This window comes from Curtobacterium sp. PhB170, assembly GCF_003752345.1.
Classification (GTDB): Bacteria; Actinomycetota; Actinomycetes; order Actinomycetales; family Microbacteriaceae; genus Curtobacterium.
Genome location: NZ_RJUM01000011.1, coordinates 517,524 through 568,398, shown reverse-complemented (window position 1 = coordinate 568,398; position 50,875 = coordinate 517,524). Strand labels below are relative to the sequence as shown.

The 50,875-nt window shown below is 71.9% G+C and carries 42 protein-coding genes, 3 tRNA genes and 1 rRNA gene (1 of these 46 running past the window's edge); 37 read left to right on the top strand and 9 right to left on the bottom strand.

The window, feature by feature from the left end:
• Window positions 1-162 precede the first annotated feature (162 nt).
• From rrf to EDF40_RS13355, 10 genes are all read left to right on the top strand, one after another.
• Window positions 163-279 (top strand): 5S ribosomal RNA (gene rrf, locus EDF40_RS13400).
• Between the two features lie 100 nt (window positions 280-379).
• Window positions 380-1,867 (top strand): glutamate--tRNA ligase, encoded by a 1,488-nt coding sequence (gene gltX, locus EDF40_RS13395; RefSeq protein WP_123339870.1) that lies wholly within the window; start codon window positions 380-382, stop codon window positions 1,865-1,867.
• A gap of 10 nt (window positions 1,868-1,877) precedes the next feature.
• Window positions 1,878-2,876: an NAD(P)/FAD-dependent oxidoreductase gene (locus EDF40_RS13390; RefSeq protein ID WP_123339869.1), complete on the top strand. Its 999-nt coding sequence runs from the start codon at window positions 1,878-1,880 to the stop codon at window positions 2,874-2,876.
• Window positions 2,877-2,921: 45 nt separating this feature from the next.
• Window positions 2,922-2,993: transfer RNA gene (locus tag EDF40_RS13385), tRNA-Gln, on the top strand.
• Between the two features lie 338 nt (window positions 2,994-3,331).
• Window positions 3,332-6,127 (top strand): alpha/beta fold hydrolase, encoded by a 2,796-nt coding sequence (locus EDF40_RS19260; RefSeq protein WP_148062186.1) that lies wholly within the window; start codon window positions 3,332-3,334, stop codon window positions 6,125-6,127.
• A gap of 424 nt (window positions 6,128-6,551) precedes the next feature.
• Entirely contained in the window at window positions 6,552-7,445 is an 894-nt protein-coding gene (locus EDF40_RS13375) for a glycosyltransferase family 2 protein (protein ID WP_123339867.1), read from the top strand.
• Window positions 7,442-8,404: a glycosyltransferase family 2 protein gene (locus EDF40_RS13370; protein WP_123339866.1), complete on the top strand. Its 963-nt coding sequence runs from the start codon at window positions 7,442-7,444 to the stop codon at window positions 8,402-8,404. Before EDF40_RS13375 ends, EDF40_RS13370 begins: the two co-directional genes overlap by 4 nt.
• Window positions 8,401-11,952: a glycosyltransferase gene (locus tag EDF40_RS13365; RefSeq protein WP_123339865.1), complete on the top strand. Its 3,552-nt coding sequence runs from the start codon at window positions 8,401-8,403 to the stop codon at window positions 11,950-11,952. The genes EDF40_RS13370 and EDF40_RS13365 overlap by 4 nt, the downstream gene beginning before the upstream one ends.
• Window positions 11,939-13,924 (top strand): PIG-L family deacetylase, encoded by a 1,986-nt coding sequence (locus EDF40_RS13360; RefSeq protein WP_123339864.1) that lies wholly within the window; start codon window positions 11,939-11,941, stop codon window positions 13,922-13,924. Before EDF40_RS13365 ends, EDF40_RS13360 begins: the two co-directional genes overlap by 14 nt.
• Window positions 13,921-14,928, top strand: coding sequence for a glycoside hydrolase family 16 protein (locus EDF40_RS13355; protein ID WP_185003044.1), 1,008 nt, complete (start codon window positions 13,921-13,923; stop codon window positions 14,926-14,928). Before EDF40_RS13360 ends, EDF40_RS13355 begins: the two co-directional genes overlap by 4 nt.
• Window positions 14,929-14,987: 59 nt before the next feature.
• Here EDF40_RS13355 and EDF40_RS13350 read toward each other — a convergent pair whose 3' ends face one another.
• From EDF40_RS13350 to EDF40_RS19255, 4 genes are all read right to left on the bottom strand, one after another.
• Window positions 14,988-16,169, bottom strand: a complete 1,182-nt coding sequence (locus EDF40_RS13350) for a glycosyltransferase family 4 protein (protein WP_123339862.1) — start codon at window positions 16,167-16,169, stop codon at window positions 14,988-14,990.
• The gene (locus EDF40_RS13345) at window positions 16,166-17,710 is read right to left on the bottom strand and encodes a lipopolysaccharide biosynthesis protein (RefSeq protein ID WP_123339861.1); all 1,545 of its coding nucleotides are present in this window, start codon (window positions 17,708-17,710) and stop codon (window positions 16,166-16,168) included. Before EDF40_RS13345 ends, EDF40_RS13350 begins: the two co-directional genes overlap by 4 nt.
• Window positions 17,707-18,621, bottom strand: coding sequence for a beta-1,6-N-acetylglucosaminyltransferase (locus tag EDF40_RS13340; protein WP_185003042.1), 915 nt, complete (start codon window positions 18,619-18,621; stop codon window positions 17,707-17,709). Before EDF40_RS13340 ends, EDF40_RS13345 begins: the two co-directional genes overlap by 4 nt.
• 130 nt (window positions 18,622-18,751) lie before the next feature.
• Window positions 18,752-18,976: a hypothetical protein gene (locus EDF40_RS19255; protein ID WP_146249787.1), complete on the bottom strand. Its 225-nt coding sequence runs from the start codon at window positions 18,974-18,976 to the stop codon at window positions 18,752-18,754.
• A gap of 182 nt (window positions 18,977-19,158) precedes the next feature.
• Here EDF40_RS19255 and EDF40_RS13335 point away from each other — a divergent pair, with 182 nt between their 5' ends.
• Entirely contained in the window at window positions 19,159-20,451 is a 1,293-nt protein-coding gene (locus tag EDF40_RS13335) for a glycosyltransferase family 2 protein (RefSeq protein ID WP_123339859.1), read from the top strand.
• A gap of 262 nt (window positions 20,452-20,713) precedes the next feature.
• On the opposite strand, the gene EDF40_RS13330 is transcribed toward EDF40_RS13335, so the two are convergent.
• Window positions 20,714-22,033, bottom strand: a complete 1,320-nt coding sequence (locus EDF40_RS13330) for a glycosyltransferase family 2 protein (protein WP_123339858.1) — start codon at window positions 22,031-22,033, stop codon at window positions 20,714-20,716.
• Window positions 22,034-22,328: 295 nt separating this feature from the next.
• On the opposite strand from EDF40_RS13330, the gene EDF40_RS13325 reads away from it, so the two are divergent.
• From EDF40_RS13325 to EDF40_RS13270, 12 genes are all read left to right on the top strand, one after another.
• Window positions 22,329-23,612, top strand: a complete 1,284-nt coding sequence (locus tag EDF40_RS13325; RefSeq protein ID WP_123339857.1) for an ABC transporter substrate-binding protein — start codon at window positions 22,329-22,331, stop codon at window positions 23,610-23,612.
• Window positions 23,613-23,768: 156 nt separating this feature from the next.
• Window positions 23,769-24,746 carry a carbohydrate ABC transporter permease gene (locus EDF40_RS13320; RefSeq protein ID WP_123339856.1) on the top strand — a complete coding sequence of 326 codons (978 nt, stop codon included), beginning with the start codon at window positions 23,769-23,771 and terminating at the stop codon, window positions 24,744-24,746.
• Window positions 24,743-25,654 carry a carbohydrate ABC transporter permease gene (locus tag EDF40_RS13315; RefSeq protein ID WP_123339855.1) on the top strand — a complete coding sequence of 304 codons (912 nt, stop codon included), beginning with the start codon at window positions 24,743-24,745 and terminating at the stop codon, window positions 25,652-25,654. Before EDF40_RS13320 ends, EDF40_RS13315 begins: the two co-directional genes overlap by 4 nt.
• 5 nt (window positions 25,655-25,659) lie before the next feature.
• Entirely contained in the window at window positions 25,660-26,130 is a 471-nt protein-coding gene (locus tag EDF40_RS13310) for a hypothetical protein (protein ID WP_123339854.1), read from the top strand.
• A gap of 21 nt (window positions 26,131-26,151) precedes the next feature.
• Window positions 26,152-27,192, top strand: a complete 1,041-nt coding sequence (locus tag EDF40_RS13305; RefSeq protein WP_123339853.1) for a LacI family DNA-binding transcriptional regulator — start codon at window positions 26,152-26,154, stop codon at window positions 27,190-27,192.
• Window positions 27,193-27,324: 132 nt separating this feature from the next.
• Window positions 27,325-27,960, top strand: a complete 636-nt coding sequence (locus EDF40_RS13300) for an MBL fold metallo-hydrolase (RefSeq protein WP_123339927.1) — start codon at window positions 27,325-27,327, stop codon at window positions 27,958-27,960.
• Between the two features lie 351 nt (window positions 27,961-28,311).
• A tRNA-Glu gene (locus EDF40_RS13295) sits at window positions 28,312-28,387 on the top strand.
• A gap of 33 nt (window positions 28,388-28,420) precedes the next feature.
• Window positions 28,421-28,496, top strand: a tRNA-Glu gene (locus EDF40_RS13290).
• 67 nt (window positions 28,497-28,563) lie between these two features.
• The gene (locus EDF40_RS13285; RefSeq protein ID WP_123339926.1) at window positions 28,564-28,971 is read left to right on the top strand and encodes a RidA family protein; all 408 of its coding nucleotides are present in this window, start codon (window positions 28,564-28,566) and stop codon (window positions 28,969-28,971) included.
• Between the two features lie 136 nt (window positions 28,972-29,107).
• Complete coding sequence (locus EDF40_RS13280; RefSeq protein ID WP_123339852.1) at window positions 29,108-29,551, top strand: CrcB family protein; 444 nt, start codon at window positions 29,108-29,110, stop codon at window positions 29,549-29,551.
• Window positions 29,548-29,937 (top strand): fluoride efflux transporter CrcB, encoded by a 390-nt coding sequence (gene crcB, locus EDF40_RS13275; RefSeq protein WP_123339851.1) that lies wholly within the window; start codon window positions 29,548-29,550, stop codon window positions 29,935-29,937. Before EDF40_RS13280 ends, crcB begins: the two co-directional genes overlap by 4 nt.
• A complete protein-coding gene (locus EDF40_RS13270; protein WP_123339850.1) occupies window positions 29,934-30,539 on the top strand; it encodes a histidine phosphatase family protein in 606 nt (201 codons plus the stop codon). Before crcB ends, EDF40_RS13270 begins: the two co-directional genes overlap by 4 nt.
• Before the next feature lie 96 nt (window positions 30,540-30,635).
• Here the strand turns inward: EDF40_RS13270 and EDF40_RS13265 are convergent, their stop codons facing one another.
• Complete coding sequence (locus EDF40_RS13265; RefSeq protein WP_123339849.1) at window positions 30,636-31,703, bottom strand: FUSC family protein; 1,068 nt, start codon at window positions 31,701-31,703, stop codon at window positions 30,636-30,638.
• Window positions 31,704-31,870: 167 nt separating this feature from the next.
• Between EDF40_RS13265 and leuC the strand changes: the two genes are divergently transcribed.
• The 6 genes from leuC (at window position 31,871) to EDF40_RS13235 (ending at window position 38,401) form a co-directional block, all read left to right on the top strand.
• Window positions 31,871-33,310 (top strand): 3-isopropylmalate dehydratase large subunit, encoded by a 1,440-nt coding sequence (leuC, locus tag EDF40_RS13260; protein ID WP_123339925.1) that lies wholly within the window; start codon window positions 31,871-31,873, stop codon window positions 33,308-33,310.
• Window positions 33,310-33,906: a 3-isopropylmalate dehydratase small subunit gene (gene leuD, locus EDF40_RS13255; RefSeq protein WP_123339848.1), complete on the top strand. Its 597-nt coding sequence runs from the start codon at window positions 33,310-33,312 to the stop codon at window positions 33,904-33,906. Before leuC ends, leuD begins: the two co-directional genes overlap by 1 nt.
• Complete coding sequence (gene murA, locus EDF40_RS13250; RefSeq protein WP_123294811.1) at window positions 33,906-35,273, top strand: UDP-N-acetylglucosamine 1-carboxyvinyltransferase; 1,368 nt, start codon at window positions 33,906-33,908, stop codon at window positions 35,271-35,273. Before leuD ends, murA begins: the two co-directional genes overlap by 1 nt.
• A 5-nt stretch (window positions 35,274-35,278) precedes the next feature.
• A complete protein-coding gene (locus EDF40_RS13245) occupies window positions 35,279-36,166 on the top strand; it encodes a 1-acyl-sn-glycerol-3-phosphate acyltransferase (protein WP_260236197.1) in 888 nt (295 codons plus the stop codon).
• Between the two features lie 79 nt (window positions 36,167-36,245).
• Window positions 36,246-37,259, top strand: coding sequence for an NAD(P)H-dependent glycerol-3-phosphate dehydrogenase (locus EDF40_RS13240; protein WP_123339924.1), 1,014 nt, complete (start codon window positions 36,246-36,248; stop codon window positions 37,257-37,259).
• A gap of 32 nt (window positions 37,260-37,291) precedes the next feature.
• Window positions 37,292-38,401, top strand: a complete 1,110-nt coding sequence (locus tag EDF40_RS13235; protein ID WP_311316758.1) for a D-alanine--D-alanine ligase family protein — start codon at window positions 37,292-37,294, stop codon at window positions 38,399-38,401.
• Window positions 38,402-38,485: 84 nt separating this feature from the next.
• On the opposite strand, the gene EDF40_RS13230 is transcribed toward EDF40_RS13235, so the two are convergent.
• Window positions 38,486-38,971, bottom strand: coding sequence for a DUF3515 family protein (locus EDF40_RS13230; protein WP_123339847.1), 486 nt, complete (start codon window positions 38,969-38,971; stop codon window positions 38,486-38,488).
• 24 nt (window positions 38,972-38,995) lie between these two features.
• Here EDF40_RS13230 and thiL point away from each other — a divergent pair, with 24 nt between their 5' ends.
• Window positions 38,996-39,991 carry a thiamine-phosphate kinase gene (gene thiL, locus EDF40_RS13225; RefSeq protein ID WP_123339846.1) on the top strand — a complete coding sequence of 332 codons (996 nt, stop codon included), beginning with the start codon at window positions 38,996-38,998 and terminating at the stop codon, window positions 39,989-39,991.
• 84 nt (window positions 39,992-40,075) lie between these two features.
• On the opposite strand, the gene EDF40_RS13220 is transcribed toward thiL, so the two are convergent.
• A complete protein-coding gene (locus EDF40_RS13220) occupies window positions 40,076-40,639 on the bottom strand; it encodes an RsmD family RNA methyltransferase (protein WP_123294845.1) in 564 nt (187 codons plus the stop codon).
• 86 nt (window positions 40,640-40,725) lie between these two features.
• Between EDF40_RS13220 and EDF40_RS13215 the strand changes: the two genes are divergently transcribed.
• The 7 genes from EDF40_RS13215 (at window position 40,726) to EDF40_RS13185 (ending at window position 50,065) form a co-directional block, all read left to right on the top strand.
• Window positions 40,726-42,954, top strand: a complete 2,229-nt coding sequence (locus tag EDF40_RS13215) for an ATP-dependent DNA helicase RecG (RefSeq protein ID WP_123339922.1) — start codon at window positions 40,726-40,728, stop codon at window positions 42,952-42,954.
• Between the two features lie 43 nt (window positions 42,955-42,997).
• Window positions 42,998-43,483 (top strand): pantetheine-phosphate adenylyltransferase, encoded by a 486-nt coding sequence (gene coaD / locus EDF40_RS13210; protein WP_111086053.1) that lies wholly within the window; start codon window positions 42,998-43,000, stop codon window positions 43,481-43,483.
• A gap of 118 nt (window positions 43,484-43,601) precedes the next feature.
• Window positions 43,602-44,183 carry a DUF177 domain-containing protein gene (locus EDF40_RS13205; protein WP_111086054.1) on the top strand — a complete coding sequence of 194 codons (582 nt, stop codon included), beginning with the start codon at window positions 43,602-43,604 and terminating at the stop codon, window positions 44,181-44,183.
• A 55-nt stretch (window positions 44,184-44,238) separates the two neighbouring features.
• Complete coding sequence (rpmF, locus tag EDF40_RS13200) at window positions 44,239-44,442, top strand: 50S ribosomal protein L32 (protein WP_017888273.1); 204 nt, start codon at window positions 44,239-44,241, stop codon at window positions 44,440-44,442.
• A 13-nt stretch (window positions 44,443-44,455) separates the two neighbouring features.
• On the top strand, window positions 44,456-45,181 hold the full coding sequence (rnc, locus tag EDF40_RS13195) for a ribonuclease III (protein WP_228506018.1): 726 nt from the start codon (window positions 44,456-44,458) through the stop codon (window positions 45,179-45,181).
• 4 nt (window positions 45,182-45,185) lie between these two features.
• Window positions 45,186-46,157, top strand: a complete 972-nt coding sequence (gene mutM, locus EDF40_RS13190) for a bifunctional DNA-formamidopyrimidine glycosylase/DNA-(apurinic or apyrimidinic site) lyase (protein WP_123339845.1) — start codon at window positions 45,186-45,188, stop codon at window positions 46,155-46,157.
• A gap of 68 nt (window positions 46,158-46,225) precedes the next feature.
• Window positions 46,226-50,065: an AAA family ATPase gene (locus EDF40_RS13185; RefSeq protein ID WP_123339844.1), complete on the top strand. Its 3,840-nt coding sequence runs from the start codon at window positions 46,226-46,228 to the stop codon at window positions 50,063-50,065.
• Window positions 50,066-50,273: 208 nt separating this feature from the next.
• On the opposite strand, the gene EDF40_RS13180 is transcribed toward EDF40_RS13185, so the two are convergent.
• Window positions 50,274-50,875: the 3' portion of a TerC family protein gene (locus tag EDF40_RS13180; RefSeq protein WP_111086101.1), read on the bottom strand. Its footprint extends 427 nt past the window's final position; 602 of the gene's 1,029 nt are visible here — the last part of the coding sequence; its start codon lies beyond the right edge, outside the window — the gene reads right to left on this strand; it ends in the stop codon at window positions 50,274-50,276.

Here is a 50,875-nt window from a genome sequence, read left to right as displayed (position 1 = left end):
CGAAGACTTGATAACACACTGATTTCCGTGCACTTGTTGCACGGGCTCGCGTCCACTTTGTGGTTCCCGACAGACGATCGGGAATCAAACTGAATGCACCGCTCTGCCCATTCGTGGGTAGCAGCCGGAACATGTTTGAGACCAGATCATGGTCGATAGTGTTCCGGTGGTCATAGCGAGAGGGAAACGCCCGGTCACATTCCGAACCCGGAAGCTAAGCCTCTCAGCGCCGATGGTACTGCAAGGGGGACCTTGTGGGAGAGTAGGACGCCGCCGGACTTAACGTTGTAACACCAGGGAACCCCTGACCAGCACTGGTCAGGGGTTTTCTGCGTTCACGGGTCTGCCGAGCAGGGCGTGACGGTAGCATTGGCGGGTCATGACTGCGCCATTCACCACTGCTTCCGGATCCGAGATCCGCGTCCGTTTCTGCCCGAGCCCGACGGGGACCCCGCACGTGGGGCTCATCCGCACGGCGCTCTTCAACTGGGCGTACGCACGCCACACCGGCGGCAAGCTCGTGTTCCGCATCGAGGACACCGACGCCGCGCGGGACAGCGAAGAGTCCTACGCGCAGATCCTCGACGGGCTGCGCTGGCTCCGGCTGGACTGGGACGAGGGCGTCGACGCTGGGGGCGAGCACGGACCGTACCGGCAGTCGGAGCGCACCGCGATCTACGACGACGTCATCGCGAAGCTCAAGGCGTCCGGGCACATCTACGAGTCCTTCGTCACCCCCGAGGAGATGGAGGCGCGCAACAAGGCCGCCGGGCGCGATCCGAAGCAGGGCTACGACAACCACGAGCGGGACCTGTCCGACGACGAGCGCCAGGCGTTCCGCGACCAGGGCCGCGAGCCGGCGCTGCGACTCCGGGTCCCGGACCGTGACCTGAGCTTCGACGACCTCGTCCGTGGCGAGATCACCTTCAAGCAGGGGACGTTCCCGGACTTCGTGGTCGTCCGGCCGAACGGCAAGCCGCTGTACACGTTCACGAACCCGGTGGACGACGCCCTGATGGGCATCACGCACGTCCTCCGTGGCGAGGACCTGCTGTCGTCGACCCCGCGGCAGATCGCCCTGTACGAGGCGCTGTACGAGATCAGGCTGGCTCCGGCGATCCCGGTGTTCGGCCACCTGCCGTACGTCATGGGCGAGGGCAACAAGAAGCTCTCGAAGCGCGACCCCGAGGCGAACCTGTTCCACCACCGCGACGCCGGCATGATCCCCGAGGGGCTCGTCAACTACCTGGCCCTGCTGGGGTGGTCGATCGGTGCCGACCGCGACGTCTTCTCGATCGACGAGATGGTGGCGGCGTTCGACGTCACCGACGTCAACCCGAACCCGGCGCGGTTCGACCACAAGAAGGCCGAGGCGATCAACGGCGACCACATCCGGTTGCTCGAGCCGTCGGACTTCCGCTCCCGGCTCCTGCCGTACCTGACCGACCTCGTGGCCGACCCGCCGACCGCGGAGCAGACCGAAGTCCTGACGAAGGCGGCGCCGCTCGTCCAGGAGCGCATGCAGCTGCTCGGTGAGGCCCCGGCGATGCTCGGGTTCCTGTTCACCGCCGACGCCGACCTGGTGGTCGAGGACGACGCACTGGCATCGCTCAAGGGCGACACCGGCGCCGTGCTCACGGCCGGCATCGCGGCGCTCGAGCAGCTCGACGACTGGCGCACCGAGGCGATCGAGGGTGCCCTCCGCACGGCGCTCATCGACGACCTCGGGCTGAAGCCCCGGGTCGCCTTCGGTCCGCTGCGCGTGGGGGTGTCCGGACGCCGGATCAGCCCGCCGCTCTTCGAGTCGATCGAGATCCTCGGCAAGGAGTCCACCCTGACGCGGCTCCGCGCCCTCGCGGCCCGCTGAACGGCGAACGATGAGCACCGCGGGAAGCGCTGCAGGACCCACGGACGCGCCGAGTACCCCGGTCGTCCACGACGTCGCGGTCATCGGCGCCGGGCCGGCCGGCCTGAGCGCTGCGCTCAACCTGGTGCGGGCGAAGCGCACGGTGCTCCTCGTCGACGCGAACCGGCCACGCAACGCCGCGACCCTGCGGTCGCACGGCTTCCTGACGCGTGACGGGATCTCCCCGCTCGAGCTCCGGAAGCTCGGTCGCGCTGAGGTCGAGAGGTACCCCGAGGCGACGATCGTGCAGGCCGTGGTCGACCTGGTGGCCCCCGACGCCGACGGCTGGCGGCTGCACGGGACCTGGCGCGGTGCCGAGGTGGACGCGCGGGCGCGGACCGTCGTCGTCGCCACGGGACTGCGCGAGGAGTTCCCGGCACTGCCGATGCTCCGTGCGTTCTACGGCACCGCGGTGCACAGCTGCGTCGAGTGCGATGCGTACGAGAAGGCGGGGGAGCCCCTCGCCTTCATCTGCGAGACCGACGACGTCGTGGACCGGGCACTGCTCATCGCGGCGTGGGCCGACGACCTCATCGTGTACACGAACGGTGTCGCCCCGCTCGACGACGCGGGGAGAGCCCGGCTGGCACGTGCCGGTGTCGTGGTCGACGAACGAGTGATCGAGGACCTCGAGGGCGACCGGACCGGCATGACCGGGGTCCGGTTGGTCGACGGCCACGTGGAGCCGCGGACCGGCGGGTTCGTCCGGCCGACGTGGCACGCCGACCTCGACTGGCTGCGCACCGACACGCCCGGTGCGCCGACGGCCCCGGAGCGCGATGCCCACGGACTCCTCGTCGTCGACCGGGTCGGTCGGACCACCGTTCCCGGGCTGTACGCCGTGGGGGACGTGACCCCTCCCGGGCCGGAGCAGCTCATCGTCGCCGCCGGGCACGGTGCCACGACGGCCGCGGCAGTGCACCGAGACCTCGTGGGTGGTCTCGTGGACCTCCGGGATGCTGTACAGTAGTTGATCGTGCCCCGGACAACGGGGACAGAAGGCCAGCAGGCCTTTTGGGGTATGGTGTAATTGGCAACACAGCGGTTTCTGGTACCGTCGTTCTTGGTTCGAGTCCAGGTACCCCAGCACTCGAAGAACAGCCCCCGGATCCCCGGGGGCTGTTCTCGTCTCCGGACTCGTGCGCCTCCATCGCCTCCATCGGCGATCCACAGGCTCCAGACTGCGCATCCCGAGGTTGCGCGGAACCGCACGATGCTCCGCGCCCACCCGGGCCGCCCCTGGCCCTGGACCGTCCCCGTACGGGGGCCGGGCGCGCTGGCGGAGGTGCGCCGGGCCTCCCGGTCGGGTTGCGTGACCCCGCACCCCGCGTGACACGGCTCGTGGGCCGTACCGCGTCGGACGTACCGTCGCAGGACCGGCGCGGGACCCGCGGCGGCCCGCCGACGAGCATCCGAGGTGTCATCGTGACCTCCGCCGACCCGCTGACGACGACCGAGCGCTGGACCCACCGCGCCGCGATCCCGCTGGCCGACGACCACTCCGTGCTGGACCGCTGGGACCGTGTGGTCGCGCTCCACGGCGACGCCGCTGCTCTTGCCGGGGACGGCCGTCCCTACACGTTCAGTGAGGCGGACCGGGCGGCGCGCGACCTCGCGTCGGTGCTCGGGGCCGAGCTCCGACCCGACGACCACAGTGGTGCCGGCGTCGGCGCCGTGGCCGGTGGGGCATCGAAGCCGGTCGGCGTCATGGCCGGCCAGACCACCGAGGCCGTCGTCGCGATCCTGGCGCTCGTCCGCGCGGGGCGCACCGTGGTGGTGCTCGACGAGCACCTGCCAGCCGTGCGACTCGGGCACGTCGCGCAGCTCGCGGGGGTCGACGAGATCGTGGCGGACGCCGCGCGCGCCGACCTGGCGGCGACCGTCGTCGCCGACCGGGACGGCCGGGTGCACGCACTCGACGAGCTGATCGAACGACGCGGCGAGACCGCGGGCAACGAGACCGCGGGCAGCGAGACAGCCGGCGGCGAGACCGAGCGCAGCGAAACGCAGACGGACACAGCGGCCGACGCGCCCGGCACCCGCCCGGGCGGCCACGACGCGTTCGCGATCGTGTTCACCTCCGGCTCGACGGGCATGCCGAAGGGTGTCGTCCTGACGCACCGGCAGCAGCTCGCGAACGCCGAGCAGGACGCCGTCGCCCTCGGCACCGGACCCGGTGACCGCCTCGGCGTGGTCCTGCCGCTGTCGTTCGCCGCCGGTCTGCTGTTCTCGTTCGACACCCTGCTGAACGGCGGCAGCGTCGTGCTCCTCGAACCCCGCGAGCTCGGGGTCGAACGCCTGCTCGCACGGTTCGCCGACGGGGGCGTGAACGTCCTCGTCTGCACCCCGCACCTGCTGCGCTCGATCGTCGGCTCGCAGACGGCACCCGGGGCGCAGGCGTCCGGGGCGGGCCCCGCGCTCGGCGGCCTCCGCTTCCTGATGACCACCGGCGAGGCGGTGACCGGTGCCGACATCGCCGCCGCCCGACCGCACCTCGACCCGACGACCCTGCTGCTGAACGCCTTCGGGTCGAGCGAGACTGGCTGCGTGGCCTACTGCCCCGTGGAGCCCGGTGCCCCGGTGCCCGAGGGCGTCGTGCCCGCTGGGTGGCCGCTGCCCGGCAAGCAGGTGCTCGTGCTGCGCGAGGACGGCAGCCCCGCCGACCCGGGGGAGACCGGCGAACTCGTCATCGTCTCCCAGGGCCTGACCGCCGGGTACTGGGGTGCCCCGGAGAAGACCGCCGAGCGCGCCGGACGCACCGACGACGGCACGCCGACGTGGCGGCAGGGCGACCTGGCCCGGATCGAGCCGGACGGCCGGCTCGTGCTGCTCGGACGCTCCGACGACGCCGTCAAGGTCCGCGGGTACCTCGTGGAACCGAGCGAGGTCGAGGCGGCGCTCCGCGCGATCCCCGAGGTGCACGACGCCGTCGTCACCGCGCAGGTCGACCCGCCCGCCGTCACCCGCCTCGTCGCGTACGTCGTCGGCCGTCCGGGCCAGCGCACACCGGCGCCCGCGGCCCTGCGCCTGGCCCTGCGGGACCGCCTGCCGGAGTACATGGTGCCGGCGTCGATCGTGCCGATGACCGAGCTGCCGCGGAACGAGCGCGGCAAGGTCGACCGGGCCGAGCTCCCGGGTGCGCCGAGCATCGAGACCGAGATGGTCGAGGGCGAGTACGACCAGTGGGAGCTCGTGGTCGGGCAGATCTGGGCCGAGGTGCTGGGCCTGCGCGGCGTCCACCTCGACGAGGACTTCTCGGCCCTCGGCGGCGACTCGTTGTCGGCGGAGGAGATGCTCGCGCTCGTGCAGAGCCGTCTCGGCATCGACCTGCGCTCGTCGGACGTCCTGCAGCACCCCACGCTCCGGGCGTTCGCCCGACGGGTGCGGAGCGGCACGACGGCGCTGCCGAGCCACCCCGACGTCGTCAAGGTGTCCGGCGCGCGCGAGTCCGGCCGTCCGCCGGTGTTCTGCTTCGCCGGCGGTGGTGCGCTCGCCCTGACGTTCCTGCCGTTGTCCCGCTACCTGCCCGAGCACGACGTGTACGCCTTCCAGCAGCACGGCCTCGAGCGTCGGGGCATGCCGGACTGGAGCATCCAGGCCAGCGCCCGCCGGTACGTCGCCCTGATGCGCATCGTGCAGCCGCGCGGACCGTACCTGCTGGTCGGCCACTCGCTCGGCGGACTGATCGCGCTCGAGATCGCCCGGCTGCTCACCGAGAGCGGCGAGCAGGTCGAGCACGTCGCGCTGCTGGACACCTACCTGCCGCGGACCGGGGCCGAGGGGGTCCGGAAGCACTTCGGACGGCTCGAGCCCCGCGAACACCGCAACCCCGCCGTCCGTGTCGTCGGCCAGCGCCTCGCCGGGGCCGTCCGGCGGGTCATGCCGTCCGGCATGTCGTGGGGCGAGCACGTCGCGAAGCGCGCGCGGGCCTATAGCGCTGGTGTGCTGCGGCACGGCGGGCAGAAGGACTTCGACGCCTTCTTCGACCAGGCCGAGCTCGTCACCCGGCGGCACCACCCGACGCCGTTCCACGGACGGGCGACGTACGTGCTCGCCGATGCGAACCCGGACGCGACCGGCTGGTCCGCGCTGCTGCGCGGGCGGACCGAGACCGTGCGGATCGCGGCCGAGCACAGCTCGCTGCTGCGGGAACCGCACGTGGCCGACCTCGCGACGGCGCTGCGTGCGGCGTTCGCGACGGAGGGCGCGGCCCGGAACTGAGCCGGGTGCGCATCGAGTGAGCAGAAGACGTCGCCTCCGCGGTCCGGAGGCGACGTCTTCTGCTCACCGGGTGCGGTGGTCGCGACCAGGACGCGGACGGGAGGCGTGGGGCGGGCTGGCACCGCGCCTCCAGTCCGCCTGTCGGTGCGTCCACGGCACGCGGCCGGCGCGGTGTTGCGGGTTTCCGTATCCGCGGCCGAGTGTCCGCAATGGACCGCACCGCGCATTGACCGCCTGCCAGCCCGCGACGATGGTTGGACACGCGGGGGAGAGTACCCACTCACCTGCGAAGCCGGCGGCGTCGTACCCGCGTCCCGCTGCTCGACCGACGACGGTCACCGTCGTCGATGCGTCATCCGAGGACGCGCCGCTCGTCACACGAGCCACAACCCGACAGCAACCCTGACCCGACAGGACCGCGCCCATGCCCGCACGTACCGTTCGCCCTGCAGACCCGAGGGTCTCCGTCGTCATCCCGGCGCGGAACGAGGCCCGAAACCTCGAGATCATCCTGCCGAAGCTCCCGCCGGTGTACGAGGTGATCCTGGTCGACGGCAACTCCGTCGACGACACCATCGCCACCGCGCAGCGCGTGATGCCCGACATCCGCGTCGTGCACCAGACCCGCAAGGGCAAGGGCAACGCCCTCGCCTGCGGGTTCGAGGCCGTCACCGGCGACGTCGTCGTCATGTTCGACGCCGACTGCTCCGCCGACCCGGACGAGATCCCGCGCTTCGTGCAGGCGCTCGTCGAGGGCGCCGACGTCGCGAAGGGCACCCGCTACTCGCTCGGCGGCGGCAGCGACGACATCACGATCGTCCGCAACCTGGGCAACCGTGGCCTGAACATGCTCTGCAACATCATCCTCGGCACCCGCTACAGCGACCTCTGCTACGGCTACAACGCCTTCTGGGCCGACGTCCTGCCGGAGATCGGCCTGCTGTCCTCCGAGCTGCCGAAGCCGTCCGACGGCTCGATGCTCTGGGGCGACGGGTTCGAGATCGAGACCGTGCTCACCTGCCGCTGGTCGGCCGCCGAGCTCGCGATCACCGAGGTCCCCAGCCACGAGAAGCTCCGCGTGCACGGCTCGAGCAACCTGAACGCCGTGACCGACGGCATCCGGGTGCTGAAGTCGATCATGCACGAGCGTCGTCGCGCAGCGATCGGCCGCTCCGAGGTCCGTCGCGCCGCGATGAGCGTCGTGCCGCCGGCCGAGCAGCTGGCCGCCGTACCGCACGCTCCGGTCCACGCGGCCGGGCACGCCCCGCACGGCGCCCCCGTCGCCGCCGTGGCCAGCCTCGAGGAGGAAGTCGCGTGACGACCGTCGCGGTCGTCATCTGCGCCTACACCCAGCAGCGCTGGGGCGACCTGCAGGACAGCGTCGAGTCCGCCAAGCGCCAGCCCGAGGCCCCCGAGGTCGTCGTCGTGATCGACCACGAACCCGAGCTCCTCGCCCGCGCCGCGGCGCGCTGGCCCGAGCTCCGCGTCGTCCCGAACACCGAGGACCGCGGCCTGTCCGGCGCCCGCAACACGGGCGTCGCCCTCACCGACGCCGACGTCGTCGCGTTCCTGGACGACGACGCGACCGCCGACCCGGACTGGCTCCGCCACATGCTCACCGCCCTCGAGGACCCGGACGTCGTCGGCGTCGGCGGCCGGGCCACACCGTCCTGGCCCACCGCCACCGGTGCCGGCCCGTACGCCGACGAACTCCTCTGGATCGTCGGCTGCTCCTACCGCGGTCTGCCCGAGACCCCCGGCGACGTGCGCAACGTCATCGGCTCGAGCATGGCGTTCCGCCGTGACGCGATCATGCTCGCCGGCGGCTTCCGCTCCGGCATCGGCCGCGTCGGCAACCAGCCGCTCGGCTGCGAGGAGACCGAACTCTGCATCCGCATCGCCCAGGCCCGTCCGGGTGCACGCATCCGCCACGAACCGCGCTCGAACGTCTCGCACCGGGTCTCCCCGGACCGCGTGACGATGCGCTACCTGCGCCGTCGCAGCTACTACGAGGGCATCTCGAAGGCCGTCCTGAGCCGTCGCGTCGGCACGGGTGACTCGCTCGCCAGCGAGTCGACGTACCTGACGAAGGTCATCCCCGGAGCGGTGCTGCGCGAACTGCGCCACATCGGTCGCGGCGGTGCCCTGCGTGCCTTCGCGATCGTGCTCTCCGTCGCGTCGACCGTCACGGGCTACGCCGTCGGTCGTGTCCTCGGCGGCGTCGTCGTCCGCACCCCGGCGGCCGCCCCCGTCCCCCAGCCGGTGGGGACGCGGTGACCCGCGCGACCCTGGCGATGGTCATCTCGCCGATCGTGACCGGGCCGCTGTCCCCGACGTGGGACGGCGCCCTGTGGGTCGGCGAGGTCGACCGCGCCGACGTGCACGCGTCCAGCCACCGTGACGTGGTCGCACTCGAGGGCGCCGCGGGCTACCGGCGCGCCCGACTGCTCGTCCGCGACCACGGCGAGCCGCTCGGCTTCGTCGAGGCGGACATCACCGAGCGTCGCCGCATCGGCGGGACCATCGACGTCCGCACCCTCCAGCGCGCGATCCGGCCGATGCCGGTGCCCGAGCGTCGGCCGGCAGCAGGTCTGGTGCTGCCGTCCGTCACCGTGGTGCTCTGCACGGACGGGGCCGCTGGCACCACCATGCGGTCGGTGCTCGCCAACGAGTACCCCGAGTTCGACGTCGTCGTCGTCTCGCACGGCGCCGACGACAGCGGCACCGCGACGGTCGAGATCGGCGGTCGGCGCGTCACCACGATCGCCGCGCCGACCGGTGGCCTCGCCGCCGCCCGCAACGCCGGACTCCTCGCCGCGAGCGGCGAGGTCGTCGCGTTCGTCGCGGAGGGCGCCGTCGTCGACGGCGACTGGGTCGCCGCGTTGGCCACCGCCTTCGCCGCGGACCCCGACGTCGCCTGCGTCACCGGGCTCGTCCCCAGCGCCGAACTGCGCACCCCCGCGCAGCGCTGGCACGACGACCGCACCGCGGCCGGCCGCACCGTCCGCCGTCGGGTGTTCCGCCTCGACGACACCGACGACGCGCCCCCGCACCACCCCTTCGCCGCCGCTGCCTACGGCACCGGTGACAACCTCGCCGTGCACCGCGCGACCGCGCTCCGGATCGGCGGCTTCGACACCGCCTTCGGACCGGGCACCCGCGTCGGTGCCGGCGACGACCTCGACCTCTTCACACGACTGCTGTTCGCCGGATCCGCGATCGCCGTCGAACCGGCCGCCATCGCGTGGCAGCGATCGGCGGACGACGTCGCGTCGCTCCGCGCCGCTGCAGCCGCGCACGGCCACGGACTCGGAGCCTGGATGACCAAGAACGCCATCGACCGCGAGTCGCTCACCGCATCGGTGGACGCAGCGCCCGAGGCGCTCAGCGCCTTCGCACGACTCGGCCTCGAGCAGGGCGACCGTGCGACGGACATCGCCGGCGACCAGCCCGGTGACGCGGACCGCGTGCCCGACGCGGTCGACGCCGAGTTCGCCGCCACCCAGCGGCGGCTGCGCGGGGTCGAGCAGCGCTCGGTCCTGACGGCGCCGTTCCTGGCGCTCGTCGAACGCCTGCGTGGTGGCGGCACGATCGACCGGAACGCCCGTGGTCGCCACGAGCTCCGGCACGGCCTGGCCTCGGCCGGTCCCGCCCGCCCGCTCGCGGTGGACGCGATGAGCCCGATCGCACGACTCACCGCAGCGGCGATCGTCGTCCTGACGCTCCTCGTCGCCGGGGTCGCCGCGATCGCCGGACTCCCGGTACTGCGGGGGAGCGCGATCGGCGTGTACCTGTTCGCGCTGCTCGGCGTCGCACCCCTCCTGCTCGTCCGCCCGATGCCGCTGGCACGCTTCAGCGTCTTCGCGGTCACGGCGTCGCTCGTCGGCACGATCGGCATCGGCTACACGATGGCGACGTTCCAGCTCTGGAACCCGACGGCACCGTTCGTCGGGGTCGTCGTCCTCACCGCCGTCGCCCTCGCGATCGCCGTGCCGCGTGACGTCGCCGAACTGCAGCGCGCCCGCCTCGAGCCGGCCGCCGAGGGCGCCACGGCCCGTCGCTGGACCACCACCAACACCGTCACCGCCGGCTCGGTCCTCGGGCTGCTCGTCATCGTCGTCGCCGCGCTCACGCACATCGGCGACCCGGTGCCGGACGGGCTGTTCGGGTCGCTCGGTCCGGGCCTGGTCATCGGACTGGCGCTCGTCGTCGCCGCTGCCGTCGTCGCCCTGGTGCGCGGTCGGGGACTCGCGATCCCGGTCGTCGTGCTCGGCGGCTCGATCCAGCTCGCCCAGGCCATCACCTACGGCATGCCCACCGTGATGGCGGCCGCCCGCCACATCGGCGTGCTCGAGTACATCCGCCGCTGGGGCTCGACGAACCCGACCGCCGACATCTTCCAGACGTGGTCCGGCCTGTTCGCCGGCGGCGCCTGGGTCGCGGACGTCGGCGGGATCGACAACGCGATGACCATCGCCGCGTGGGTCCCCGTCCTGCTGGCCTTCAGCACGACGATCGCCGTCGGGGTCCTGGCCGCCAACTGGCTGCCGGGCAACCGTCGCCCCTGGATCGCCGCGTTCCTGACCGCGATGACCGGCTCGCTCAACACGACGTACTTCTCGCCGCAGTCGGTGGGCATCCTGATGTCCCTGGTGATCCTCGTGCTGGCCGTCGGCCCGCTGCGACGCACCGCGGCGACCGCCACCGACGGCGTCCGCTCGACGATCCTGCGGGCCCGCCGCGTCGGCCTGTCGCGGATCATCGCGATCACCCTGATCGGCATCGTGCTGGTCGTCACCCACCAGATCTCGCCGTACCTGACGGTCGCCGCACTCGTGACGCTCATCGTGTTCCGACTGCTCCGCCCCTGGTGGCTTCCCGTCGTGGTGCTCGTCCCCGCTGTCGGCTTCGCCCTGCTGAACGACGACATCCTCGGCAAGTTCCTGTCCCTGGGGGCCGTCGGCAAGGTGCTCGACAACGTGCAGCCGCCGTCGCACGACATGACGGTCCTGCCGAAGCCGCTCGTCACACGGCTCGCGTTCGACATCCCCGCGGCGGCCCTCGTGGTCCTCGGCCTCGTCGCCGTGATCACCGTGCTGATGCGCCGCGACCGCGTGCACTGGGGACTGCTGGCCACGGCGGCGAGCCCGATCTCGCTGCTCGTCGCGACGAACTACGGCCAGGAGGGCATCTTCCGCGTCGTGCTGTTCGCGACACCGTGGATCGCGATCCTGGCGGCGGGGCTCCCGATGCCCAGCGGCCGGCTGGCTCCCGTCGGTCGACTCGTCACCCGTATGGTGCGACCCACGGCGGTCAAGGTCGTCATCGCTGCGGCCGCGGTCGCCGCGATGGTCGGGATCGGCGCGTTCGGCCAGACCGCCCTCGACTGGAACCGCGTCCCGACGCGCAGCCAGTCGGCGGCGACGCAGTTCTACGACGCGAACGCGCCGAAGGGCTCGATGATGCTGCTGACCGGTTCGGCGAACGCCGTCCCGAGCAACACCGGTGCACGCTACTTCGACGTCGGGGCGCTGTCCCGCGAGGTCCTCGGGGCGTACCCGGAGCCGGAGGGCTACGACGCCGACGCCGACGTGTCCACGATGACCCGCCAGCTCGTCCTGGACTGGCCGGCGACGAAGTACTACGCACTGGTCGCCGAGCCCTTCGGCGCCTACGACGAGCGGTACGGGTACCAGACCGACGCCGACTACCAGGAGCTCGCGGCCGCCATGGCCGACTCGCCCTACTGGAAGCGCGTCTTCGGCTCCGGCACCACCGCCGTCTACGAACTGACCCCGGCAGGACTCGCACATGCCACGAACTGAACACCGCACGACCCGGGCACCCCGGCGGACGTGGCGCACGCGCGCCGCGTCCGCCGCGGCGGTCCTGGGGGTCCTGGCGGTCGTCGCCGTCATCGCCGGACCCGGCGGCGCGATGTCGGCCGACGCACGAGGCCGGAGGACACCGCCGCCGAGCACACCGACCAGCACGCCGACGCCGACGCCCACGCCGAGCAGCACACCGACGGGTGGCACGGCCGCCGCGAACGCCGACTGCAGCGCCGGCCGGGTCCTCACGATGGTGGCGCACGCCGACGACGACCTGCTGTTCTCCGGCACCGAGCTCCGCGCCGACATCGACGCCGGCAAGTGCGTCCGCTCGGTCATCGTGACCGCCGGTGACGCCGGCAAGCCCGCCTGGTACTGGCAGGCCCGCGAGAACGGGTTGATGGCGTCGTACGCGTCGATCGCCGGCGTCTCGTCGAACTGGACCGCCGGCCAGCTCCCGGTCGCCGGCCACACGCTCCGCACGGCGACCCTGGCGACGGCCCCGCGGCTCAGCCTGGTGTTCCTCGAGCTGCCGGACGGCAACATCGACGGCTCCGGCTTCGCGGCCACGGGCGGCGAGAGCCTGGAGAAGCTCTACGAGGGCCAGATCTCCACGATCCACACCGTCACCGGGGCAGCCCAACCGACCTCCTTCTCGCTGACCGACCTGCGCGCGACGTTCTCCGGCCTCGTCACCGGGTACGCGCCGACCGAGATCCACACGCTCGACCACGGCGGCACGTACGGCGACGGCGACCACAGCGACCACCACACCGTCGCGTACCTCGCCGACCAGGCGCAGTCCGCGTACACGGCGACACACACGTTCACGGGCTACCTCGGGTACCCGATCGCGGACCGCCCGTCGAACCTGAGCTCCGCGCAGACGGCCGCGAAGGCGGCAGCCTTCTTCGCGTACGCCGCGTACGACGGTGAGACCTGTGGGTCCACCTCCGCCTGCGCGTCGCGCCCGGAGGGCTCCTGGCTGAGCCGGCAGTACGCCGTCGGCTCGTCGGCCCAGCCCCCGACGGACCCGCCGACCTCGCAGGGCACCGACGTCACCGCCGGCGCGACCGTCACCGCGAGCGCCGAGAACCCGGCCGACGGCCAGACCGCCGTGAAGGCCGTCGACGGCGTCGTGAGCGGCTACCCGGACGCCCCGACGGCCGAGTGGGCGGCGCCCGGTGGCCGCGCGGGCACGTGGATCCAGCTGAACTGGTCCGCCGGCACGACCCTGCACGAGATCGACCTCGCGGACCGGCCGAACAGCGACGACCAGGTGACCGGCGGCACGCTGACGTTCTCCGACGGCACCAGCGTCGCCGTCTCGTCGCTCGACAACGGCGGAGCCGTGCAGCGCGTCGCGTTCAGCGCCCGCCAGGTCACCTGGGTGCGGTTCACGGTCGGTTCCGTGAGCAGCACGACGCGGAACGTCGGCCTCGCCGAGATCCGGGCGTTCCGGCCGGCGGACACCACGCCGACCCCCACGCCGACCCCGACGCCCACGCCGACCCCGACGCCGACCCCGACGCCGACGCCGACACTGGCGGACGTCACCGGGTCGGCCACCCCGACCGCCGCGTGGGACGACCAGTCCACCGGGCAGACCGTCGCGAAGGCCGTCGACGGCGTCGTGTCGGGCTACCCCGACAACCCGACGGCCGAGTGGGTCGCCCCGTGGGGCCGGACCGGGGTGTGGATCCAGCTGGACTGGTCCGCCTCGCAGCACCTCGGTCGGATCGTCCTGCACGACCGCCCGAACAGCTCGGACCAGGTCACCAGCGGCACCCTGACGTTCTCGGACGGCAGCCAGGTCGCGGTGGGCACCCTGCCGAACGGCGGCGACGCGCTGACGGTCGACTTCACCCCGCGTGACGTCACCTGGGTGCGGTTCACGGTGACGGGCGTCTCGAACAGCACAGGCAACGTGGGACTCTCCGAGATCCGCGCGTGGACGACCGGGTGACCGACGAGCAGGGTGACGGCCAGGAGGCCCGCCCCACCTGGTCGGAACACGTCGCCGACGACGCGGCGTCGGCCCACGGCGCCCCACCGGCACACGGTCGCGGCCTGCCCCGGCACCGACCGCCACGGCGCCCCGGCACCCGCCGGACCGCGTTCGCGGCCGGCGCCCTGCTCGTGGCTGCCGGCATCGTCGCCGGCACCACGACCGCGACCACGACGGCGAACGGTGACGACGTGACCCTCGACGACCCGAGCGGCGTCTCGATGCCGAGCTCCGAGCCCGAGGGGTGGACCCGGGTGTTCGGCGAGGACTTCGCCGACGCCGCCACGAACCGGACCTTCGAGTCCCGGTACTCGGACCGGTTCGTCGCGTACCACGGGTTCGCCGACACCGCGGGGACGGGGCGCTACCAGGCGTCCACCCTGTCGGCGCACGACGGCGTGCTCGACGTGCGCCTGCGCACCACGCGCGCCGGGGTGCCGCTGGCGGGCGGTGTCGTGCCGCTCGTCGACGGCGAGTGGGGTGGGCAGACCGCCGGCCGCTACAGCATCCGGATGCGCAGCGACGAGGTCGACGGCTACGGCGTCGCCGTGCTGCTGTGGAGCGACGAGAACCTGTGGTCGGACGGTGAGATCGACTTCCCCGAGGGAGCGCTCGGCGCGCCCGCCTGGCTGAACGTGCACTGCTTGGCGGACCCCGCCGAGAAGTGCATCCACCAGCAGACCGAGGCGTCGCTGCAGGACTGGCACACGTACACGATCGAGTGGACCGCCGACCGGATGTCGTTCCTGGTCGACGACGAGGTCGTCGGCACCACGACGGAGAACATCCCGACCGCCCGGATGCACCTGGTGGTGCAGGCCGGGTCGAACGACGGGAACCCACCGGCGGACGCCGCCGGGTCGCTCCTCATCGACTGGATGACGATCGACGTGCCGGCGGACGGTGCCGAGCCGAGCGCGTCGCTGCCGGACGACACCGCGACGACGGTCCCGAACGACTGAGCGGTGCCGACGTCGTCGTCGGCACCGCTCAGGTCGTCGTCGTTCGACGGTGTTCGTCTTCAGTGCTTCGCGTGCGCCTCGAGCGCCCGGAGCAGCGCCGCGACGTGGCGCTCCCGGCCGTACCGGTCCCGCACCCAGGCGCGGCACCGGTCCGCCAGACCGGGTTCCGTCCCGGCCGCGTGCAGCGCCTCGAGGACCTTGTCGGCCAGCGCGGCGGTCTCGGTGGGGTCGACGGTGAACCGCGCCCACTCGCCGCTGAGGATCTCGGCGGTGCCGCCCGACGCCGCCGCGACGACGGGGCGTCCGGTGGACATCGCCTCGACGACCACGCGGCCGAACCCCTCGGGCTCGATGGAGGGAGCCACCACGACGTCGGCGGCGTGCAGCAGGGGGACGACGTCGTCGCGCTCGGGCACCACGACCACGGACCCCTCGGGCAACGCGGCGATCGCGCGGTGCACGGCGGGCGCGTCCTGCGGGTACAGCGCACCCGCCAGGACGAGCACCGGAGCCGGGGCGGGCGGTGTGCCGGGCCCGACGAGGACGCGGGCCGACGCGTGGACGCGACCCCACGCCTCCAGGAGGGCCAGGACGCCCTTCGACCGCGTGAGCCGTCCGTAGTAGAGCACCACGGGGCGGTCCTGGTCGAGGCCGAGCACAGCACGTGCTCGGCGCGTGCTCGCCGGCGTGGCAGCGGGGAACGCCGCGGTGTCGACGCCGTTCGGGACCACGTCGACGCGGTCCGGCGGCGCACCGACGGCGGTCCAGGCACGGGCCATCGCCGCCGAGACTGCGAGGTACCGGGTCCGGCCGCCGGCGAACGGGCCGAGCCGACGGTAGTTCGGGGCGTGGTGCAGGTGCACGGCCAGGGGGACGCCGGACACGAAGGACACGACGCGGCCCCACGGCAGGAACTCCGGACGGTTCAGCCACAGGACGTCCGGGCGCGAGCGGCGGAGGCGCAGGCCCTCACGGACGAAGCGGAACACGTCCGTCGGGGCGGTCCGGATGCCGAAGCGGTAGTCGCGGGCGTGGCGCAGTCGGACACCGAGCCGATCGAACATCGCGCGGCCCTCGTCCGGGTCGCCGTCCGGACCGGCGCGGTGCCACACCTCGACGTCGTGGCCGGCCGCGACGAGCTCGCCGACGTCCTCGACGACGCAGCGTTCGACACCGCCGGTGATGGCGAGTCCGTTGGTGGCGACGACGACACGCAGCGGACGGGGGGTGGGGCGGGTCATGCGGATCCTCCGCGAGCGAGTTTCAGGCGACGGAAGAACCAGGGCAGGCACGCGGCGACGCCGACGATGCGCACGATGTTCCACGCCAGGTCCTGCGGCGGGAGGAGCGAGGCCGCAGCGACGACGATCGCGATCGCGATGGCGAGCAGCACTCGGCGTCGGGGGCCGCGCCACTCACGGCGGTCCGGCAGGGAGGCCTGCTGCAGTGCGGCGAGGATGGCGTAGGCGATGACCGTGGCGATGCCCGCGCCGACGATGCCGGTCAGGGGTACCAGCACCAGGTTCGCGGCGATGTTCACGACACCGGCGACGGCGCCGATGACGCCGACCGTCACGCCGCGGCGCTCGACCAGCAGGAGCCGGCCGGTCGCACCGCTCGCGACCACCGGGAACGCGGTCAGGGCGACCACGAAGACGACGACGGTGAGGGACTCGACCCGGTACGACGCCGGCGCCAGGATCGGCAGCGCCACGGGCGACACGAGGGTGACGGCGACGAGCACGGGGGCGAGCAGCATGTAGAGCTCGTCCCGGGCGTGCATGGCGAGCCGGCGGCGGGCCACGGCGTCGCGGAGGGCGGCGAAGTGCGGCGCCCAGGCCTGGTTCGTGAAGGTCAGCAGCAGGATGACCGCGGAGCCGACGACGTAGGCGATCTGGTAGCGGGCCACCTCGTCGGCACCGAGCAGGCGCTGCACGACGAGCCGGTCACCGGCGTTCAGGACGAAGTACGACAGGCTGCCGAGCGCGATCGGGACACCGAGCTTGAACGCCCGGATCGTGGTGCGGTGGTCGAAGAGCCCGCGGAACCGCGGCTTCGTGGCGATGATGCCGATGACCATCGCGGCACCCTGCGCCACGACCCCGCCCCACGCGTACGTGGTCGCGTCGGCGTGCACGGCGGCGAGGAGCCCGAGACCGATGATCGACCCGCCGACGGACGACAGCAGGCTCGTCACGGCGAACACGCGGATGCGGTCCTGGGCGACGAGCAGTGCGAGGGACAGCTGCACGATCGCGGCGGGCCCGGTCCAGAGCACCGCGACCAGCAGCAGGGGGTGCTGGTCGACGAAGCCCGCGGCGTCGCCCCAGAGCGGGATCGACACCAGGGCGAACACGGTGACGGTGGCCGCGGTGACCATGCCGACGAACATCAGGCCGCGGGCACGCCGGTCGTCGCCGTCCTCGGCGCGCTGCAGCACCGACGCCTGGTCGATGCCGCAGACGGCCACGACCACCAGGGCCTGGTACAGCGCGATCGCCGAGGCCAGCACGCCGAACTCGGCCGGTGGCATCAGGTGCGCGAGCACGGGGGAGATCAGCGAGCTCACGACGAGCTGCATCGACCAGACGACCACGTACAGCAGGCCCCGGCCGAACAGGACGGACGAGCCGCGTGCGACGGCGATCGAGTCCGTGTCGGTGGACAGCGCGCCGGGGGCCGCCTGCTGCACGGACGCCTCGAGCTCGTCGTCGTCGGGCTGTGCCGCCAGCGCAGCCGCCTCGGCCGCACGCGCCTCGCGTCGGGTCTGGGGGACGGTCACTGTGCCACCACCACCGGCTGGTCGTCGGCGGACGTGCGGAGCCCGAAGGTCGCGTCGACCACGTCGAGCAGGTCAGTGCTCCGGGACGTCGAGAACTTCCGGGCGAACACGTACGGGGTCGACTGGTCAGCCGCGGTACGACGCTCCAGCACCCGGCCGGCGTCCTCGATCCCGAGCCACGGCGGGCTCTTCTGCTTCGTGCCGTCCCACCCGATCCACCAGAGCGGCTGCACCGCGTGGGCGTCCGCGAAGTCCGGGGTGAACGCCGGGGTCAGCAGGACCGACGGCACGAAGGTCTCGTCGCCGATCCACACCCGCTCCCAGAACGCCACCAGGTCGGGGCGCCCGTCGAACACGTCGACGACCCCCTGCGCGTGGTGGCGGGCAAGGACCTTGAGCTGCGAGCCGCCGCCGAACACGACGTCCCGCGGGACCCGACGGGGGACCGGCAGGCGCAGCATGTGCTTCCGCCACGCCCAGTGCCGGAACCGCACGCGCGACCGACCGCCGTCGCGACCCCACGCGGGGTGCGGGAGCGGCTTCGCCTCGACGAACGACCGCCCGGGGTTCGCCGTCAGGAGCGTCGAGATCTCGTCGGCGTCGGCCAACGGGTAGTCGCTGCCGGTCAGCAGCGCCACGTGCGTGGCGTCGGTCTGCGCCAGGGCAGCACGGTAGCCGGCGACCTCGGCCGCGACGTTCTCCCACTTCGCCCACCCGGTGCGGATCCGCGGCAGCACGTGCACCCGTTCGGGCAGGCCGGCGGTCATCGCGTCGAAGACCTCGTCGTCGGTGCTCGCGTCGCAGTGCAGGAACACCGGGAACGGGTCGAGCGCCGCCACGAGCCGACGGACGTGCGTCGGGTCCTCGTGGGCGAGGACGATGCACGCGAGTGGCGTGGGAGTGATGGCCATGTCCGCGACGCTAAGCGGGCCCGGCAGCACCGACAAGGGAGGTCGGGACCACCTGCGGGGGAACGGCGGTTTCCCGCAGGCGCCCCCCGATCGAGGGGGGAGCGAGGGGGATCGCGCGAGGGGGATCGCGTCAGTGGGCGCGGCGGAACTTCGGGCAGTCGCAGAGCGCGCAGTCCGTGCCCGGACGGTAGTGCTCGTGCGCCGCCTGGGCGTGCCCGCACGTACCGCACGCGGCGTCGTCGGCATCGAGGTGCACCACGACGAGGTCGGACGCGTCGGGGTCCGGAACCAGGTGCAACGTCGGGCGTGGACGCCTGGTCAGGCCGAGCCGGTCCATCGTTCGGGCCAGCGGCATGCGTCCTCCTCGTGTCCGGCGGGGACCGGCGTCGCACCGGCGGGTCGACCGGCGTCTCCCGCGAGTCTAGTGGCGGCAAACCGCAGCCTCCCCGCATCCTCCGAGCATCGCGGTTGACCCCCTGTCGACGCGCGCGGAGCATTGCCACGTCCACCCGACCAGACCGGCCCGACGGGACGAACATGACCGACCACACCACCACCGCGGAACGAGCCCTCATGCTCGACCCCGCGATGCCCTCGCCCGACGCCCCCACCTGGGTCGGAGCTGCCTGGGTCGGCGCCGTCGACCGGTCCGCGGCGCTCGCCGCCGACACCGTGCACCTCGCCGGCGCCGACGGCTTCCGCCGCGCCCGCCTCATGGTGCGCGACGGCCGCGACGTCGCCGGGTTCGTCGACGTGCGCGTCGACGACCGCGGGGCGGTGGACCCGGCCGAGCTGGGACCGGCCCTGCGTCGGTTGCCGGCCCCGGGCCTCCCGGTCGACGCCCCCGCGGACGGCGCACGCGTCTCCGTCGTCATCGGCACCCGCGAGCGGCCCGTGGCGCTCGCCCGCGCCGTGCGTTCCGTCCTCGACTCCGCGTACGACGACTTCGAGCTGTTCGTCGTCGACAACGCCCCCGTCACCAGCGGCACCCGCGACGTCGTGGCCGCCGTCGACGACCCGCGCGTGCACTACGTCCTCGAGGCACGTGCCGGCGTCTCCCGGGCCCGCAACGCCGGACTCGCACTGGCCACCGGCGGCATCGTCGCGTTCATCGACGACGACGTCGTCGTCGACCGCCACTGGATGGCCGCCATCGCCGCCGCCTACGAGCGCGACGCAGACGTCTGGTGCGTCACCGGACTCGTCCCCAGCGGCGAGCTCCGCACCCCCACGCAGCGCTTCTTCGACGAGCGGGTGACCTGGGCGCGGAACCTCGAGCGCCGGGTGTACCGCACGTCCGCCCCGCCCGTCGACGAGCCCCTGTTCCCCTTCACCGTCGGCGCGTTCGGCACCGGCGCGAACATGTCCGTGCGCCGCGACGCCGTCCGCCAGCTCGGCGGCTTCGACGTCGCCCTCGGCCCCGGCACCCGTGCTCGAGCCGGTGAGGACCCGGACCTGTTCACCCGCGTCCTGCTCGCCGGTGGGGCGCTCGCCGTGGAACCCTCGGCCGTCGTCTGGCACGAGCACCGCAAGGACCGTGCCGCGTTGCGCTCGCAGGCGATCGGCTACGGCACCGGGCTCGGCGCCTGGGTGACGAAGCTCGTGCTGCGGCCTTCGACGGCGTTCGCGGTGCTCCGGCGTGCGGCCGGCGCGCTCCGGCGGCTCGGTGCGCTCGGGCAGGGTGCCGACGAGCGCCCCGTCGACGCGAGCGGCGGCTGGCCCGTCGACGCCGAGTTCACCGAGGCGACGCGCGGGCTCAAGCGCGCCGAGCTGACGGCCGCGCTGGGCGGGCCGTGGCGGTACGTGGCCGGGCGGCTGACCGCGCGCTGACGGGGTGGGGCGGTGGTCCGCCGGCTCTGTCGCTCGTTGCGTGCGCAACGGTTGCGTGCGCGTGGGGGCGACATCCTCGACGTCGTACGACATCGCGGGTGTCGCTCGTTGCATGCGCAACGGTTGCGTGCGCGTGGGGGCGACATCCTCGACGTCGTACGACAACGCGAGTGTCGTACCGCGTCGTGCGGACGCGGCAACAGAACAGACGGGAGGCCCGTGGCGACACTGCCACGGGCCTCCCGTTCGTCGTGCGGCGCGACTACGGCCGGAAGCGGCCGGCCTCGACGTCGCGCCAGCGGCGTCGGCTGCGGAACCAGGCGGCCGGGCCGGCGGGGAACCCGCGCAGCTCGTGGTACGCCAGGGTCTTCGGGATGCGCGTGGTCGAGGCGTCGTTGGTGACCTCGGTCGCGGCGTCCCGGCGTCCGGCCAGGCGGGAGAGCATCTGCTTCGACTTGACCTTCGCGGCGAGCGGCATCAGGCGGGCGAGGACGGCGACGTGCCGCTTGTCCTTCGCGGCGAGCGCGAACATCAGCGCGGTGAAGCCGACGCCGTTGCCGTGCAGCTGCTTGTGCAGGTCCTCGATGGTCTGGCGGTGCCGGTGGTGCACGACCGCGCGGGGCTCGAAGCCGATCTTCCCACCGCGCCACAGCGTCTCGATGAACATCGCCAGGTCCTCGCCGCCACGGGCCGGGGAGCCGGCGCCGAGGGTGTGGTCGAAGCCGCCGACGGCCTCGATCAGGGTGCGACGGTAGGCCATGTTCGCGCCGGCGCCGTACGCGCCGATGCCGTAGACGGCGAAGTGCTTGAGGACCTCGCCGGACGGGGTGACCGCCGAGACGCGGGCGTGCCGCATGGTGCCCTGGACGTCGTCCGGGACGATCGTCACGGGCGAGAACGTGCGCTCGGCGCTGAACCCGCCGTAGTACGCCTCGTACCAGATCTGCGCCGGGGTGGTGAGCTCGCTCGGCAGGATGACGCCGGTGACGGCGTCCAGGCCGGGCTCGCTGACGAACCGGGACCCGATGGCGCGCAGCCACTGCGGGTCGACGCGGACGTCGTCGTCGGTGAAGGCGATGACGTCGCCGGTCGCGGCGGCGACACCGGCGTTCCGTCCGGCGGACAGACCGGGGCGGCGTTCCTCGACCAAGCGGACGTTCCGCCCGGCGAGCATCGCGGGCAGCGCGTCGCCGGCGGGGACGCGGACGCGGTTGTCGACGAGGATGACCTCGTGCCGCGGGTAGTCGAGGTGCTCGAGGACGTCGAGCAGCTTGCCGAGGTCCTCGACGCGGTCGACGACGGTGGACACGACGACCGAGATGGTCGGCAGGTCGTCGTCGGACACGGCGGGGACGTCGGCCAGGACGGTCTCCTGCAGCGCCTCGAGGGCGCGGGCCGCGTCGGCGGGGTCGTCGGTGAGCAGCACGTCGAGGGTGCCGGTGGGGTGGCCGCCGCGGTAGCCGATCACCATGGCGGACTCGCCGGTCTCGTCGGCGACGAGACGGGGGAGCGGGGCGTCGAGGTCGACGCCGATGACACGGCGCGGTGCGGGCACGGTGTCGGCGGTGTGGAGGGTGGCCATGTCGTGGACGCTACGTGGGGCCGTGGGTGCGGACAACGGCGCGGGACCCCAGTGGCGGTGTTCATGCGGAGTTCCGCAGTGGCGCGCAGGGGTCCCTCGAACGAGGGTGAGCGCTCACCCAGGAAGTCTCCGGGACTTCCAAGGTCACGCTCAGGTCACGGAACCGATGCAACCGGTTGCGGAACCCCTGCGGCGGGCGTAGCTTCCTCCACCAGCAGGCAGCGGCGCCTGCTCCAGGGCAGTGTCGTCGAACCCGATCGATGCCCCCTGGTGATCTCAATGAGGAGACAACGCTGTGAAGACAACACGCTCCAGGGTGCGGTTCGCATCCGTTGCCGGGGTCGCCGTCATCGGCCTCGTGCTCACCGGCTGCTCGAGCGGGAGCTCCGGCGCCGGTTCGGACGACGCCAAGAGCGGCCAGGACAGCCGCGGGCCCATCACGTACGTGCAGGGCAAGGACAACTCGAACGTCGTCCGCCCGCTGATCGCGAAGTGGAACAAGGCCCACCCCGACGAGAAGGTCACCTTCAAGGAGCAGTCCGACCAGGCCGACCAGCAGCACGACGACCTCGTGCAGCACTTCCAAGCCAAGGACGCCAACTACGACGTCGTCGACGTCGACGTCGTCTGGACCGCCGAGTTCGCCGCGAAGAGCTGGCTGACGCCGCTGACCGGTGACATGAAGATCGACACCTCGAAGCTGCTGCCGGCCACGGTGAAGACCGCGACCTACAACGACACCCTCTACGCCGCCCCGCAGACCTCGGACGGTGCGCTGCTCTACTACCGCAAGGACCTCGTCAAGACGCCTCCGACCACGTGGAAGGAGATGATGGCCGACTGCCAGATCGCGAAGGACAAGGGCATCGGCTGCTACGCCGGGCAGTTCGCGAAGTACGAGGGCCTGACGGTGAACGCCTCCGAGGCGATCAACGGCTCCGGTGGTTCGGTGCTCAGCAAGAGCGGGGACCCGGACGTCGACACCTCGGACGCCAAGGCCGGCCTGCAGAACCTGGTCGACGCGTTCAAGGACGGGAACATCCCGGCCGAGGCGATCACGTACCAGGAGGAGCAGGGCCGCACGGCGTTCGAAGCCGGCAAGCTGCTGTTCCTGCGCAACTGGCCGTACGTCTACAACCTGGCGAAGACCGACGGTTCGAGCACGGTCAAGGACACGTTCGGCATCGCGCCCATCCCGGGTGCCGACGGCACCGGCGCCTCGACGCTCGGCGGCCACAACGCCGCGATCAGCGTGTACTCGAAGCACAAGGCGACGGCGCACGACTTCCTCGAGTTCCTCATCTCGAACGACACGCAGAAGTTCTTCGCGACGCAGGGTTCGCTCGCCCCGGTCGTCGGTGACCTCTACACCGACTCCGAGCTGACGGCGAAGCTGCCGTACCTGCCGACGCTGCTCAAGTCGATCGAGTCGGCGGAGCCGCGGCCGGTCACGCCGTTCTACCCGGCGGTGACGAAGGCGATCCAGGACAACACCTATGCGGCGCTCAAGGGATCGAAGTCGGTCGACGAAGCCATGAAGGACATGCAGGACGCCCTCAAGTCGGCGACCAGCAGCTAGCGACACGCGGCGCACGCCGCATCGGACTGGAGGCACGGTGCCATCCCGGCACGTGCCTCCAGTCCGCCCCTACTTGCGTTCCGACACCCCCGGCAAGGAGGCCGACACGTGTCAGCAGCAACCGAGATCCCCGCAGCCATCCCCAACCCGACGGGCATGGAACCGAAGCGCCAACGGCGCAAGGGCGGACTCAACGCCGAGCACGGCCGGTGGGCCGTGTACCTCATCGGCCCGACGATCCTGCTCCTCGCGATCGTCATCGGCTACCCGGTCGTCAGCGCGATCATCCAGTCGTTCCAGCTCGACCAGGGCCTCGACAAGGCCACCGGTCTGTTCGTCCAGGGCGGGTTCGCCGGCATCACGAACTACGCGCACTGGCTCGGCCAGCAGTGCGGCAACGTCACCTGCCCGCCCGGCAGCCTCGGCTCCCAGTTCTGGGTGTCGATGGGCAACACGTTCTTCTTCACGGTCGTCACCGTGGCGTTCGAGACGGCCATCGGCGTGTGGATGGCGATCATCATGAACCGCAACTTCAAGGGCCGCGCGCTCGTCCGTGCCGCGATCCTGGTGCCGTGGGCGATCCCGACGGCCGTTACCGCGAAGCTCTGGTACTTCATCTTCGACGCGAACGGCGTCCTGAACCACGTCCTCGGGCAGCAGATCCTCTGGACGAGCGGCGAGTGGGCGTCCCGGTGGGCGGTCATCATCGCCGACACCTGGAAGACCACGCCGTTCATGGCACTGCTCATCCTGGCGGGGCTCCAGCTGATCCCGGAGGAGGTCTACGAGGCCGGCAAGATGGACGGCGCGTCGACGTTCCAGCGCTTCGTGCTCATCACCCTGCCGCTTATCAAGCCCGCGCTGATGGTCGCGATCCTGTTCCGCGTGCTCGACGCGCTGCGCATGTACGACCTGCCCGCGATCCTCACCGGCGGTGGCGGTGGTTCCGGCAACGCCACCACGACCCTGTCGATCCTGGTCGTCGAACAGATCCGGCAGGGCTTCAACTCCGCGTCGGCCCTGTCGACCATCACCTTCCTGGTGATCTTCATCGTGGCGTTCGTCTTCGTCCGGTTCCTCGGCGCCAACGTCGTGCAGACGCAGGCCGCCCAGCAGAAGGGTGAACTCAAGTGACCCTCGCAGCAGACCGCCCCCGGTCCACCGCAGCAGCACGCGACCGCGCCGTCGACCGCGCCGACGTCCGGGTCCGCCGCGACACCGGCCCCCGCATCCGCACGGCCGTGCAGGCGATCGTCATCGCCGTGTGGTGCCTCCTGCCGTTCTACTGGATGGTGGTGACGAGCTTCCGCGACGTCGGGTTCACGTTCGACGCCACACCGTGGCCGACGCACGTCACGCTCGACAACTACGCGACCGCGTTCTCCACGTCGCTCGGCAACCACCTCGGGCGGGCGCTCGCCAACAGCCTGCTCATCGGCGGCGTCGTGACGATCATCGCCCTGCTCGTCGGCACCACGGCGGCGTACGCCCTCGCCCGCCTCGAGTTCGGCGGCAAGTCACTCATCGCCGGCGCGATCCTGGCGGCGTCGATGTTCCCGGGGGTCGCGCTCATCTCCCCGCTGTTCCAGCTCTTCACGGACATCGGGTGGATGGGGACCTACCAGGCGCTCATCCTGCCGAGCATCTCGTTCGTGCTGCCACTGACGGTCTACACGCTCGCGTCGTTCTTCCGCGAGATGCCGTGGGACCTCGAGGAAGCAGCGCGCATCGACGGCTGCACCCGCGTGCAGGCGTTCCGGCGGATCATCCTGCCGCTCGCCGCCCCCGCGGTGTTCACGACGGCGATCCTGGCGTTCATCTCCAGCTGGAACGAGTACCTGATCTCCTCGCAGCTCTCGAGTGACGCGACGCAGCCGGTGACCGTGGCGATCGCCTCGTTCGCCGGGTCGCAGCCGCACCAGGAGCCGTACACGGCGGTCATGGCCGCGGGCACGATCGTCACGATCCCGCTCGTGATCCTGGTCCTCATCTTCCAGCGACGCATCGTGGCCGGCCTCACCGCCGGTGGCGTGAAGGGCTGACGACCATGGCACAGCGCGGACCCACCCGGCCCACGGCCCGGATCGAAGAGGCGATCGGCTTCGTCGGCATGTTCGGCATCCTGTTCCTCGGCGCCACGGTGTTCTGCGAGGTCACCGGTCGACCGGCACTCGGCTGGGCACTCACCCTGCTGGTGTGCGTGCTCGGGGTCGTGGCGCTCGACCGGTGGCGGGTCGCGGTCCTCCGCCGCCACGCGGTCGTCGACCGGGCCACCGACGGCATCGGTGCCGCTCCTGCCGTCGCCCCCGTCCGCACCGCTCGCGGCGACGACACCCGTCGTCAGCCACGGCCCTCGGCGGACGGGCGGGTGCACCAGCACAGCGGGTGGGACGAGCTCGCACCAGCGGGTCGTCGTGCACCGCACCGAGCGCGCCGGACCGCAGCGGCCGTCGCGCAAGCCGCCCCCGGCACTGCAGCCGACCGTCCGGCGGGCGTGACGCACCGTACGGACGGCTGACGGGCCTCCCGGGTCGCATCGATGGGGATCCAGGAGATCGCGACCGTCACGGGACTGTCGAAGTCCACGGTGTCGCGAGCGCTGCGCGGCATGGAGAACGTGGCGGAGACCACGATCGACGAGGTCCGTCGGGTCGCCGACGAGCTCGGGTACGTCCCGAGCTCGGCGGCGGCCGGCCTCGCCACCGGCCGGCAGCGCGCCGTGGGCGTCGTCGTCCCGGTGATCGACCGGTGGTTCTACGTCAAGGCACTCGGCGGCGTCGACGCGGAACTCCGTCGGGCCGGGTACGACCTCGTGCTCTACAACCTGGGCGGGCCGGGCGGCGACCGCGACCGGGCGTTCCGACGCTCGATGCTGCGGCACCGTGTCGACGCTCTGGTCCTGCTGTCCCTGGTGCTCGACGCGACCGAGCGTGCCGAGCTCGAACTCACCCGTCACCCGATGATCGTCATCGGCGGACCCGCACCGGGCCTGCGGAACATCGGGGTCGACGACCGAGCCGTCACCCGGATCGCGGTCGACCACCTGTGCGGACTCGGGCACCGACGGGTTGCCTACGTCGGCGGGCAGGACGAGGCCGGCATGAACGTGGCGGTGCCGCACCTGCGGCGGGACGGGTTCGTCGACGCGATGCGGGCTGCCGGACACGCGGTGCCGGACCGGTGGCTGCTCGACGGACGGTTCTCGTTCGCCGGCGGGCTGGCGGCGGGGAACGCGCTGTTCGGCGGGGGCGCCGGTGCCGGTGCCGGTGCTGATGCCAGCGCCGGGCCCGATCGCCCGACTGCCGTCTTGTGCGCCTCGGACGAGATGGCGCTCGGGGTGCTCCTCGCCGCCGGGCAGGCCGGGCTGTCGGTGCCGGGGGACGTCTCCGTGATCGGGATCGACGGCCACGAGTACGGCGCCACCGTGGGCCTGACGACCGTGGCGCAGGACCCGGAGGCGCAGGGGCGGGCAGCGGCGCGGGCAGTGCTCGCCGAGGTCGACGGCGGCGCTGCCGGAGCGATCGTCGCGGCGCCGGCGCACCTGGTGGTGCGGGGGACGACGGGGCCGCCGCCGGGGTGAAGGTGTGTGGTGGTGCGTGGGCGGGACCGACTCGGAACGACGTTCCCGATGTCGTACGACAACGAGAACGTCGTTCCGAGTCGGCGCAGCCCGAGTCGCCCCATCGCGCCAGCCGCGGGTAGCGTCGCCCGCATGGAGGTCACGAAGCTCGAACACGCCTGCCAGATCCTGTCGGACGGCGACGCCCGCCTGGTGCTCGACCCGGGCAACTTCACCCGCCCCGTCGACGCGACCGGGGTCGTCGCGGTCGTCGTCACCCACGAGCACCCCGACCACGTCACGCCCGAGCAGCTGCACCGGATCCTCGCCGCCAACCCCGACGCCTTCGTGTTCGGCCCCGAGGGCGTCCGTGCGGCGCTCGCCGAATCCGGCATCGCGGTCGAGGTCGTCACCGACGGCGACCACCGCACCGTCGGCCCGTTCGAGCTCGACTTCCACGGCAGGCGGCACCAGCTCATCCACTCTTCGGTGCCTGTCGTCGACAACACCGGCGTGCTCGTGAACCGCAGGCTCTTCCACCCCGGCGACTCGTACACCGACCCGGGCGTCCCCGTCGAGGTCCTCGCCGCACCGGTCGGTGCCCCGTGGCTCAAGGTCGCCGAGATGATGGACTACGTCGCCGCGCTCGCCCCGGCCCGCGCCTACCCGATCCACGAGGCCACGCTCTCCGACATCGGCTACGGCATGCACACCGGTCGGCTCCGCGAGGCGCTCGCGCCGAGCGGCGTGCTCGAGATCCTGCGGCCGGGGGAGTCGCTCACGATCTGACCGCGCGGGACCGCGCCGTGGTCGCTTCGTGAGCAGAAATGGTCGGGCGCCTCCGGGCGACGCGACCATTCCTGCTCACGAAACGCGGCTCCGGACGTGCGCGCGGTCGGACGGGAGGCCCGTGGCGGGCCCGCCACGCGCCTCCCGTCCGATGGGCGGTCGCGTCCACGGCCGCGCGACCGATGCGTGTGCATGTTGCGACAGAGCGCGCGTCGTTCAACCGGTGTTCTGTCGGAATCTGCACGCGCAGCGAGCGCCGTATGCCGGGCGCGGCATGGCGGCACACCCGGGCGACACGCCTCGTTTTGGCGCGATGCGCGGCTTGTGCAATACTTGTCGAGTTGTCGGAACGGCCCCATCGTATAGCGGCCTAGTACGCTGCCCTCTCACGGCGGTAACGCGGGTTCGAATCCCGCTGGGGTCACCACAGGTGACATGCTCCGAGTCCGACAACAGCCGCGGCCCCATCGTATAGCGGCCTAGTACGCTGCCCTCTCACGGCGGTAACGCGGGTTCGAATCCCGCTGGGGTCACCAATACCACGAAACCCCCGACGAGCTCCGGCTCGCCGGGGGTTTCGTCGTCGTGTGCCAGGCTGACTCCGTGTCCAGTGCCGTCCAGCTCATCCGGTCCACAGCGCTCAGCGACGTCGCGGAGTACGCCGACGCGTCCACCGTGGCGGCCGGCACCCGGTTGGTGTTCCTGGCGGGAGCCTGTCCGCTCGACGAGCACGGCGCGACGGTCGCCGTCGGTGACGTGGCCGGGCAGGCCGCGCAGTGCATCGCGAACCTGCGGACGGCGCTCGCAGCCGCCGGCGCGGGTGTCCACGACCTCGTCCAGACGCGGGTGCTCGTCGCGACGACCGAGCAGCAGGACCTCGTCGCCGCCTGGGACGTCGTCCGCGCCGCGATGGGGGACCACGACGTGCCCAGCACACTGCTCGGCGTGACCGTCCTCGGCTACGACGACCAGCTCGTCGAGGTCGAGGCGATCGCCGCCGTCGCCGACTGAGCAGTACGCTGGACGGGTCGTCAGACCCGGCAGTGGGGCCTGCCGGACCCAACCGCGCACGAGGCGCCAACGGTCCCTATCCCGAGAACACCGCACGCGCGGAGACGATCCGGCGTGCTCGGCGATAGGAGTACCGATGACCGAAGCGCGACCGCCGCACCTCCGCTGGCGCTTCCTCGCCCTCGTCGCGCTCGGAGGCGCGATCGGGACCGCGATCCGCGCACTGCTCGCCGAGGCGTTCCCCAGCCACGACGGCATCAGCTGGGTGATCCTCGCGATCAACGTCGTCGGGGCCTTCTGTCTCGGACTCCTGCTCGAGGCGCTCGCGATGCGTGGGCCCGACGTCGGAGGCCGCCGCACGATCCGCTTGCTCGTGGGCACCGGCGTGCTCGGCGGCTTCACGACGTACAGCACGCTCGCCGAGGACACCGCGCAGCTGCTCGACGTCGGCCGGTGGGGTGCGGGCAGCGGGTACGCACTGCTGTCCTCGGCCCTCGGACTCGCCGCTGCCGCCCTCGGGATCTGGCTTGCCGGGCGGCTCCGACCACCGTCGACCGGCCCGGACGGAGGCGCGTCGTGAACCCGCTCGAACTGCTGCTCGTCGCCGTCGGCGGGGGAGTCGGAGCTGCGCTCCGGTTCCTGCTCGACGGACTCGTCAAGACGCGCACGTCCGGCTCGCGGACTGCCGGGGTCCCGCTCGGGACCGTGCTCATCAACGTGTCCGGATCGCTCGTGCTCGGCCTGCTCACCGGCCTCGGGCAGGCCGGCACGATCCCACTCCCGGCGGTCGCGGTGCTCGGGACGGGCATGATGGGTGGGTACACGACGTTCTCGACGGCGAGCGTCGAGACCGTCCAGCTCCTCCGATCCGGCAAGCCCCGGCTCGCCGTCCTGCACGGCCTCGGGATGCTCGTCGTCTCGGTCGGCGCAGCTGCGCTCGGCCTCTGGATCGGAAGGAACTCATGACCTCGGAACGCCCCGGCGAACTCGTCCTCGTCCGTCACGGAGAGACGGAGTGGTCGAAGAGCGGGCAGCACACCGGCCGCACCGACATTCCGCTGACGGACAACGGTGTCGAGCAGGCGAAGCGCGCCGGCCGGTACCTGGCCGACCGCTCGTTCGCGCTGGCCCTGTCGAGTCCGCTGCAGCGTGCCCGCGACACCGCGCACCTGATCGGCGTCGACCCCGAGCTCGACGAGGACCTGTACGAGTGGGACTACGGCGCGTACGAGGGGCTCACCACCCCGCAGATCAAGGTGCTGCGCCACGGGCCGTGGGACCTCTGGACCGACGGAGTACCCGCCGGTGACACCCCCGGTGAGAACGCCGCCGAGGTCCGGGTCCGCGTCGAGCGGATACTGAACCGCGCTCGTCCGGTGCTCGCCGAGGGCCAGGACGCCGTGTTCATCGCGCACGGCCACGTGCTGCGTGCCCTCGGCGCCGCGTGGATCCGGCTCGCGCCGCAGGACGGTGCCGTGCTGAAGCTCGGCACCGCATCGGTCAGCGTCCTCGGGTACGAGCACGGCCGCCCGGTCATCGACGCCTGGAACATCCAGCCCCGCGACTGAGGCGCCCGTTCCTTCCCCGAACGCGCGCGATGGTGGGTGGAATCGGGCACACCTGGTCAGAAGAAACGACCAGGTGTGCCCGGAGCGACCAGGTACTCAAACGGTACGGATCGCGCTCGTGGCGCCGAGGGCACGGCCGCGCCGCCGCTCGATCGCGCGCCCCACGAACAGCAGCCCGACGCTGACGAGCGCACCGAGGGTGGTCTGCGCGACCCGGTCGAGCGCGAGGAGCTCCGGGGCCTCGGGCAGGCTCAGCCACGACACGGCGAGGGCGAGCGGCGTCAGGAACAGCAGGCAGACGGCGTAGTTCCGGGCGACGAAGATCTCCGCGAAGAACTGCCCCACGACGGCGATGACGACGATCCACCACGCCGACGGCTCGAGCAGCAGGATCCCGACGGCGATCACGGTGCCGCCGATCGTGCCGATGAAGCGCTGGAACGCCCGGATCACGGTGTGCCGCTGGCGGAGGGCCGGAAGGGTCGACACCACCGCGATGACGGCCCAGTACGGGTGCCCGAGCCAGGGGATGGTCGACGCCACCGCGCCGGCGACGAGGGACCCCACGACGTTGAGCGCGACGGTCTCCCACAGCGCGGCCGTGCGGAGGATGCCGAAGCCGCGCTCCTTGAGCGGCGCCAGCGGCCGGAACCGGTGCGGGGCGCGCGGGTGCCACACGTGCCGGATGACGAACCCGGACATCGCGACGAGCCACGCCCAGACGACCGAGCAGACGATGATCGTCGCGACGAGCGGGACGTCCGCGGGCCTGAGCGGCACGAGGGCGGAGACCACGAACGCGAACACGGGGAAGATCGGCTGCGCGGGGATCGTCCGCAGGGTCGACAGGGTGCAGACCGCGATGACGAGCACCACGACGAGTCCGGCCGCCTGCAGCCAGAGCGGGGAGCCGAGCAGGGCGACACCGATGCCCGCGAACATGCACAGGGTCTGCAGCCCACCCGCGACGCCGGTGGTGACGGCGCGCTGCCGGTAGGGCTCGGTCGCCCCGAAGATCGCGGTGAAGCCGGCGAACATCGCGAACGCGGCGTAGCCCGGCATCCCGAGGGCGATGAGCAGCGCCAGTGGTGCACCACCCGCGATCGCTGCGCGTGCCGCGCCCTCGAGGTTGATCGTCCGGGTCGAGTGCGCAGGTGTCGTCATGTCCCGACCATCTTCCCACCGCGACGGGTGTCGTCGAGTCGCCACGGGCCTCCCGGTCGACCGCCGCACCACGCGGCGAACGCGACGACGCGTTGGTATACCAATGGTAGAGTCGCCTGATCGTGCCGCGGTCGCGGCGCAACGACGAGAACGAGGGAGTCGAGCTCATGGGTAGGACGCTCGCCGAGAAGGTGTGGGACGACCACGTCGTGGTCAAGGGTGAGGACGGCAACCCGGACCTCCTCTACATCGACCTCCACCTCGTGCACGAGGTCACGAGCCCGCAGGCGTTCGACGGCCTGCGCCAGGCCGGCCGCCCGGTGCGCCGGCTGGACCTGACGATCGCGACCGAGGACCACAACACCCCGACGCTCGCCATCGACCGCCCCATCGCGGACCCGACGAGTCGGATTCAGATCGAGACCCTGCGCCGCAACTGCGAGGAGTTCGGGGTCCGCCTGCACTCCCTCGGCGACAAGGAGCAGGGGATCGTGCACGTCGTCGGCCCGCAGCTCGGCCTGACGATGCCCGGCATCACCGTCGTCTGCGGCGACTCGCACACCAGCACCCACGGGGCGTTCGGCGCGATGGCGTTCGGCATCGGCACCTCCGAGGTCGAGCACGTGCTGGCGACGCAGACCCTGCCGCTGAAGCCCTTCAAGACGATGGCGATCACGGTCGAGGGCACGCTGCGTCCGGGCGTGACCGCGAAGGACATCATCCTGGCGGTCATCGCGAAGATCGGCACCGGCGGCGGGCAGGGCTACGTGCTCGAGTACCGCGGCTCCGCGATCCGTGCGCTCTCGATGGAGGGCCGGATGACGATCTGCAACATGTCGATCGAGGCCGGAGCCCGCGCCGGGATGGTCGCCCCCGACCAGATCACCTACGACTACGTCCAGGGCCGCGACCACGCCCCGACCGGTTCCGACTGGGACGACGCCGTCGCCTACTGGGACACCCTGGCGACCGACGACGACGCCGTGTTCGACGCCGAGGTCGTCATCGACGCCGACGAGCTCGAGCCCTTCGTCACCTGGGGCACCAACCCCGGCCAGGGCGTCTCGCTGTCCGAGAGCGTGCCTTCGCCTCTTGACTTCGAAGACTCGAACGACCAGGCCGCTGCGCAGCGGGCCCTCGACTACATGGACATCGCCGCCGGCACCCCGATGAAGGACATCGCCGTCGACGCGGTCTTCATGGGCTCGTGCACGAACTCCCGGATCGAGGACCTGCGGGCCTTCGCGTCGATCATCCAGGGCCGCAAGAAGGCCGACGGCGTCCGGGTCATGGTCGTGCCGGGGTCCGCCCGCGTCCGGCTCGAGGCCGAGGCCGAGGGGCTCGACGTCGTCATCAAGGAGTTCGGCGCCGAGTGGCGGTTCGCCGGCTGCTCGATGTGCCTCGGCATGAACCCCGACCAGCTCGCACCGGGGGAGCGCTGCGCGAGCACCTCGAACCGCAACTTCGAGGGGCGCCAGGGCAAGGGTGGGCGCACCCACCTGGTGTCGCCGCTGGTCGCCGCCGCCACCGCGATCCGCGGCACGCTGTCCAGCCCGTGGGACCTGGAGAACTCCGAAGCGAACACCGTCCTGGAAGGGGCAGTCTGATGGACAAGATCACCACCGTCACCGGCATCGCCGCCCCGCTCAAGCGGTCGAACGTCGACACCGACCAGATCATCCCCGCGGTCTACCTCAAGCGCGTCACGAAGACCGGCTTCGAGGACGCCCTGTTCTCCGGCTGGCGCCAGGACCCGTCGTTCGTGCTGAACCAGCCCGAGTACCAGGGCGCGAAGGTGCTCGTCGCCGGTCCCGACTTCGGTACCGGTTCGTCGCGCGAGCACGCGGTGTGGGCGCTCCGCGACTTCGGCTTCGCGGTCGTGATCTCGCCCCGGTTCGCGGACATCTTCAAGGGCAACGCGGGCAAGCAGGGCCTGGTCACCGCGATCGTGACCGAATCGGAAGTCGAGCGGCTCTGGGCCGAGATCGAGCGGAACCCGGGGGTGTCGGCGACCGTGGACCTGGTGGCGCAGCGCGTGTCGCTCGGGGATGTGGACGTCCCCTTCGAGATCGACGCTTACACTCGTTGGCGGTTGATGGAAGGGCTCGACGACATCGGGCTCACCCTCCGTGACGAGACCTCGATCACGGAGTTCGAATCCCGCCGCTCCAGTTGGCGGCCGAAGACATTGCCGGTGAAGTAGTGAACTCTCTCGTACAGGACGCAGCGGCCGCAGGGGCGCGCGTGGGCCTCAAGTCGGACGAGATCGTCATCCGCGGGGGCAAGCCGCTCGTGGGGCGCATCGAGGTCCGCGGGGCGAAGAACCTCGCGACCAAGGCCATGGTGGCGTCGCTGCTCGGTGACACCCCGTCGATCCTCAAGGATGTCCCGGACATCTCCGACGTCAAGGTCGTCCGTGGGCTGCTCGAGGTGCACGGCGTGCGCATCACCGATCCTGCACGAGGCGAGCTCATCCTCGACCCGGCCAACGTCGAGTCGGCGCACTTCGCCGAGATCGACGCCCACGCCGGCTCGAGCCGCATCCCGATCCTGTTCTGCGGCCCGCTGCTGCACAAGCTCGGTGAGGCGTTCATCCCCGACCTCGGTGGCTGCCGCATCGGCGACCGCCCGATCGACTTCCACCTCGACGCGCTCCGCGCCATGGGTGCCGTCGTCGACAAGCAGGTCAACGGCATCCACCTGACGGCTCCGAACGGGCTGAAGGGCGCGTCCATCGAGCTGCCGTACCCGAGCGTCGGCGCGACCGAGCAGGTCCTGCTGTCGTCCGTCCTGGCGACCGGCGTCACGGAGCTGCGGAACGCGGCGATCGAACCCGAGATCATGGACCTCATCGCGATCCTGCAGAAGATGGGCGCGATCGTGTCCGTCGAGCCGAACCGCGTGATCTTCATCGAGGGCGTCGAGTCGCTGCGCGGCTACACGCACCGTGCGATCAACGACCGCAACGAGGCAGCCAGCTGGGCCTCCGCCGCGCTCGCCACCGACGGCGACATCTTCGTCGAGGGGGCGAACCAGCAGGAGCTCATGACGTTCCTCAACGTCTTCCGCAAGGTCGGCGGCGGCTTCGACGTGCAAGAGGACGGCATCCGCTTCTACCGCGAGCGCGACACCCTCAAGCCCGTCGTCATCGAGACCGACGTGCACCCCGGCTTCATGACCGACTGGCAGCAGCCGCTCGTCGTGGCGCTGACCCAGGCCGAGGGGCAGAGCATCGTGCACGAGACCGTGTACGAGAACCGCTTCGGCTTCACCGACGCGCTGAACGAGATGGGCGCCGACATCGTCGTCCACAAGGAAGGGCTGCCCGGGCACGACCGCCGTGTCGCCCGTCGCCCGTTCGAGCAGGCCGCGGTCATCACCGGTCCGACGACGCTGCACGCGGCGAACGTCCGGGTCCCCGACCTCCGCGGTGGCTTCAGCCACCTCATCGCGGCGCTGACCGCCGACGGCGAGTCCCACATCACCAACGTCGGCATCATCAGCCGCGGCTACGAGCACTTCATCCCGAAGCTGCGGAAGCTGGGCGCCGACTTCGACTTCGCGGGTTAGTCGCGGTGTCGGTTCCGCAGCCGGGTGACGGTCCGTCGCGTCCGGGTGACGGCCCGTCGCGTCCGGGTGACGGCCCGTCGCGCCAGGGCGATGGCCGGGAGGCCCGTGGTGCGTCCGCCGTGCAGGTCGCGACCGGCCTGCCGGTGCGTGGACGGCGTTGGAAGCGCGGGGAGCTCAACCCCGCGTTCCGCATCGTGGCGTCGATCGTCATCCCGACGTTCCGGTTCTCGTCGAACTACCACTGGTACGGCCCGAACCGCCTGCCGGCGGACGGTGCCTTCGTGCTCGCGCCGAACCACTTCACGAACATCGACCCGCTGGTCGTCGGCACCGCCGTCTACATCAGTCGGCGGGCCCCGCGGTTCCTGGCCAAGGCCTCGCTGTTCAAGGTGCCCGTCTTCGGCAAGCTCATGTCCGGCATGGGCCAGATCCCGGTCGAGCGCTCCGGCCGCACCCGGTTGAGCGACCCGCTCGGCGGCGGGCGTTCGCTCATCGAGCAGGGCGGGGCGATCATCGTCTACCCCGAGGGCACGCTCACCCGCGACCCCGACCTGTGGCCGATGCGCGGCAAGACCGGTGCCGTCCGCATCGCGCTCGAGAACGACGTGCCGCTGATCCCGATGGCCCACTGGGGTACGCAGGGCATCATGGCGCGCTACTCGAACAAGCTCCGCCTGTTCCCGCGGTCGCGCGTGGACGTCATCGTCGGCGACCCCGTCGACCTGTCCGCCTACCGTGGCCGGCCGATCGACCAGCAGATGCTGACCGAGGCCACCGAGCTGCTCATGCAGCGCATCACGGAGCTGCTCGAGCAGCTCCGTGGCGAGCAGGCCCCGAAGACCCGCTGGGACCCGGCGGCGAACAACCAGAAGGAGACCGGCCGGTTTGAGTGACCTCCGCCCGCACGACGATCGTCCCGACCCCGTCGCAGCAGCGCCGGGTGCCTTCGACACCGCCGCGATCCGGGTGGTGATGCAGTCGACCGACAAGCCCCGCGTGGCGGTCATCGGTGCCGGCAGCTGGGGCACCACGTTCGCGAAGGTGCTCGCCGAGGGCGGTGCCTCCACGGTCGTGTGGGCCCGTCGCCCCGAGGTCGCCCGCGAGATCACCGAGACGAAGCGGAACTCCGACTACCTGCCCGGCATCAACCTGCCCCGCACCCTCACGGCGTCGACGTCGCTCGAGCAGGTGCTCGACGGCGCCACCCAGGTGTACGTGTCGGTGCCGTCGCAGACCCTGCGCTCGAACCTCGACGCGATCCGCGAGCTCCTGCCCGCCGGTGTACCGGTCGTCAGCCTGATGAAGGGCGTCGAGAAGAGCACCGGCCTGCGGATGAGCGAGGTCCTGCTCCAAGGGCTCGGCATCGACCAGGACCGCATCGCCGTCGCCAGCGGGCCGAACCTGGCGCTCGAGATCGCGCGCCGGCAGCCGACCGCCGCCGTCGTGTCGTCGTCCTCGCTGGAGACTGCCACCGCCGTCGCCGCCGTCGCGACGAACCCGTACTTCAGGTCGTTCATCAACACCGACGTCATCGGCACCGAGTTCGGCGGCGTGCTGAAGAACCTCATCGCCGTCGCGATCGGCATCGTCGACGGCGTCGGTTACGGCGAGAACACCAAAGCGTCGATCATCACGCGCGGGCTCGCCGAGATGACCGAGTTCGCGGTGTCCCTCGGCGCGCAGCCGTCGACCCTGTCGGGGCTCGCGGGCCTCGGCGACCTCATCGCGACCTGCCAGTCGCCGCTGTCCCGGAACAACACGGCCGGGCGCCTGCTCGGGCAGGGCTACCGGTTCGACGAGGTCGTGCGGCAGATGAACCAGACCGCCGAGGGCCTGGCGTCCGTCGCACCGATCCTCGAGCTCGCCGCCGCGAACGGCGTCGACATGCCCATCGTCAGCCAGGTCGGCGAGGTCCTCGCCGGTAGGCTCGATCCGCGCAACATCGCGCCGCACCTCACCGAGACCGACGAGCCCCAGGGCGAGTGACCGGTCCCGCACCGAGTCACGAAGGGACTCCCGTGCCCACGATCCCCGAGGGAACCGACGTTCCCACGACCACCGTCGCCGTCCTGTTCGGCGGGCGCTCGAGCGAGCACGAGATCAGCTGCGTGACCGCCGGCGGCATCATGGACGTCGTCGACCGCACCGAGTACGAGATCGTCCCGATCGGCATCACGAAGGACGGCGCGTTCACGCTGCAGTCCGACGACCCCTCGCAGTGGGCGATCCGCGACGGCTCCCTGCCGACCGTGCCCGACAACGGCACGCGTGTGGCGTTCCCGACCTCGCCGGCGACGAACGAACTCGTCGTCTCGCACCCGGACGGCTCGGTCACGACCGTCGCCGTCGACGTGGTGTTCCCGATCCTGCACGGTCCGTTCGGCGAGGACGGCACGATCCAGGGCCTGCTCGAGATCGCCGGTCTGCCGTACGTCGGTGACGGCGTGCTCGCGAGTGCCCTGGCGATGGACAAGCACGTCGCGAAGGCCGTCCTCGAGCACGCCGGTCTGCGGGTCGCTCCCTGGACGACCGTGCTCCGCCGCGAGTGGGCGGCCGACCCGGTCGACGTCGCCGAGACGATCGCGGCGCACGGCTGGCCGCTGTTCGTGAAGCCGGCACGCGCCGGGTCGAGCATGGGCGTCTCGCGCGTCGACGGCCCCGACGAGCTCGGCGCCGCGATGGACCTGGCGTTCGAACACGACTCCAAGGTGATCGTCGAACCCCGCGTCGTCGGCCGCGAGGTCGAGGTCGCCGTGCTCGAGGGCCGTGACGGTGCGCCGCGCACGAGCCTGCCCGGCGAGATCGTCGTGGCCGAGGACGGTTTCTACGACTTCGCGTCGAAGTACCTCGGTGGCGACGAGTCGCTGCTGTGCCCGGCGCCGCTCACCGAGGCGCAGACCGACGAGATCCGGTCGATCGGTGCACGCGCGTTCGAGGCCATCGGTGGCTCGGGGCTGGCCCGGGTCGACTGCTTCCTGACCGACGACGGCTTCGTCGTGAACGAGGTCAACACGATGCCCGGGTTCACCCCGCTGTCGATGTACCCGCGCTGCTGGGCGGCATCCGGTGTGTCCTACGGCGAGCTGGTCACCGAGCTCATCGAGCTGGGGCGCGCCGCCGTCCGCTGACGCTGGTCGGGGTCGGGGTGTGTCAGCCCTGCACGTCGGATGGGTCCAGGCACCGGGTTGGTCGGTGCTGCTCCGTCCTTCGGCTCAGCCCTGCACGTCGGATGGGTCCAAGCACTTGTGTCCGTCCTTCGGCAGCGTCGACACCGCCGTCGCGATGTCCTGCAGCACCGCGCTGCCGGTCTTCGACGTGTCGACGACGACCTGCACCGCCGGGGACCGTCCGAACGTCGTGTAGACGATCTGCTTGCCGCGGTCGTCGCGGATCCAGTCGACCGCGCCGAGCGTGAAGCACGGCAGGTCGGACACGGTCGGCACGGCCACGCCGCAGTGGTACAGCGCGGCCTCGGGCTCGCCCCACGCCGCGGTGGACTGCGCGTTCGTGTTCCGCAGGTCGTACGTCGAGTCGACGGTCGCGGGCAACCGCACCTGTGCTGCCGCGCACGCCGCTGCGTTCGCGGAGGGTGCCGCGCTCATGCCGACGGAGTTGGTGCACCCGGTCAGCCCTGCCGCGAGGGCGATCACGACCCCCGCGATCGCGAGGGTGCGAGGGGTGCGGCGCGCGGTGTCCATCGCGGTCCAGGCTACCGTTCTCGTGTGGACGCGACGTACGACGCCTGGGCCGGACCGACCGTGGGGGAGCTCGGCGAGCTGGTCGTCCTCGACCGGATCACGAGTCGGCTGCCGACGGGCTCGCCGCTCGTGGGGCCCGGGGACGACTGCGCCGTCGTCGCCGCTCCCGACGGCCGGTTCGTCGTGACGACGGACATGATGGTGCACGGCCCGGACTTCCGATGGGCGTGGTCCTCGCCCGCGGACGTCGGGTGGAAGGCCGCCGCGACGAACCTGTCGGACGTCGCGGCGATGGGTGCGGTGCCGAGTGGCCTCGTCATCGCCCTCGCCGCACCGCAGGACACCCCCGTGGCGGTGCTCGAGGGCATCGCTGACGGCTTCCGCCTCGCCGTCGACGCCCTCGCGCCCGGCTGTGGCGTGGTCGGCGGCGACCTCTCCACCTCGGCGACCTTCACGGTGGCGGTGACGGCGTTCGGCGACCTCGGTGGTCTGGCCCCGGTGCTCCGGTCAGGGGCTCGTGGGGGTGACGTCGTGGCGGTCTCCGGCGAACTCGGTCGCGCTGCCCGCGGGCTCGCACGGCTCTTCCGCGACGGCGTGGACGCGCAGGGCGAGCCGGACCGTGCAGCGACGGTGGCGAGCGGTGCGGACGCCGATCCCGACGTCGACCGCCAGCGCCGACCCGTGCCCCCGATCACGGACGGGCCGCGCGCCGCCGCGGCCGGGGCGACGGCGATGCTCGACCTGTCCGACGGCTTGGCGATCGACGCCGGGCGGCTGGCCCGTGCGAGCGGGGTGACGCTCGACCTCGATGCCGACGCCCCGCTCGACGTGGTCGCGCTGCACGGTGGCGAGGACCACGGCCTGCTCGCGACCTTCCCCGCCGAGGCCCCGCTGCCGGGTGGCTTCCGCCGCATCGGAGTCGTGCGCGACCGCGGCGACGCGGACCTGCTGCGCGCCGGAGCCCCGGTGCCGACGACCGGCTGGGACCCCTACGCCGACTGGGACGGTGCCGCCGGCTGACCCGCCCGGCCCGGTCGTCGACCCGGTACGACACCATCGACGTCGTACGACATCGATCATGTCGTTCTGAGTCGCCCGCGCGGCTCAGCCCGCGGCAGCCACGGCTTCCCACGCCACGGTCTCGCCGTAGCTGCGCTTGCTGAACGGCTCGAGCCCAGCGGGCCACGTCGGTTCGGCGGAGCGCTTGCTCCGCTCGACGACCACCACGGCACCGGCGGTCAACCGCGGCACGAGCGTCTCGAGCACCTCGGCGATCTCGTGCTCGGTCACGTCGTACGGCGGGTCGATGAAGACCAGGTCGAACGTGCGCACGGTCCCGCGCAGGTACCCGAGCACCGGCTGTGGCTGCACGTCGATCCGCACTCCGGGGATCCGCTGCTGCACGGCCTTCGCGTTCGCCCGGCACGCCTGCGCCGCGGCCGACGCGCGGTCGACCAGCACGACCTCGACCGCACCGCGCGACGCCGCTTCGAGCCCGAGGGCACCGGTGCCGGCGTAGAGGTCCGCGACGGAGGTGTCGTCGACGAGCCCACGGGCCTCGAGCGATGAGAACAGCGCCTCGCGCACCCGGTCGCTCGTCGGCCGGGTGCCGGACTTCGGCACACGGAGCGTCGTGTTGCCGGCGGCGCCGGCGATGATGCGGGTCATGCAGCCACCGTATCGGCCGACGACGCCGTCCACAGGCCGGACGGGAGGCACGTGGCACGTCGGTCGTGCCCGGTACCGTGGTGTCCGTGGTCACCACCGGAACCCCCGCTGCGCCGGCAGCGCCCGACCTCGGTCCGGCGCCCCTCGACGCGCGGCTCGCGAACGTGCTCGGTGGTCGGACCGCGTCCGCGATCGAGAAGGCGTTCGGCCACCGCACGGTGGGCGAGTTCCTCGAGCACGCACCCCGGCGCTACGCCGAGCGCGGTGCCCTGACGGCACTCGACTCCCTGGCGATCGGCGAACCGGTCACCATCGTGGCCGAGGTGGTCGACGTCCGCGAGCGCACGATGCGCGCCCGTCGCGGATCGATCCTCGAAGCGAAGATCGGCGACGGCAAGGGGCTGCTCACCCTGACGTTCTTCAACCAGGGCTGGCGCACCAAGGACCTGGTGCCCGGTGCCCGCGGCATCTTCTCCGGCAAGGTCAGCGACTACCGCGGTGCCCGCCAGCTCGCCCACCCGGACTACGAGCTCTTCGACCCCGACGACCCCCGCGCCACGGCCGAACCGGGTTCGGACGAAGCGATCCGGTGGTCGCGGCAGCCGATCCCGATCTACCCGGCGACGGCCTCGCTCACCTCGTGGCAGATCGCGAAGTCGATGGGCATCGTGCTCGACACCCTGCCGGACCTGCCCGACCCGGTACCGGCCTCGGCGCGCAGCCGGCTCGACCTCGTCCAGTTCCGTCGGGCACTCGAGCTCCTCCACCGCCCCGAGAAGGTCGCGGACTTCAGGCGTGCGCAGGACGCCCTGCGCTACCGCGAGGCGTTCGTGCTGCAGACCGCCCTGGTGCAGCGCCGGATCCGCGCCCGACGCACCGCGGCGACGCCGCGGGTGGCTGCTCCCGGTGGCATCCTCGAGCGCTTCGACGCCACCCTGCCGTTCACCCTGACCGACGACCAGCGTGCCGTCGGTGCCGAGATCGACACCGACATCGCCCGCACCTGGCCGATGCACCGGCTGGTGCAGGGCGAGGTCGGCTCGGGCAAGACCCTCGTGGCCATCCGCGCCATGCTCACGGTGGCCGAGTCCGGTGGGCAGTCCGCGCTCATCGCCCCGACCGAGGTGCTGGCCGCGCAGCACCTGCGGTCCATCGTGAAGTTCCTCGGACCGGACCTCGCGGCCGAGCTCCGTCCGGTGATCCTGACCGGGTCGCAGTCCACCGACGAACGCCGACGGGCCCTGCTCGCCGCGGCGTCGGGCAGCTCGCGGCTCGTGGTCGGCACCCACGCCCTGCTCGGCGACCGCGTCGACTTCGCCGAGCTCGGGCTCGTGGTCGTCGACGAACAGCACCGCTTCGGCGTCGAGCAGCGTGAAGCGCTCCGGACGAAGGGCGCCACCCCGCCGCACGTCCTGGTGCTCACCGCCACCCCGATCCCACGCACCGTCGCGATGACGGTGTTCGGTGACCTCGACGTCTCGACGATCACCGGGCTGCCCTCCGGTCGTGCGGGCGTCGAGACCTTCACCGTCCCGCTGGCGGAGCACCCCGGGTGGGAGTCCCGCATCTGGTCCCGGATGGCAGAGGAGCTCGACAAGGGGCGTCAGGCCTTCGTGGTCTGCCCCGCCATCGACGACGCCCACGCCGAGGACGACGGCGAACCCGCGCCCGCCGAGTCCGAGGACGACGCCCCCAAGCGCGCCCCGGCGACCGTGCTCGCCACCGCCGAGCGGATGCGCACGATGCCCGTGCTCGAAGGCCGACGGATCGCGGTGCTGCACGGCCGGATGACGGCAGAGGAGAAGGACCGCGTGATGACGTCCTTCGCCGCCGGCGACCTGGACGTCCTCGTCGCCACGACCGTGATCGAGGTCGGTGTCGACGTGCCGAACGCCGCGATGATGGCCGTGCTCGACGCCGATCGCTTCGGCGTCTCCCAGCTGCACCAGCTGCGCGGCCGCATCGGCCGTGGGCAGTGGGCGGGCGTCTGCCTGCTCGTCACCACCGCCGAGCTCGAGACCACCTCGCGGGAACGCGTCGACGCGGTGTCCGCCTCGGACGACGGCTTCGAGCTCGCCCGGGTCGACCTCGAGCTCCGGCGCGAGGGCGACGTGCTCGGCGAGCGGCAGTCGGGCGGCCGGTCGTCGTTGAACCTGCTGCGCGTGGTCGAGCACGCCGACCTCATCGTGGACGCCCGTGGCGAAGCCGAGCGGGTCCTCGAACCCGATCCCGAGCTCGACGGGTCCCCGGCCCTGCGTGAGGCACTGGCACGCCGCCTCGACGAGTCCGACGCGGCGTTCCTCGGCAAGAACTGACCCCGGGCCGGATGCACCGGCACGGACCGGTATCGTCGCTGCCATGGCGCAGATCGCGGTGGTCCCCGGTTCCTTCGACCCCGTCACGCTCGGGCACCTCGACGTCATCGGTCGAGCCGCCGGGCTGTTCGACGAGGTGCACGTGCTCGTGGTGCACAACCCGGACAAGAAGCCCGCGATGTTCGAGGCGGTCGACCGCGTCCGGCTCATCGAGGAGTCCCTGGCCGAGGTCGGCACGCCGGGAACGGTCCGGGTCGGGGAGTGGACCTCCGGGCTCCTCGTCGACTACTGCCGGCAGGTCGGGGCGAAGGTGCTCGTCAAGGGCGTGCGATCGGGCGAGGACGTCGCGTACGAGACCCCGATGGCGATCATGAACCGGCACCTCGCCGACGTCGAGACCGTGTTCCTGCTGCCCGACGCCTCGCGCTCCCACGTGTCGAGCTCGCTCATCCGCCAGGTGTCGACGCTCGGCGGCGACGTCACCCCCTACGTACCGAAGGCCGTGGCGGCAGCCCTCGCCGCACGCTGAGCCGTACGCCGAGCCGCGCGCCGAGCCGGAGGCCCGGCCGGCCGACGCGCGGACACACCCCCGCCTGCCTCGACTCTCGGCTGCGTTCACGCTAGGGTTGACGATCGTGTCTTCCCACGTGAACAGCCCCTACGCCCTGCGCGTGCGCGACCTGGCGCACCGTCCGGGCGAGATGCGCGAGCACTCGCTCGACATCGTGGTGCCGGACGCGCTGGGAGCCGGTGTGATCGCGGTGCGCGAAGGTGCTCCGCTGCGCATCGACCTGCGGCTCGAGGGCCTGCACGAGGGTGTCCTCGTGTCCGGTCACGCCTCAGCCGACGCGACGGGGGAGTGCTCGCGCTGCCTCATCGACATCAGCGAACCCGTCGAGGTCGATTTCGCTGAGCTGTTCGCGTATGATGCCTCGGAGGATTTCGACTTCTTCGTTCGCGATGACCACGTGGACTGCGAACAGGTCGTTCGAGATGCGGTGGTGCTGGCGCTGCCGTTCCAGCCGGTCTGCCGACCGGACTGCCCAGGCCTCGACCCGGTGACGGGCGAGCGACTGGCCGACCTCGATGAGCAGCCCGTTCACGAGACCCTGGACCCTCGCTGGGCAGCCCTGACCGGCATCCAGCTCGAAGCAGCCGAGCGTGCCGCCCACGGCGACACCACCGACACGAAGACCACCGAGGGCGAGGAGCGGGCCGAGGCCGAGTAGGCCCCGACACCGCCAGCCCCCGTACCGACCACCGACCAACCGAAAGAGATTCACCATGGCCGTTCCCAAGCGCAAGCAGTCCCGTGCGAACACGCACGCCCGTCGTTCGCAGTGGAAGGCCACGCCGATCCAGCTCGTCAAGACGATCGAGAACGGTCAGGTCACCTACAGCCTCCCGCACCGCGCGAAGGTCGTCGAGGACTCGGCCGGCACCCCCCTGTACATGGAGTACAAGGGCCGCAAGGTCGCCGACGTCTGATCGGACCGAACGCATGACGACGACGTCCGGCGCCACGGGGTCCCGCCCCGTGGGGCCGGACGTCGTTCGTCTGCAGGGCCAGCTCGGGGTCGACATCGACCTCGAGCTGCTCCAGCTCGCCCTGACACACCGCTCCTACGCCTACGAGCACGGGGGCATCAAGCACAACGAGCGCCTCGAGTTCCTCGGCGACTCGATCCTCGGCCAGGCCGTGACCGTGAAGCTCTACCGGTCCTTCCCCGACCTCGACGAGGGTGACCTCGCGAAGCGTCGCGCCAGCCTGGTGTCGACGGTCGCGCTGGCCGAGATCGCCCGGATGATCGGGCTCGGCCAGTACCTGCGCCTCGGCAAGGGCGAGGAACAGACCGGCGGCCGCGACAAGTCGTCGATCCTCGCCGACACCGTCGAAGCCGTCATCGGTGCCACCTACCTGTCCGCTGGCCCCGACCCGGCGACCGACCTGGTGCTCCGCCTGGTCGAGCCACTGATGATCGACCCCGACCGCTTCGGTGCCGCGATGGACCCGAAGACGAGCCTGCAGGAGCTCGCGGCGAGCCTGTCGCTCGGCAACCCGGCCTACCGCGTCACCGAGACCGGCCCGGACCACGACAAGACCTTCAGCGCGACCGTCGTCCTGCAGGGCGAGGACATCGCCGTCGGCACCGGCTCGAGCAAGAAGGCCGCCGAGATGTCCGCGGCGCTCGACGCCTGGACCCGGCTGTCCGGCCGAGCGGCCTGACCGCGTGCCCGAACTCCCCGAGGTCGAGGTCGTGCGCGCCGGCCTCGAACCCGCGGTCAGCGGCGCTCGGGTGCTGCACGTCGACGTCGTGGACGAGCGGGCGCTCACCCGGCACGACGGCCCGGCCGAGGACTTCGCCGACCGCCTGACCGGTCGCACCATCGCCGCAGCGGTCCGTCGGGGCAAGTTCCTCTGGCTGCCGTTGCAGCCCGAGCACGAGGGCGACCGGCCCGAAGCGCTCGTCGCCCACCTCGGCATGAGCGGCCAGATCCTGCTCGGCCGCGGTCGACCGGCGGCGAAGCACCGCCGCATCCTCATCGACGTGCAACCCGCCGGCACCGACCGCGACGGCACCGCCGAACCCGCGGTCGAGCTCGAGTTCGTCGACCAACGCACCTTCGGCTCGATGGCGATCGACGCGATGGTGCCGACGGTGGACGGCGCCCCGGCCGGGTTCGCCGGGCACGTCGACGCATCGGACGCCGACGCCGCGTGGCGCCGGAGCGTACCGCAGCAGGTGTCGCACATCGCCCGCGACCCGCTCGACCCCGCGTTCGACGACGACCGCTTCACCGCCATCGCCCGGAAGCGTTCGAGCGGCATCAAGCGGATCCTGCTCGACCAGGGCGTCGTGAGCGGCATCGGCAACATCTACGCCGACGAGTCCCTCTGGGCTGCGAAGCTGCACTACGACCGACCGGCCGAGCGGCTGACCCGTGCCGACCTCGCACGCCTGCTGCACGAGGTGCGCAGTATCCTCCGGCGTGCGCTCGAGGACGGCGGGACGAGCTTCGACGCCCAGTACGTCAACGTCAACGGGCAGTCCGGGTACTTCTCGCAGCGTCTGAACGTCTACGGCCAGCAGGGGAAACCCTGCCCCCGCTGCGGCACGACGATCGTGCGCGAGGCCTTCATGAACCGGTCGAGCCACATCTGCCCCGTGTGCCAACCGCGTCCCCGCGCCCGTACGCGTTAGCCTGGCGCCCAGCAGCACAGCCCAGCAGCGGCCCCGCCGCAGCACGCGTGAGCACACCCGGAGACCGCATGTACTTGAAGAGCCTGACCATCAAGGGGTTCAAGTCCTTCGCGCAGCCGACGACGTTCGCCTTCGAGCCGGGCGTCACGTGCATCGTCGGCCCGAACGGCTCCGGCAAGTCCAACGTCGTCGACGCCCTGGCCTGGGTGATGGGGGAGCAGGGGGCGAAGACCCTGCGCGGCGGCAAGATGGAGGACGTCATCTTCGCGGGCACTTCGACCCGCGGACCGCTCGGCCGTGCCCAGGTGCTGCTGACGATCGACAACACCGACGGGCTGCTGCCGATCGACTACTCCGAGGTGACGATCGCGCGCACCCTGTTCCGCAACGGCGGCAGCGAGTACGCCATCAACGGCGAGAACTGCCGACTGCTCGACGTGCAGGAACTCCTGAGCGACACCGGCCTCGGCCGCGAGATGCACGTCATCGTCGGGCAGGGGCAGCTCGACAAGGTCCTGCACGCCACCCCGGAGGACCGCCGCGGTTTCATCGAGGAAGCCGCCGGCATCCTGAAGCACCGTCGCCGCAAGGAGAAGACCCTCCGGAAGCTCGACGCGATGCAGACGAACCTGACCCGCCTGTCCGACCTCGCGGGCGAGATCCGGCGCCAGCTGAAGCCGCTCGGCCGCCAGGCCGAGGTCGCCCGCAAGGCCCAGTCCGTCGCCGCCGTCGCGCGGGACGCCAAGGCCCGCATCCTCGCCGACGACGTCGTCCGGCTGCGCCGCGAACTGCACGACCACCAAGAGGTCGAGGCGGGCCGCAAGTCCGAGCGCATCGTCCTGACCGAGCGACTCGACCAGACCCGGGTCCGCCAGCAGCACGTCGAGCAGAGCATGGTCGGCGACGACGTCGACCGCGCCCGGACCGTGGTGCACCGCCTGGAGAGCGTGCAGGAGCGCCTGCGCGGGCTGTCCAGCCTGGCGAACCAGCGGCTGATGTTCCTGGCGCAGCAGGCCGACGCCCCGCAGCAGGGCCCCTCGATCACCCCGGAGCGGGTGGCCGGTGTCCGTGCCGAGGCCGATCGGCTCGCCGCCCGCGCCGAGGAGATGCAGGGCGGCTCTGCGGAGACCGCCCGTGCGGTGCAGGCTGCACGTGACGCGCTCGACGCCCTCGACGAACGCATCGCCGCGCAGGCCGCCCGCGTCTCGCAGCACGACCTCGAGGCGCAGCGGCTGGCGAACGCCGTCGACGTGGCCCGGTCGAAGCGCGGGTCCACGGTGGCGGACCGTGAGCGTCGCGGGCGGGCCCTCGCCGAGGCGGGCGAACGCGCCGAGCGTGCGACCGCGGCCCTCGCCGAACTCGGCACCGATCCGTCCGAGGGCGTCGACGACGAGGCCCTCGCCGCCACGCTCCAGGCGGCTCGTGCGCAGCTGGAGACCGCGCAGGCCGCACGCGACGAGCGGCGCGACCGGCTGCACGCCCTCGAGCGCGAGCGGGACGCCCTCGACGCGCGGGTCGCGGCGCTCGGCATGTCGATCGACATCCGCGACGGTTCGCAGGCGCTCATCGACGCCGGACGCGCGGGCATCGTCGGGCGTCTGGCCGACGCGCTCACGGTGGTGCCCGGGTTCGAGGGCGCCGTCGCCGTCGCGCTCGACGGGCTCGCGGACGCCGTCCTCGCCGACGACCGGTCGGTCGCGCTCGACGCCGTCGTCCACGCCCGCTCCGCGGACATCGGACGCATCGACGTCGTCGTGGCGGACGCCGAGGTCCTCTCCACGGACCTGCCGGACACGCTGCCGCCCGGCGTCCGCCGCGCCCTCGACCTGGTGCAGGGCCCGCCGGCGATCGCCGCTATCCTGCGGAACACCCTGATCGCGGAGACTGCCGACGGCCAAGGCGCGACCGCCGGCACGCTCGACCTGGAGGCCGTGCTCGCCGCCGCCCCGCACGCGACGGTCGTCACCCGGTCCGGTGACCTCGTGCGCGCCGTCCGCGTCACCGGCGGCGGGGAACGCGTGACCTCGCGGATCGAGCTCGTCGCGGAGCGCGACGACGCCGTGACGCGACGCGACGCCATCAGGGCGGACGCCGAGGACGCAGCCACGGGCCTCCAGGCAGCACGCACCGCCGTCGAGGACGCACGCCGCCGTGCGGACGAAGCCGACGCTGCATCCCGCGCGCACGCGAAGGCGACGGCCGAGTACGACCGGGCCAGCGCCTCGACGCGGGCGAAGGCCGAGAACGCGGCGGCCGAGGTGGAGCGCCTGCGTGCAGCCCTCGCCGAGACCGACGGCGCCGTCGAGCTCGTCGACACCGCCCAGGCAGAGGCCGAGGCGGCACACCGCGCGTTCACCGAGCAGGAGCGGCCCGTCGTCGACGCCTCCGAGCGTCCGGGCCTGCAGGACGCACTCGAGGCCGCACGCGCCGCCGAGGTCGAGCAGCGCATCCAGGTGCAGACCGTGCGCGAGCGCGTCCGCGCCGAACGGCACCGCGCCGACCAGCTCGAACGCCAGCTCGAGGCCGAGCGCGCGGCGGCTGAGGAAGCAGCGCGTCGTGCGGTGATCCGACGCGGCCAGATCGAGACCGCCGAAGCCGTCCTCGCCGATCTGCCGGGCGTGCTGGGCGCCGTCGACCGGTCGCTGGCCGAGGCACGCGTGCAGCTCGCGACCGAGGAGTCCGAACGGTCGAAGCGCAACACCGAACTGCAGGCGATCCGGAACGAGGAGCGCGAGCTCCGCGACCGGCTGCAGACCATCACCGACGGCGTCCACTCGCTCGAGATGGAGATCTACGAGAAGAAACTGCACGTGTCGGGCGTGCTCGACCGGGCGCTGAGCGACCTCGGGTTGACCGAAGCCGTGCTCGTCACCGAGTACGGGCCGACCGTGCCGGTGCCGGTCGACGTGCTGGTGGACCCGCGGGTGCTGGCGCGGAAGCACCGCGACGCCGAGCGCGCGGCGGCTGCCGCGGCGGGCCTCGACGAGACGGCGGACGGCGACACGGTGCCGGCGGACGGCGACACGGTGCCGGTCGACAGCGACACGGCGCCGGTCGACGATGCCGACACCGACATCGACCCCGACGGCGGCACGGCGGACCTCGACACCAGCCCCGGCGACGACACCGTGGCGCTCGTCGAGCTCGCGTCGACCCTGCCCGGCGGCCCCGCTCTGCCCGAGTTCGACGTCACCGACGAGGTCGACCCCGACGACGTCGAGACCGTGCCGTACGTCCGCGCGGAGCAGGAACGCCGCCTGCAGGCCGCCGAACGCGACCTCGGCCGGCTCGGCAAGGTGAACCCGCTCGCGCTCGAGGAGTTCCAGGCACTCGAGCAGCGGCACGCGTTCCTCGCCGAGCAGCTCGAGGACCTGCAGAAGACCCGCACCGACCTGATGACGATCATCGACGAGCTCGACACGAAGATGCAGACGATCTTCGAGTCGGCGTTCAACGACACGAAGGATGCCTTCGACGTCATCTTCCCGATCCTGTTCCCGGGCGGCTCCGGCTCGATCAACCTCACCGACCCGACCGACCTGCTCGGCACCGGGATCGACGTGCAGGTGAAGCCCGCCGGCAAGAAGATCGACCGCCTGACGCTGCTGTCCGGCGGCGAGCGGTCCCTGGCCGCAGTGGCGCTGCTCGTCGCGATCTTCACTGCACGACCGTCGCCGTTCTACATCATGGACGAGGTCGAGGCCGCCCTCGACGACGCCAACCTCGGTCGCCTGCTGACGGTGTTCGAGCGGCTCCGCGAGTCCTCGCAGCTCATCGTCATCACGCACCAGAAGCGCACGATGGAGATCGCCGACGCCCTGTACGGGGTGTCGATGCGGCAGGACGGCGTGTCCGCCGTCGTCGGGCAGCGGGTGCAGAAGCGCGAGCCGGCCGACGCGGTCGCGTAGCCGCACTGGTCGCCTCCCGGTGCCGCGAAAGCGACAGATGTCCGCCAACAGTTCGCGGCACGCTGTCGCTTTCGCGGAGAGGATCGTGGGTCTGCGACGAGATCTGTCGCTTTCGCGGCTCTGGTCGCGACCACGGACAGACGGGAGGCACGGTGCCAGCTGGCACCGTGCCTCCCGTCCGTGTTGCCGCCCGTCCAGGGCGTGACGCTTACTCCGCGTCGGCCGCGACCGACTCCTTCGGCTCGCCCGTCGGGGTGAGCCCGCGCTCCTGGCGCTTCTTCGAGACGACCAGCGAGGCGGTCGTCGCGACCGCGATGGTCAGCAGGATGAAGCCCAGCGAGAACCAGATCGGGATCTCCGGCGCCCACTCGATGTGCTCGCCACCGTTGATGAACGGCAGCTCGTTGACGTGCATGGCGTGGAAGACGAGCTTCACACCGATGAAGCCGAGGATGACCGCGAGGCCCTGACCCAGGTAGATCAGACGCTCGAGCAGCCCGGCGATCAGGAAGTACAGCTGCCGCAGGCCGAGCAGTGAGAACGCGTTCGCGGTGAACACGATGAAGGCGTCCTGGGTGAGCCCGAAGATCGCGGGGATCGAGTCGAGCGCGAACAGCACGTCGGTCAGACCGATCGCGACCATGACGAGGAGCATCGGGGTGAACAGGCGCTTGCCGTCGACCTTGGTGGTCAGGCGGTCGCCGTCGTAGTGGTCCGAGGTCGGGATGATGCGCTTCAGGATGCGGATCAGGCGGGAGTCGCCCTCGTCACCACCGTGGTCGTTGCCGCTGCGGGCCTGCGACCACGCGA

Bases quoted from the DNA above. Each gene is read 5' to 3' on its own strand.
- leuD (WP_123339848.1), top strand. From the start codon at position 33,310: ATGGACAAGATCACCACCGTCACCGGCATCGCCGCCCCGCTCAAGCGG.
- coaD (WP_111086053.1), top strand. From the start codon at position 42,998: ATGGCGCAGATCGCGGTGGTCCCCGGTTCCTTCGACCCCGTCACGCTC.
- EDF40_RS19255 (WP_146249787.1), bottom strand. From the start codon at position 18,976: ATGCCGCTGGCCCGAACGATGGACCGGCTCGGCCTGACCAGGCGTCCA.
- EDF40_RS13375 (WP_123339867.1), top strand. From the start codon at position 6,552: ATGCCCGCACGTACCGTTCGCCCTGCAGACCCGAGGGTCTCCGTCGTC.
- EDF40_RS13240 (WP_123339924.1), top strand. From the start codon at position 36,246: ATGCAGTCGACCGACAAGCCCCGCGTGGCGGTCATCGGTGCCGGCAGC.
- EDF40_RS13280 (WP_123339852.1), top strand. From the start codon at position 29,108: ATGACCGAAGCGCGACCGCCGCACCTCCGCTGGCGCTTCCTCGCCCTC.
- EDF40_RS13220 (WP_123294845.1), bottom strand. From the start codon at position 40,639: ATGACCCGCATCATCGCCGGCGCCGCCGGCAACACGACGCTCCGTGTG.
- EDF40_RS13330 (WP_123339858.1), bottom strand. From the start codon at position 22,033: ATGGCCACCCTCCACACCGCCGACACCGTGCCCGCACCGCGCCGTGTC.
- EDF40_RS13270 (WP_123339850.1), top strand. From the start codon at position 29,934: ATGACCTCGGAACGCCCCGGCGAACTCGTCCTCGTCCGTCACGGAGAG.
- EDF40_RS13390 (WP_123339869.1), top strand. From the start codon at position 1,878: ATGAGCACCGCGGGAAGCGCTGCAGGACCCACGGACGCGCCGAGTACC.
- EDF40_RS13300 (WP_123339927.1), top strand. From the start codon at position 27,325: ATGGAGGTCACGAAGCTCGAACACGCCTGCCAGATCCTGTCGGACGGC.
- EDF40_RS13360 (WP_123339864.1), top strand. From the start codon at position 11,939: ATGCCACGAACTGAACACCGCACGACCCGGGCACCCCGGCGGACGTGG.
- rpmF (WP_017888273.1), top strand. From the start codon at position 44,239: ATGGCCGTTCCCAAGCGCAAGCAGTCCCGTGCGAACACGCACGCCCGT.
- EDF40_RS13340 (WP_185003042.1), bottom strand. From the start codon at position 18,621: ATGGCCATCACTCCCACGCCACTCGCGTGCATCGTCCTCGCCCACGAG.
- leuC (WP_123339925.1), top strand. From the start codon at position 31,871: ATGGGTAGGACGCTCGCCGAGAAGGTGTGGGACGACCACGTCGTGGTC.
- EDF40_RS13305 (WP_123339853.1), top strand. From the start codon at position 26,152: ATGGGGATCCAGGAGATCGCGACCGTCACGGGACTGTCGAAGTCCACG.
- EDF40_RS13230 (WP_123339847.1), bottom strand. From the start codon at position 38,971: ATGGACACCGCGCGCCGCACCCCTCGCACCCTCGCGATCGCGGGGGTC.
- EDF40_RS13350 (WP_123339862.1), bottom strand. From the start codon at position 16,169: ATGACCCGCCCCACCCCCCGTCCGCTGCGTGTCGTCGTCGCCACCAAC.
- EDF40_RS13265 (WP_123339849.1), bottom strand. From the start codon at position 31,703: ATGACGACACCTGCGCACTCGACCCGGACGATCAACCTCGAGGGCGCG.
- rnc (WP_228506018.1), top strand. From the start codon at position 44,456: ATGACGACGACGTCCGGCGCCACGGGGTCCCGCCCCGTGGGGCCGGAC.
- EDF40_RS13310 (WP_123339854.1), top strand. From the start codon at position 25,660: ATGGCACAGCGCGGACCCACCCGGCCCACGGCCCGGATCGAAGAGGCG.
- EDF40_RS13320 (WP_123339856.1), top strand. From the start codon at position 23,769: ATGGAACCGAAGCGCCAACGGCGCAAGGGCGGACTCAACGCCGAGCAC.
- EDF40_RS13185 (WP_123339844.1), top strand. From the start codon at position 46,226: ATGTACTTGAAGAGCCTGACCATCAAGGGGTTCAAGTCCTTCGCGCAG.
- gltX (WP_123339870.1), top strand. From the start codon at position 380: ATGACTGCGCCATTCACCACTGCTTCCGGATCCGAGATCCGCGTCCGT.
- EDF40_RS13335 (WP_123339859.1), top strand. From the start codon at position 19,159: ATGACCGACCACACCACCACCGCGGAACGAGCCCTCATGCTCGACCCC.